The 55530-nt window shown below is 60.5% G+C and carries 60 protein-coding genes, 1 tRNA gene, 1 rRNA gene and 1 pseudogene (1 of these 63 only partly in view); 19 read left to right on the forward strand and 44 right to left on the reverse strand.

The features are described 5' to 3' along the window. The 3 genes from rrf to D0Z70_RS25465 all read left to right on the forward strand — a co-directional run. Positions 1-104: ribosomal RNA gene (gene rrf, locus D0Z70_RS17815) — 5S ribosomal RNA — on the forward strand; the annotation flags it as partial. A gap of 88 nt (positions 105-192) precedes the next feature. Beyond that, positions 193-284 (forward strand) — tRNA-Met (locus D0Z70_RS17820). Positions 285-307: 23 nt separating this feature from the next. Then, on the forward strand, positions 308-796 hold the full coding sequence (locus tag D0Z70_RS25465) for a hypothetical protein (RefSeq protein WP_239019005.1): 489 nt from the start codon (positions 308-310) through the stop codon (positions 794-796). Between the two features lie 54 nt (positions 797-850). Here the strand turns inward: D0Z70_RS25465 and D0Z70_RS17825 are convergent. After that, positions 851-2029, reverse strand: a pseudogene (locus D0Z70_RS17825) (recombinase family protein); the annotation flags it as partial. 208 nt (positions 2030-2237) lie between these two features. On the opposite strand from D0Z70_RS17825, the gene D0Z70_RS17830 reads away from it, so the two are divergent. Then, positions 2238-3224: an AAA family ATPase gene (locus D0Z70_RS17830; RefSeq protein ID WP_119748737.1), complete on the forward strand. Its 987-nt coding sequence runs from the start codon at positions 2238-2240 to the stop codon at positions 3222-3224. Positions 3225-3279: 55 nt separating this feature from the next. Next, positions 3280-5574 carry a S8 family peptidase gene (locus D0Z70_RS17835; RefSeq protein WP_220475668.1) on the forward strand — a complete coding sequence of 765 codons (2295 nt, stop codon included), beginning with the start codon at positions 3280-3282 and terminating at the stop codon, positions 5572-5574. Between the two features lie 297 nt (positions 5575-5871). Here D0Z70_RS17835 and D0Z70_RS17840 read toward each other — a convergent pair whose 3' ends face one another. Together D0Z70_RS17840 and D0Z70_RS17845 are read right to left on the reverse strand one after the other, a co-directional pair. Then, the gene (locus D0Z70_RS17840) at positions 5872-6537 is read right to left on the reverse strand and encodes a YoaK family protein (protein WP_119748741.1); all 666 of its coding nucleotides are present in this window, start codon (positions 6535-6537) and stop codon (positions 5872-5874) included. Beyond that, the gene (locus D0Z70_RS17845; protein WP_119748743.1) at positions 6534-6752 is read right to left on the reverse strand and encodes a hypothetical protein; all 219 of its coding nucleotides are present in this window, start codon (positions 6750-6752) and stop codon (positions 6534-6536) included. Before D0Z70_RS17845 ends, D0Z70_RS17840 begins: the two co-directional genes overlap by 4 nt. Positions 6753-7070: 318 nt before the next feature. Between D0Z70_RS17845 and D0Z70_RS17855 the strand changes: the two genes are divergently transcribed. The 3 genes from D0Z70_RS17855 (at position 7071) to D0Z70_RS17865 (ending at position 7982) form a co-directional block, all read left to right on the forward strand. Further along, positions 7071-7358 carry a helix-turn-helix domain-containing protein gene (locus D0Z70_RS17855; protein WP_119748748.1) on the forward strand — a complete coding sequence of 96 codons (288 nt, stop codon included), beginning with the start codon at positions 7071-7073 and terminating at the stop codon, positions 7356-7358. Next, a complete protein-coding gene (locus D0Z70_RS17860) occupies positions 7358-7663 on the forward strand; it encodes an alkylphosphonate utilization protein (RefSeq protein ID WP_119748889.1) in 306 nt (101 codons plus the stop codon). Before D0Z70_RS17855 ends, D0Z70_RS17860 begins: the two co-directional genes overlap by 1 nt. A 79-nt stretch (positions 7664-7742) precedes the next feature. Beyond that, positions 7743-7982 (forward strand): acyl carrier protein, encoded by a 240-nt coding sequence (locus D0Z70_RS17865; protein WP_119748750.1) that lies wholly within the window; start codon positions 7743-7745, stop codon positions 7980-7982. A gap of 138 nt (positions 7983-8120) precedes the next feature. Here D0Z70_RS17865 and D0Z70_RS17870 read toward each other — a convergent pair whose 3' ends face one another. Further along, complete coding sequence (locus D0Z70_RS17870) at positions 8121-8696, reverse strand: hypothetical protein (RefSeq protein WP_147418788.1); 576 nt, start codon at positions 8694-8696, stop codon at positions 8121-8123. Positions 8697-8891: 195 nt separating this feature from the next. Here D0Z70_RS17870 and D0Z70_RS17875 point away from each other — a divergent pair, with 195 nt between their 5' ends. Next, positions 8892-9086, forward strand: coding sequence for a hypothetical protein (locus D0Z70_RS17875; RefSeq protein ID WP_119748753.1), 195 nt, complete (start codon positions 8892-8894; stop codon positions 9084-9086). Between the two features lie 108 nt (positions 9087-9194). Here the strand turns inward: D0Z70_RS17875 and D0Z70_RS24665 are convergent, their stop codons facing one another. The 6 genes from D0Z70_RS24665 to D0Z70_RS25470 form a co-directional block, all read right to left on the reverse strand. After that, positions 9195-9632: a hypothetical protein gene (locus tag D0Z70_RS24665; protein WP_182914018.1), complete on the reverse strand. Its 438-nt coding sequence runs from the start codon at positions 9630-9632 to the stop codon at positions 9195-9197. A 60-nt stretch (positions 9633-9692) separates the two neighbouring features. Beyond that, positions 9693-10877, reverse strand: a complete 1185-nt coding sequence (locus D0Z70_RS17885; RefSeq protein WP_119748757.1) for an MFS transporter — start codon at positions 10875-10877, stop codon at positions 9693-9695. A gap of 19 nt (positions 10878-10896) precedes the next feature. After that, positions 10897-11400, reverse strand: a complete 504-nt coding sequence (locus D0Z70_RS17890) for a hypothetical protein (protein WP_119748759.1) — start codon at positions 11398-11400, stop codon at positions 10897-10899. 354 nt (positions 11401-11754) lie between these two features. Continuing rightward, positions 11755-12021 (reverse strand): hypothetical protein, encoded by a 267-nt coding sequence (locus D0Z70_RS17895; RefSeq protein ID WP_239019006.1) that lies wholly within the window; start codon positions 12019-12021, stop codon positions 11755-11757. Between the two features lie 4 nt (positions 12022-12025). Then, on the reverse strand, positions 12026-12568 hold the full coding sequence (locus D0Z70_RS17900; RefSeq protein WP_119748761.1) for an AAA family ATPase: 543 nt from the start codon (positions 12566-12568) through the stop codon (positions 12026-12028). Between the two features lie 4 nt (positions 12569-12572). After that, on the reverse strand, positions 12573-13184 hold the full coding sequence (locus tag D0Z70_RS25470) for a hypothetical protein (RefSeq protein WP_239019007.1): 612 nt from the start codon (positions 13182-13184) through the stop codon (positions 12573-12575). A gap of 654 nt (positions 13185-13838) precedes the next feature. Here D0Z70_RS25470 and D0Z70_RS17920 point away from each other — a divergent pair. Then, complete coding sequence (locus D0Z70_RS17920; RefSeq protein WP_182914020.1) at positions 13839-14240, forward strand: hypothetical protein; 402 nt, start codon at positions 13839-13841, stop codon at positions 14238-14240. A 2-nt stretch (positions 14241-14242) separates the two neighbouring features. Here D0Z70_RS17920 and D0Z70_RS17925 read toward each other — a convergent pair whose 3' ends face one another. The 21 genes from D0Z70_RS17925 to D0Z70_RS18030 all read right to left on the reverse strand — a co-directional run bounded on the left by D0Z70_RS17925 (position 14243) and on the right by D0Z70_RS18030 (position 35950). Next, entirely contained in the window at positions 14243-17986 is a 3744-nt protein-coding gene (locus D0Z70_RS17925) for a conjugal transfer protein TraG N-terminal domain-containing protein (RefSeq protein ID WP_119748771.1), read from the reverse strand. 8 nt (positions 17987-17994) lie between these two features. Next, positions 17995-19419 carry a conjugal transfer protein TraH gene (locus D0Z70_RS17930; RefSeq protein ID WP_119748773.1) on the reverse strand — a complete coding sequence of 475 codons (1425 nt, stop codon included), beginning with the start codon at positions 19417-19419 and terminating at the stop codon, positions 17995-17997. A gap of 46 nt (positions 19420-19465) precedes the next feature. Beyond that, positions 19466-20068 carry a hypothetical protein gene (locus tag D0Z70_RS17935; RefSeq protein WP_119748775.1) on the reverse strand — a complete coding sequence of 201 codons (603 nt, stop codon included), beginning with the start codon at positions 20066-20068 and terminating at the stop codon, positions 19466-19468. Continuing rightward, entirely contained in the window at positions 20065-20952 is an 888-nt protein-coding gene (locus tag D0Z70_RS17940; RefSeq protein WP_119748777.1) for a conjugal transfer protein TraF, read from the reverse strand. Before D0Z70_RS17940 ends, D0Z70_RS17935 begins: the two co-directional genes overlap by 4 nt. Beyond that, positions 20949-21545: a S26 family signal peptidase gene (locus D0Z70_RS17945; RefSeq protein WP_119748779.1), complete on the reverse strand. Its 597-nt coding sequence runs from the start codon at positions 21543-21545 to the stop codon at positions 20949-20951. Before D0Z70_RS17945 ends, D0Z70_RS17940 begins: the two co-directional genes overlap by 4 nt. Next, positions 21517-22365 carry a type-F conjugative transfer system pilin assembly protein TrbC gene (locus D0Z70_RS17950; protein WP_239019008.1) on the reverse strand — a complete coding sequence of 283 codons (849 nt, stop codon included), beginning with the start codon at positions 22363-22365 and terminating at the stop codon, positions 21517-21519. The genes D0Z70_RS17945 and D0Z70_RS17950 overlap by 29 nt, the downstream gene beginning before the upstream one ends. A 13-nt stretch (positions 22366-22378) precedes the next feature. Then, positions 22379-23473: a conjugal transfer protein TraN gene (traN, locus tag D0Z70_RS17955; protein WP_119748783.1), complete on the reverse strand. Its 1095-nt coding sequence runs from the start codon at positions 23471-23473 to the stop codon at positions 22379-22381. Then, the gene (locus D0Z70_RS17960) at positions 23470-25401 is read right to left on the reverse strand and encodes a hypothetical protein (protein WP_119748785.1); all 1932 of its coding nucleotides are present in this window, start codon (positions 25399-25401) and stop codon (positions 23470-23472) included. Before D0Z70_RS17960 ends, traN begins: the two co-directional genes overlap by 4 nt. Before the next feature lie 316 nt (positions 25402-25717). Then, positions 25718-26731 (reverse strand): TraU family protein, encoded by a 1014-nt coding sequence (locus D0Z70_RS17970; protein ID WP_119748789.1) that lies wholly within the window; start codon positions 26729-26731, stop codon positions 25718-25720. After that, a complete protein-coding gene (locus D0Z70_RS17975) occupies positions 26728-27312 on the reverse strand; it encodes a conjugal transfer protein TraW (RefSeq protein ID WP_182914021.1) in 585 nt (194 codons plus the stop codon). The genes D0Z70_RS17970 and D0Z70_RS17975 overlap by 4 nt, the downstream gene beginning before the upstream one ends. Positions 27313-27376: 64 nt before the next feature. After that, positions 27377-27613, reverse strand: coding sequence for a hypothetical protein (locus D0Z70_RS17980; protein ID WP_119748893.1), 237 nt, complete (start codon positions 27611-27613; stop codon positions 27377-27379). Then, entirely contained in the window at positions 27610-27999 is a 390-nt protein-coding gene (locus D0Z70_RS17985) for a hypothetical protein (RefSeq protein ID WP_182914022.1), read from the reverse strand. The genes D0Z70_RS17980 and D0Z70_RS17985 overlap by 4 nt, the downstream gene beginning before the upstream one ends. Next, positions 27984-28313 (reverse strand): hypothetical protein, encoded by a 330-nt coding sequence (locus D0Z70_RS17990; RefSeq protein ID WP_119748796.1) that lies wholly within the window; start codon positions 28311-28313, stop codon positions 27984-27986. The genes D0Z70_RS17985 and D0Z70_RS17990 overlap by 16 nt, the downstream gene beginning before the upstream one ends. Then, entirely contained in the window at positions 28310-30832 is a 2523-nt protein-coding gene (locus D0Z70_RS17995; RefSeq protein WP_119748798.1) for a TraC family protein, read from the reverse strand. Before D0Z70_RS17995 ends, D0Z70_RS17990 begins: the two co-directional genes overlap by 4 nt. After that, entirely contained in the window at positions 30829-31476 is a 648-nt protein-coding gene (gene traV / locus D0Z70_RS18000; RefSeq protein ID WP_119748800.1) for a type IV conjugative transfer system lipoprotein TraV, read from the reverse strand. Before traV ends, D0Z70_RS17995 begins: the two co-directional genes overlap by 4 nt. 23 nt (positions 31477-31499) lie before the next feature. Next, the gene (locus D0Z70_RS18005; RefSeq protein WP_119748802.1) at positions 31500-32834 is read right to left on the reverse strand and encodes a TraB/VirB10 family protein; all 1335 of its coding nucleotides are present in this window, start codon (positions 32832-32834) and stop codon (positions 31500-31502) included. Beyond that, a complete protein-coding gene (locus D0Z70_RS18010) occupies positions 32831-33577 on the reverse strand; it encodes a type-F conjugative transfer system secretin TraK (RefSeq protein WP_119748895.1) in 747 nt (248 codons plus the stop codon). The genes D0Z70_RS18005 and D0Z70_RS18010 overlap by 4 nt, the downstream gene beginning before the upstream one ends. Before the next feature lie 73 nt (positions 33578-33650). Further along, positions 33651-34286 (reverse strand): TraE/TraK family type IV conjugative transfer system protein, encoded by a 636-nt coding sequence (locus D0Z70_RS18015; protein ID WP_119748804.1) that lies wholly within the window; start codon positions 34284-34286, stop codon positions 33651-33653. 5 nt (positions 34287-34291) lie between these two features. After that, positions 34292-34558 (reverse strand): type IV conjugative transfer system protein TraL, encoded by a 267-nt coding sequence (locus D0Z70_RS18020; RefSeq protein ID WP_119748806.1) that lies wholly within the window; start codon positions 34556-34558, stop codon positions 34292-34294. A 131-nt stretch (positions 34559-34689) separates the two neighbouring features. Further along, positions 34690-35004 (reverse strand): hypothetical protein, encoded by a 315-nt coding sequence (locus D0Z70_RS24985; RefSeq protein ID WP_182914027.1) that lies wholly within the window; start codon positions 35002-35004, stop codon positions 34690-34692. 196 nt (positions 35005-35200) lie between these two features. Then, positions 35201-35950: a DsbC family protein gene (locus D0Z70_RS18030; RefSeq protein WP_239019016.1), complete on the reverse strand. Its 750-nt coding sequence runs from the start codon at positions 35948-35950 to the stop codon at positions 35201-35203. A 400-nt stretch (positions 35951-36350) separates the two neighbouring features. Between D0Z70_RS18030 and D0Z70_RS18035 the strand changes: the two genes are divergently transcribed. The 6 genes from D0Z70_RS18035 to D0Z70_RS18060 all read left to right on the forward strand — a co-directional run bounded on the left by D0Z70_RS18035 (position 36351) and on the right by D0Z70_RS18060 (position 40748). Continuing rightward, positions 36351-36788 carry a hypothetical protein gene (locus D0Z70_RS18035; RefSeq protein ID WP_119748810.1) on the forward strand — a complete coding sequence of 146 codons (438 nt, stop codon included), beginning with the start codon at positions 36351-36353 and terminating at the stop codon, positions 36786-36788. A 152-nt stretch (positions 36789-36940) separates the two neighbouring features. After that, the gene (locus D0Z70_RS18040; RefSeq protein ID WP_147418790.1) at positions 36941-37351 is read left to right on the forward strand and encodes a helix-turn-helix domain-containing protein; all 411 of its coding nucleotides are present in this window, start codon (positions 36941-36943) and stop codon (positions 37349-37351) included. A gap of 18 nt (positions 37352-37369) precedes the next feature. Then, positions 37370-37984: a GntR family transcriptional regulator gene (locus tag D0Z70_RS18045; RefSeq protein WP_119748814.1), complete on the forward strand. Its 615-nt coding sequence runs from the start codon at positions 37370-37372 to the stop codon at positions 37982-37984. A gap of 174 nt (positions 37985-38158) precedes the next feature. Beyond that, positions 38159-38290: a benenodin family lasso peptide gene (locus D0Z70_RS18050; RefSeq protein ID WP_119748816.1), complete on the forward strand. Its 132-nt coding sequence runs from the start codon at positions 38159-38161 to the stop codon at positions 38288-38290. A gap of 53 nt (positions 38291-38343) precedes the next feature. Next, positions 38344-38994 (forward strand): lasso peptide biosynthesis B2 protein, encoded by a 651-nt coding sequence (locus D0Z70_RS18055; RefSeq protein WP_119748818.1) that lies wholly within the window; start codon positions 38344-38346, stop codon positions 38992-38994. After that, complete coding sequence (locus D0Z70_RS18060) at positions 38991-40748, forward strand: asparagine synthase-related protein (protein ID WP_119748820.1); 1758 nt, start codon at positions 38991-38993, stop codon at positions 40746-40748. The genes D0Z70_RS18055 and D0Z70_RS18060 overlap by 4 nt, the downstream gene beginning before the upstream one ends. A gap of 7 nt (positions 40749-40755) precedes the next feature. Here D0Z70_RS18060 and D0Z70_RS18065 read toward each other — a convergent pair whose 3' ends face one another. The 12 genes from D0Z70_RS18065 to D0Z70_RS18120 form a co-directional block, all read right to left on the reverse strand. Beyond that, a complete protein-coding gene (locus tag D0Z70_RS18065; RefSeq protein WP_119748822.1) occupies positions 40756-42888 on the reverse strand; it encodes an Atxe2 family lasso peptide isopeptidase in 2133 nt (710 codons plus the stop codon). A gap of 6 nt (positions 42889-42894) precedes the next feature. After that, entirely contained in the window at positions 42895-45471 is a 2577-nt protein-coding gene (locus tag D0Z70_RS18070) for a TonB-dependent receptor (RefSeq protein WP_119748824.1), read from the reverse strand. A 71-nt stretch (positions 45472-45542) separates the two neighbouring features. Continuing rightward, positions 45543-46649 (reverse strand): FecR family protein, encoded by a 1107-nt coding sequence (locus tag D0Z70_RS18075; protein WP_119748826.1) that lies wholly within the window; start codon positions 46647-46649, stop codon positions 45543-45545. Continuing rightward, positions 46646-47212: an RNA polymerase sigma factor gene (locus D0Z70_RS18080; RefSeq protein ID WP_239019009.1), complete on the reverse strand. Its 567-nt coding sequence runs from the start codon at positions 47210-47212 to the stop codon at positions 46646-46648. Before D0Z70_RS18080 ends, D0Z70_RS18075 begins: the two co-directional genes overlap by 4 nt. A 325-nt stretch (positions 47213-47537) precedes the next feature. Further along, positions 47538-48692, reverse strand: coding sequence for a Fic family protein (locus D0Z70_RS18085; protein WP_239019010.1), 1155 nt, complete (start codon positions 48690-48692; stop codon positions 47538-47540). Between the two features lie 166 nt (positions 48693-48858). Continuing rightward, positions 48859-49806: a HEPN domain-containing protein gene (locus tag D0Z70_RS18090; RefSeq protein WP_119748828.1), complete on the reverse strand. Its 948-nt coding sequence runs from the start codon at positions 49804-49806 to the stop codon at positions 48859-48861. A gap of 43 nt (positions 49807-49849) precedes the next feature. Continuing rightward, the gene (locus tag D0Z70_RS18095) at positions 49850-50251 is read right to left on the reverse strand and encodes a type II toxin-antitoxin system VapC family toxin (RefSeq protein WP_239019011.1); all 402 of its coding nucleotides are present in this window, start codon (positions 50249-50251) and stop codon (positions 49850-49852) included. Continuing rightward, entirely contained in the window at positions 50244-50984 is a 741-nt protein-coding gene (locus D0Z70_RS25220) for an AbrB/MazE/SpoVT family DNA-binding domain-containing protein (RefSeq protein WP_220475669.1), read from the reverse strand. The genes D0Z70_RS18095 and D0Z70_RS25220 overlap by 8 nt, the downstream gene beginning before the upstream one ends. An 82-nt stretch (positions 50985-51066) precedes the next feature. Then, positions 51067-51696 (reverse strand): JAB domain-containing protein, encoded by a 630-nt coding sequence (locus tag D0Z70_RS18105; protein ID WP_182914023.1) that lies wholly within the window; start codon positions 51694-51696, stop codon positions 51067-51069. Beyond that, complete coding sequence (locus D0Z70_RS18110) at positions 51639-52079, reverse strand: hypothetical protein (protein WP_119748834.1); 441 nt, start codon at positions 52077-52079, stop codon at positions 51639-51641. The genes D0Z70_RS18105 and D0Z70_RS18110 overlap by 58 nt, the downstream gene beginning before the upstream one ends. A 53-nt stretch (positions 52080-52132) precedes the next feature. Next, a complete protein-coding gene (locus D0Z70_RS18115; protein WP_088184961.1) occupies positions 52133-52477 on the reverse strand; it encodes a hypothetical protein in 345 nt (114 codons plus the stop codon). A 61-nt stretch (positions 52478-52538) separates the two neighbouring features. Then, the gene (locus D0Z70_RS18120) at positions 52539-53090 is read right to left on the reverse strand and encodes a helix-turn-helix domain-containing protein (protein ID WP_220475670.1); all 552 of its coding nucleotides are present in this window, start codon (positions 53088-53090) and stop codon (positions 52539-52541) included. Positions 53091-53461: 371 nt separating this feature from the next. Here D0Z70_RS18120 and D0Z70_RS18125 point away from each other — a divergent pair, with 371 nt between their 5' ends. Both D0Z70_RS18125 and D0Z70_RS25845 read left to right on the forward strand, forming a co-directional pair. Continuing rightward, complete coding sequence (locus tag D0Z70_RS18125) at positions 53462-53947, forward strand: sigma factor-like helix-turn-helix DNA-binding protein (protein WP_119748838.1); 486 nt, start codon at positions 53462-53464, stop codon at positions 53945-53947. Between the two features lie 29 nt (positions 53948-53976). Then, positions 53977-54852, forward strand: a complete 876-nt coding sequence (locus tag D0Z70_RS25845; protein ID WP_119748840.1) for a DUF7146 domain-containing protein — start codon at positions 53977-53979, stop codon at positions 54850-54852. A 54-nt stretch (positions 54853-54906) separates the two neighbouring features. Here D0Z70_RS25845 and D0Z70_RS18135 read toward each other — a convergent pair whose 3' ends face one another. Next, positions 54907-55182 carry an HU family DNA-binding protein gene (locus D0Z70_RS18135; RefSeq protein ID WP_119748842.1) on the reverse strand — a complete coding sequence of 92 codons (276 nt, stop codon included), beginning with the start codon at positions 55180-55182 and terminating at the stop codon, positions 54907-54909. A gap of 145 nt (positions 55183-55327) precedes the next feature. On the opposite strand from D0Z70_RS18135, the gene D0Z70_RS18140 reads away from it, so the two are divergent. Further along, positions 55328-55530: the start of a ParB/RepB/Spo0J family partition protein gene (locus D0Z70_RS18140; RefSeq protein ID WP_119748844.1), read on the forward strand. 1819 nt of this gene lie beyond the right edge of the window; only the first 203 of its 2022 coding nucleotides appear in the window; the start codon lies at positions 55328-55330; its stop codon lies off the right edge, out of view.

The following is a 55530-nucleotide window of genomic DNA, read 5'->3' on the forward strand; positions in this document are numbered from 1 at the left end:
TAGCGTCTGTGACCCACCCGATCCCATCCCGAACTCGGCCGTGAAACCTGACTGCGCCGATGGTACTATTGCTCAAGCACTGGAAGAGTAGGGCGTCGCCAGGCATTGAAGCACGCGCATATACGGACACAAAAACCCATTCACAGTTCATAAAAGGGCGACCCAAAAGGTCGCCCTTTTATCGTTACCGTCGCGGGATGGAGCAGCCCGGTAGCTCGTCAGGCTCATAACCTGAAGGTCGTAGGTTCAAATNAGAAACCGACATACCGGCCACCCCTGGCGCATTAGCGCCGGGGGTGGTGTCGTTTTGGGCGGATTTCCGCTGTTCCAGCCATTCGAGGATTGTGCCGAACTCACCGTGGAGCATCGCATTAACCTCTCCGCGCTTGGCACCGGGCGTCAGAACGATGCGCTCAATGAGCGCGCGCAACGCGTCGGCAGCCTCCTGCCGCTCCTGTGGATGCGCCAGAGCTTCTGCAAACCGCTCGACCTTGCGACGATAAATCTCCGAGATGTTCGGATGGATATCCGGCACATCGGCGGGTGCCGCAGCGAGCCGGGCGCGAATGGCATCTTCCTGCGCCTCCAATTCGAGCAGTTGATCGACGAGCGAGCGCGTTCCCTTGCCTTCCGTCGCGAGCGTTACGAGTCCCTTTATCGCCTTCAGGACCCTGTCGAGTTCAGCCCGGTCCGCGCTATCTGTGGCGCGACGCTGGCGATTGAGGCGATTGGTTTCTTCGACGCAGGTGCGAATGGCTTCGGCCGCTACTTCTGGACTCATCAACCGGTCACGTAGACCGTCGAGAACCCGCGCCTCCAGCTTTTCACGCGCAATGCTATGCCCATTGGAACAGCTTCTCGTGTCGATATGGTTCGAACAGGCAAACCGCCCCTGCCCGCGAAGGGTATAAGACCCGCCACAGCAGCCGCAGTAGACAAGGCCGGACAGGAGGCTCTTCGGGCGATGAGTCCGGTTCATGGCATTGTGGGCCAAGCGCGTCGCTTCGATGACGCCGGCATATTGGATCGCGATATCTTCCTGTCGCGCTTTTGCTGCCTGCCAGAGTTCGTCATCCAGGATCCGTAGATGAGGCACTTCGGTAACGATCCACTCGGACTGCGGATTGATGCGAGAGACACGCTTGCCCGTCTGGGGATTCTTCAGATAGCGAAGGCGGTTCCACACCAGCTTGCCGATATAGAGCTCATTGTTGATCAAACCTGTGCCGCGCTTTGCGTGACCGCGGATCGTGGTCGATGTCCAGAGTTTGCCGGTCGGTGCGGCTATCCCTGCTTCATTGAGGCGGCAGGCAATCGCATGCGGGCTGAGGCCATTGGCAAACTGCCGGAAAACCTGACGTACAACTTCCGCTTCAGCGTCGTTGATGGTGCGCTCGCCGTGAACTGCCTCACCTTCGGTGGAGAAACGACGCACCACATCATAGCCATAACATAGGCCACCACCCGACTTGCCCTTCTCCACGCGGCCGCGCAGACCGCGATGGGTCTTCTTCGCAAGATCCTTGAGGAACAGCGCGTTCATCGTGCCCTTGAGGCCGACATGCAGTTCAGAAACTTCGCCCTCGGCCAAGGTGACGATTTTGACACCGGCAAACTGGAGGTTTTTGTAGAGCGTGGCGACATCGGCCTGGTCGCGCGATACACGGTCGAGTGCTTCGGCAAGCAGGATGTCGAAACGCCCCATCTGCGCATCCTGCAAAAGTGACTGGATGCCGGGCCGGAGAATGACGCTCGCGCCAGAGATCGCTGCATCCTTGTAGCTGCTCACGATGCGCCAGCCTTCCCGGCCTGCCTGCTCCCTACAGATCAAAAACTGGTCTTCGATGGACGCAGGGCTCTGCTTGTCGTCGGAATAGCGCGCATATAGGGCAACACGGGTCATTACTGCCTCCTGGATGGAGAAAAGGTAACATGGTGTGTTTTGCAGGCCAAGCTGCCGCGCGATGTAAGGCAGAGCGTAGTTGCTTGACGCCCGCTCAAGCTGTCGACGCAACCCGGACGGACCCATCGGCAGGACCAAGTGCTGCCAGCAACATGATCTCTGTCCAGCGCTACCTGCCGCTGGACTTCTTTGCTCTTCCCGTTCGATCCCTTTCTGGGAGACGGCTATCGCGCTTTCCAGCGGGGCAGCGGCTCGCTCAGCCACGATTGCAAACCTATGGCGAAATCTGGCAAACCGGCTATGCTCCCTGTAGGCAATTTTACGGCAAGGCACGATGGCGCGCGGTGAGTTAATGAAAAAACTGCTAGCAAGCTACGGGCGGGAGGAAGAATTCCGAGCCGTTGCTGAGCAGATCATCGGTGAGGAGGAGAAGAAGAACAACCGCGTTCTGGCTCGTTCGCTTCGCCGTTCGCTCGACGCTGGACCTGCGCGCTCTTCACGTCCCAAGGCTCTGGCGCCGCTTATCCCGTTCCCGGAAGCCGCTGGCGATTTCGTTGAATTGGTGGAGCCGACCCACAATAAACAGGACATTATCCTCTCCCCGGAGAATATCCGCATTTTTCTGGGGCTGCTGCGCGAATCCCGGGCGGCCGATACGATCCGTCGGCGAGGCCTCGCCGTGCGATCGAAGCTTCTTTTCTGCGGCCCCCCCGGTTGCGGCAAGACGTTGTGCGCGGAAATTTTCGCCAGCGAACTGGGCCTGCCGCTTTACATCGTAAAGCTCGACCGGCTGATCTCCTCCTATCTGGGAGAGACGGCAACCAACGTCCGCAAAATCTTCGAATTCGCCCGCAAACAGCCTTCTGTGCTGTTTTTCGACGAGTTTGATGCACTCGCTCGCGCCCGCGACGAGGACGGCGAGCACAATGAACTGCGCCGTGTCGTCAATAGTCTGCTGATGTTCATCGACCGGATCCAGCCCAAGGGCTTTGTGGTCGCTGCCACCAATCTCGACCAGTCGCTCGATCCGGCCATCTGGCGTCGCTTCGATGAGGTGATCTGGTTTGACCGCCCTGACACGAGGATGATAGCACGCTTCCTCAAGATGCGGTTCAAGAATGTAGCTGTGAGCTTCGAGCCGGAAGCGCATCTCGCCGAGCTTGAGGGCTATTCCTACGCGGAACTGGAACGGCTGTGCCTCCAGGCGATCAAGGCGTCGATCATCGATAAAAGAAAAATCGTCAGGGAGAGGGATTTTCTGGATGCCATTGCCGATGAGCGTCGTCGCCGGCGCCGGACTTCACGCATGACCGCTGCCTGATTCGCCCCGAGTGGCACAATATGATCATTTGCAGCTCGTCCGCTTGCCCGAGCGGATGCCCCGTCGAAAGACTGGCGGTGGCGGGCCGCCGCCGATGCGCAATCCTGGTGGGCATAGCGAACGTCTAGGGCAGGAACTCGATCAGGCAGTTGCGGTTCAGCAACGTCGGCGACGCGCCGACGCTGTCGATCCCGCGTTGATCTTGCGGGTCCAGATGAGTGGGCCTTTGCTCGAGGAGGAATGGAACAAGGTTGGTCTCACGGTCCTTTCGATCGACGAGGATCGTACGCTGGTTCTTTTCTCCACCAGCGACGAACTGACCGCTTTCCGCCGCAAGCTGGAAAGCTATGGCCGAGGCGCTCCGGCAGGGCAGCAAAATCCCTCTTTCGCCGGGTTCATTGCAAATATAGAATCGATCGACGAAGTCGCCCCACGCGACCGGATCGGTATGCGCGCGAGAGAAGCCGGGCTGGTCGATGTCGATGATTTCCAACCTGGCCAATCCTATGTCGTCGATATCGAACTCTGGGATCTCGGGCGCCGCGATCTGCGCGAACGCAAGATCGAGGATATCGTCGCCTATGCCGAGGCCCGCGAGAGCGAGGAACTCGACCGGCACATCGGTCCCAACCTGACTTTGGTCCGACTGCGCTGCGATGGCGGCGTCGTGCGAACGCTGCTGACGATCGAGGAAATCGCGGAAGTGGATTTACCGCCAGAGCCCGATCTCCTCACCGCGCAGCATATCGACCTGACCCTCGCCGAACTTCCCGAGCCTGAAACACTCGACGATGACGCGCCGCTTATTGGCATAATCGACAGCGGGGTGAACGACCATCCGCTGATCGAGGATATCATCGTCGGTTCTATCGCCATTCCCGATACATTGGGGATTGCGGATGATCATGGCCATGGCACGTTCGTTGGAGGGATTGCTACCTTCGGCGATTTGCGTACCCAACTTGGCACTGGGAGCTTGGTCCGCCAGGCCCGGCTCTGTTCCGCCAAGGTCATCGACAACACTGGCAATTTCCCAAGCAGCCGCTTGGCCCCGCGCCTCATGCGTGAAGCTATAACCCGTCTCAACGAGGAGTTCGGTTGCCGTATCTTCGTCATTGCGCTCGGGGATCGCACCAAGGTGGTCGAAGGCGGCAAGGTTGGTCCGTGGGCGCAGACGCTCGATGAACTGGTTCGTGAACTTGACGTCGTTATTGTCGTCGCCGCCGGAAATCGGCAGCCGCGGCGAGGGATGCGGATCGAGGAGGCCGTCACTCACTATCCTGCCTATCTCATGGAGGACGCCAACCGATTGTGCGAACCCGCGGGCGGCATGAACATCGTGACAGTTGGCGCGATCGCTCATGGCAATGGGCTTAGCCAACGTGCACAAGACAATGTCGGCGTGCGGCCTATCACCGATATGTTCGAGCCGTCGCCTTTCTCCCGCGCAGGGCCGGGGGTTCGTGGTGCGATTAAGCCCGATTTCACTGATGTCGGCGGTACCCTGATCTACGACGGGCCGACCGCTGCTTTGCAGGGTGGCGAAGTCCGGCCCGAGGCGGGTGTGATGTCGCTCCATTACCGGCCGGTCGATCGATTGTTCGCTGCACGCTCGGGCACGTCGCACGCCGCGCCGCTGGTGGCCTTCAAGGCCAGCCAGATTCTGGGGCGCTTCCCCGATGCTTCCGCAAATCTCATACGCGCACTCTTGGCCGGCAGTGCGTCCATCCCCGCCGAGACCACCCGCCGCCTCGCGGGTCTGGGCGATGCGGCGGAGCGGGCTATGTGCGGCTACGGTCGAGTGGACAGTGAGCGGGCGGTTTTCTCCGACGATGCGCGCGTCGTCTTGTACGCCGAAGATAGCCTGTCGATCGACCACTTCGCGGTCTACCAGATTCCGATTCCCGAACCATTTCAGACCGAACGGGGGCGACGCACGATCCGGATCAGCCTCGCTTACGATCCGCCAGTCCGGCATAGCCGACTGGATTATAATGGCGTCTCGATGAACTTTCGCCTCATTCGCGGTTGCGCGCCGGACGACATCTTTGAGCATTTCCGTCGACGGACGGTAGCGGAAGGCGCGGTTCCCGACATGGCACCGCGCTTCAACTGCAAACTCTTGCCCAGTTCGACCCTCCGAGAGAGGTCGAGCTTGCAGACCGCGGCCGTTACATTTTCACGCGACGTCAGCACTTACGGCGACACTTATTATCTGGTGGTGCGGTGCGCGGGTGGATGGTCGGGAGACGAGGGTCAGCAGGATTTCGCGGTGACCGTCGAGATTTCGCATGAAGCCGAAGTGGCGCTCTATGAACGTCTCCGGCAACGTACGAGAGTTCGTGTCTGACACTGGCGCATGCGACCTGAGCACGATCGCGGCCCATTTTTTCAGACACCTCGTCAGAAGCTGAGGCCGCTATACAACGAATCTCGGTAAAGTTGGCACGTTCAGGGGTACTCGTCCATCGTGGCGTGTCTGACGGGTTCGACCATGCGCCGGTCATTGCCGTTGCAGCAGCCTTCCACCATCGGGCGCGCCTTTGGAAAGAAAAATATTGCCCTGTTTGTCGAGTTAATGATCGGTGGTCCGGCAGGGCTCCTTTTGATTGTCGCGCAGCAGTCTGCCGAGCGGGATGGCCTCCGGTCAGTTGCCGCGCCGAGCAATCGAAGCCGCAAGCGGGACGCGGCGATGATGAAGCCAGGAGCCCAGCAGGAATGCCGCGCCAGCAGCGGCCCAGATCGCCGAATTTCCAACCAGGCGATAGCTCACGGCACCCAGCACCGCGCCCGTCACCAGGCCAAGCCAGAGCAACAGATAGGGCAGCCATCCGAAGCGGTCACCGCCCATAAGCGCGGAGAGCAAGCGCTGCCCGAATTTGACCAGCGTCCCGGTCATATAGGTAAGACCGATCTGCACCTCGCCATCGCGCTCGAATAGTGCATTTTCCGCTCCCATCGCCATGGCCAGGGCGGCTGCTGCTGCCCAGTTGGCATCGATGATAGCGAGGAGCGCCGAGATCGTGAGCAGGGCTGCGATCAGATACATGAGCGCGCTGTGCCTGGAATGCTGGATAACCCGACCACAGAGCGAACCGAGCATGACCCCGATCACGAACGATGCGATCAATCCGGCTGCGGTCGCCGCATCCGAAAAATGCGTGCTCAAGCCGACGGCAAGGCGCGTGGAATTACCGCTCATGAAGGATACGAAGAAGCCACCGAGATAGAGAAAACCCAACGCATCGACATATCCTGCAAGCGCGGCGAAGCACGCCGCCAATCCCCAAATCTTACGATCGTATCGGTTCATCCATTGCTCTCTTGCGGGGGCGTCGCGCCATTGCGCGCAGCGGACAGATCCCTGTCCCACCGGGCCATTTCCTGAATGTTCAGGGCTTCTGCCCGGCTCAATCGCGCTGCGTCCTCTGTGGCGAGCGACCGGTTGGCTAGGCCCTGCCGAATGAAATCTTTCAGCATCATATTCTGAAGCAGGAGAAATTCCCTCACACGCTGTCCCAGTTTCATGATGTCACCTGGACATAGGGCCGTTCCAGGGCGTCGAGGCACGCCCTTATCATCGCCAACGCCGCATCTTCAGCCCACTCGCATTGCAATGGATCGGCGGCGGCGAGATCGGAGCGCGGCCATTGCGGCAAACGCTTGGGAAGCCAGCGGAAGGCCGCCCTGCCTATCGCCGTGTTGCTGCCAGAAGCCTTTGCACCGGCGTACCCATTTGAATCGCATCTTATGTTCAACGCTACCTCTGAACCGAAAAGCACCCGTAGCATATATATGATCAAATCATAAGGTTGAACTCTGATATCTCACGCATCATAAAGGTGCATGATTACGTCACAGCAGATGCGGGCGGCGCGCGCCCTGCTCGGGATCGACCAGAAGGAATTGGCTGCGCTGGCAGGTGTTTCCGTGCCCACGATCCAGCGCATGGAAGCCTCAGACGGACAGGTACGCTGTGTCGTAGATACTCTCGTCAGAGTGATTTCAGCTTTGGAGCAGGGGGGCGTCGAACTGATCGGCGACGATGCGCCCAGTCAGGGTAGGGGGCGCGGTGTGCGCCTGAAGCAAGTCGCCTCCTCCGCCACCACCATAGAAATGGATGACAGCGAATGATGCAAGACAGTGACGATTATATCTATGACGAGGCTAGCGGCGAATGGATGAGCGCCGCCGACCTGGCGCACCGGAACGCGCAAGTCGGTGAGGTTGAGGTGCGCGACGCCGTCGGCAATTTGCTGGCGGATGGAGACAGCGTTACGCTCATCAAGGATTTGACCGTGAAAGGGGCTAATCAGACGTTGAAACGCGGTACGGTCATCAAATCGATCCGCCTGACCGGCGACGCGCAGGAGATTGATTGTCGATATGACGGCATCAAGGGTCTGGTGCTGCGCGCTGAATTTGTGCGCAAGCGCTGACCCTGAGACATTGGCTACACGCCGCGTGGCCAGCCATAAAATGGCCCGCCGACATCGGGCATCATACTCAGGAGGCCATATGAACGACATCGCCGAACGTGTTATCAAAATCGTGATCGAGCATATGGGGGTCTATCCCGACAAGGTGACGCCCGAGGCCAATTTTCTAGATGACCTCGGAGGCGACAGCCTTGATGTCGTGGAACTGGTGATGGCGCTCGAAGATGAGTTCGGCATCACCATACCGGACGCGGACGTCGATAAGATCGGCACGGTGCAGGATGCCATTCGCTATGTCGAAGCTGCCAAGGCCGGCTGAAGCGCGACAATATTGATGCGCACATCGAAGACCACGCGACGGGCTGGAAGGAACGTCGAATCCCGTGACATAGCAGATTGATGCCTGGTGGCTGCGCGTTGAGGTGACGCGATCCTCGAGTTGCCTTTGTGCCATGTCTCACGACGCGACGGGATTTGGCGGCAGCGGTAGGCGCGCACGCAAATCCAGGATGCGCCGGGTTTTCTGGATGGTCGCATGGACGGCTGCGCCTGTGACTCCAAAACGCTTGCCGATTTCCGCTCCGCTCAGGCCTTCCTCATCGTTAAGCCGCAGCATCGTCTCGCCGATTGCAAATCTCTCCGAACGCTTCGCAGCAGCCTGATTGATTTTCTCCAGATAACGGGGGAGCAAAGACCCCAAAAGATCGAGTGCCGGCGGCTCCGGTTTGCCTGTCCACCGATCGTGGAACCGCCAGCCATAACGATCCATCACGGCCGCGACCTCGCAGTAACAGGCAAAGCCCAGGTTAGGCAGGCGAAACAGAGCCCGCTGCTCGCAACGGGACAAATCGCTGAGCTGCATCGTTTCGATCGGAACCCCTGCCATGGTCGATGTGGGGTCGGTTGGCCTGTCCAACTGGCCCAGGCAGTTGCGTGTGCGGGAGGAAATGATGTGCCAAGCTTCCAGCGCGAGAATGGAGGCATCTTGAGTTGGCTCCATCAATCTCGATTTTACCTGAAACATCTTGGACAACCATCTCCAAAATTTCATTTCGCCTGCGATAATATCAGTTCTGCATCATCCCGGCGAGACGCTGCGTCTGCAAAAGCAACGGTGATTGACGATACCCGGACAGGGCAGGCAAAGCGGCGCAATCCTTGCCATGTCGTCACGGCTAGGCGATATAGTCAGGGGCGGCAGACGCCTTGCGGATTGCGAGAATGTGACTTGAGCGCAGCCAACTTTTACAATGAGCGCGCGGCCGCTGAACGCATCGCGGCGGAAGAAGAAATTTTGCCGCAGCGCCGCATGCAGCATGAGCGTGCCGCCGAGCGCTGGGAACAAATGGCTCAGTCCGCCCAAGAGACACAACGCCGCGCGGCGATCAATGAAGCCGATAAGCGGGCAAAGACATGGTCATGACCGAACCGGAGCGAAATCGCTTCCAGACTGTCGCTCATCAGCTGCTAACGCAGCGGGGCCAAGTCGTGCTGCGCAGGTGAACGTTGCCAAGCGAGGACTGACCGCGCATTATCTGGCCTTGGACGCCGCACACAAGTCGCCGCCAAATATGGTCCCCGGCCACTCCTTAAATGTAGTGCCGGAAGCTTGAGAATCGGCATCGCGAAATAATGCGATCGTTCGCGGACCACCTGCGATCCCTCCGACCTCAAACCATATGATCCAGTAATTTCCGGATTGGTAGGCGCAAAGGAAGCGCCGCTGTGGCGCCGGACCACCGACAACGTCGATGCTGTCGAAACGCCTGTCAACCTCCGAGATTCCGCTAGCGCCGAAAAAGCGGGCGATTTCCGCGGAAACCGGCTTTGGAACATCCACCAATTTGTTGAATGCCGATGCTTCACCCAGATCGCAGGCTTGAAGGACCGGCATGTCCGGATAATTTTTTCCTTCCATGTCGTCGGCGGCACCATGCTCGCTGGAGACTAATTGGTCGGCAGGCGCCAAAGGCAATGGTTGCAAATATGCTGATCTTGGGAACCGCGCCACTTGATTGAGCCAGATATCTCATGGCCTTGGTGTCCCTTCCGACCATCGCCCGTTGAATATTCGCCACCCGACGATGCTGGCGCAAACGCCGAGCAGACCACCCACGAGATAAGCCGTTGGCGCATCATCCGGCACGAAGAAACCGCCTGCAACGTAGCCGCATATCGCAGCCGTGCGTGTCGCCGCGCCGTAGATCGCCGCGACCTTAGCATGATCGGCGGCCGGGACTTGCGATTGCAACAGGGTTCTCACCGCGACATTATGAACGCTGTTCGCTCCGCCACCGGCAATGAAGGCCACAGCGACAATTGCAAGGCCGATGGGCGTGAGGCCGATGAGCAGCATGGTCGCGCCCATGATCGCAGCCGTGGCGAATGCCGCCCTGCCGACGCGGTGCCCGATGATTCTTTCGGCCAGCGCCGCGCCTATCAGCATCCCGCCAGCCCAGAGCGCCGTAAGAACCCCGAACGCGAGAGGACCCCTTGCAAGGGTCACTATGACCAGGAACACAAAGGCCACATCGGCAATTGCAGTGGCGAAGACTTCGATGCTGAGCGCACCCGTCAGTGCCATGACGCGCCGATTGGTCAGTAGCGGCCGATAGGCAGCGAGTAGGGCTGGCTCTTCCTCCGCGTGCTGCTGCGGCTTGCGATGCAGTCCGCTCAGCGCGACAACGAGAAGTAGCAGGGCAAAGCTAGCGGCATCGATCAGGAGCGCATTTGTCGATCCCATCCTACCCACCAGAACGCCGCCGGCGACTGGGCCGGCGAGCATGCCGAGGCTGCGGACCATCTCGAGGAAACCGTTGGCGCGCACGAGCGTCATCCCAAGCGCGCCCGCCAGAACAGGAATCAGCGCGAAGGTCGCAGCACTGCTGATTGTGAACAGCACGCTCAGGGCGACGGCGCCGGCGAGCGTAAGCATGGGGATAAAGGCAATGAGCGCTATCGTGGCTGCTTGCAGCGCAGAAACCAAGATCAGCACATGAGCCGAGTCGCTGCGGTCGATCAGCCGGCCCGCCCAGGGCGCGGCGACGAGGCCTGGAAGCAGTTCCGCGATTAGCAGCGCCGGCACGCCATAGGGCGGCATATTGTCGGCGGTGCGGAACATCATCGTCAACAGCGTGATTTCATCGCCGATGGTTGAAACCGTCAGCGCCGCCAGGACCAGCCATCCCCAGCCATGCCGAAAGGCGACCGTCATCTCTCCGTCCGCCGAGCCATCATTTCCAGCATAAAGCCAAGGCCTTTTCGACACGCCGCGCCCACTGCGCGAGGGGCGTGCCGACATTGGCTTCCATCATGAAGCTGCCGGAATGACTGTCGCTGAAATTGCCGGGGCCTTCCAACCTGTAGAGCGTGCCATCCATCGTTATGAGAATATCCTTGTCGGAAAATCCTGGTGGATCGGGTTGGAGCGGTTCGATCCGCTTCATCTCGCCGATTACGGCACGCATGGCTGGACAAGTCATGCTGTCGGCCTTTTGTACAGTATGTCTTTGCGTGCGCCGCATCCAGTAATCGAGTTGGCGGGTATCGGGATTGAGCCGGATCGTACCGAACTCGATCCGCGTTTCGTCGCGCGACGACGGCTTGATCGTCAGCGTTGCCCAGGCCGGTACCCAAGGTCCGGCGGGACCATCTGGGTTGGATGCGGCCTGCGCTTGCCCAAATGCGATTACGGCACAGCCGAAGATGGAAGTAAGTCCCAGCAGTCTCCGGTTCATTTGGCCCCCATCATGCGACAAGCCCCGCCGCGGTTCCAAGGCACGACGGGGCTTGGGTCGCGCTACGCTGCATAGGGCGTTCCACAGCCCCTGCGACCATCAGCAGAGTACTTCGCCCCCCAGTCTATAGCCAAATCATATTGTGCATATATTTGGAATGTACCGGACATGCTCAAATTAGCGCCCTTCTGGGAAAGCAAGGCTTACCATTTCATCGCTTCGAGATCGGACGGTATGATTTGCCAGCGCGTCGATTTTTGCGTCGTACATCACTTTCGTGATTTGGCGCCGGTTCGGTCGCACGGGCAGATCATCAAACATGCGGACAAGCCTTGGTGCCTGATGATATCATCTTCAGGTCACCTGAAACATGGTCATGCGGATGATACCGGGGGAAGCCTCTATCTCCGCTTCGATCGCCGCCACCCGCTCGATACGATCGTTGGGCCAGTCCCGCGAAACGCTGACGCCCCCTTGATCGGTTTCGATATCGATAAGCCGGGTTTGCGGCGACAAATCGAATAAATGGACAAGCTGATCACAAAGCTCGGGTGTCAGCCGGTGGACACCCGGCCCGACCATGAGGAGTTGCCACGAGTGAGGAATGCGATCAGCCATCATGCCTTTATATCAATTCGCTCACGAAGCGCACCCGTTCGCCTACGGTGGCAAGAGGGAGGGTGACCAGCTCGTAGTCCAGGTCAGCATAGGTCGCGACCATCGCCTCGTAGGTCGCCTCTGCTTCCGCGAAATCCTGTTTTCTTTCGGCATCGCAGGTGAATATTGCTTGCCAGGGCGGAGCAATGAAAACGCGAGGATGATAGCGAAATTGTTTTGCCGCCTCGTCGACATGGGCCGGGACGGGAAGATTGCACAGGCGTAGATACCCAAGGACACCGGGAATGCCACGATCGAAGAACACTGGGCCAGTCAGATACCGGGCCTCGTGCCAGGAACGCAGTTCCCAACCCAGCATCAGTTCCGCGAAAGCGGTGCGATCGTCCCAGGGTAATGCACTGCCGCCGATCATGACCTGGTCGCGGATGATGGCACGGCCAGCTTCAGGCATATGGTGAAAACCTCGCGCCGCCAGCGCCTCGATCAGCGTGCTTTTACCTGATCCTGGACCGCCGGTGATGACATGGAAGCTGGTCAGATCGCTCGGCATGAAATCAGCGGTACTCCTGCAGGGAAATATGAGTGATGCCCCGCACAGATGCGATAGCCTCTACGAGGCTATCGACCATATCCATGCTGCGGCGCGGCCAGTCAGGCGAGACGGTGACATAGCCAGCATCGGTCTGGATGTTGATCGTCGCGGTGGCAGGGAGCAGGTCCAGTAAGGACGCGAGCTTTTCCTGAATATCGGGTATGATGCGATCAATGCCCGGGCCCCCCATCAGGCTTTGCCAGGCAGGGCGTGAGGCATCAGTCATGAGCGTCCCCCGCAGTACTGGTAAGCCACATGAACTGGAGAACAGAATCGGTCTTGCCAGACTTGCGCCAATGACGGTGATGCTGGTCCAGGCGCCATGTGGCGAGGGCAGCGAGGCGATAGGGGCGCGGCGCCAGAACGAGATGCGATCATTGAGAGCGATGATCTCGGTGCGGTTCCTCGTTGAACTTCCACAGTCCGATCCAGGGATGGAAGACGCGTCAACGTTGTCGTGCACCGCTTTCGCATTCAAGTTTCTGTAGACGCCGCACAAGCCATACCGCGCTGGTTTCGCAAAGTCATGGCGGACAGTAACAGATTTAGCGACCTGTGCCAGAGCGCCGGGCACGCTGGTCTCCCGGCGGCATTGAAAAATGGGGGGCGCAACACCGCCGGGAGTGGACGATACTCACACCGGCATCGAACGCGGAGGCGCCGGTAGCGCCAGACACAGCGCCTGTCTTCATCTCTCCCATGACCTCGACCAAAAATCGGACATGCCGAGCATTCCACGGGGTATGTTGAGCGCGAAATACGGCTTCCGCCGCTCGCGATAGTGTCATTCGCTGATGACCGTGGCGTCTTCGATCGTATTGAGAAGAATCGCCAGCGCTCAGGCTACTGACTCCATCATATCAGTCTGGCAATTCCGATGGCGTCCGAGCGCGCTTTTCGTGTTCCTTCTGTTCCTCGTAAAGTTCACGTGCAATCTGACGTCCCAGGAGCCTGGCAAGACGCAGGATCGCAGCCTCCGCACCAGGCGAGATATTAGGGCCCATAGCGGGAGCGCGCCGCTTCCTTTTCACCGCGGCTTTCGTCCCGAACCTGAATTTGCCCACCTTTCAGACCCGGAGCGCAGATCCAGGCGGAGCGAGGAAGGAAAGGGCGAAGGGGGGAGGATTGGAAGGGGCTTCCCAACCGCAATCGGGGCATTGTTACGATGGTCAGCAGGTTCCCCGTCCAATGAAGCTGTGCTATTCTCCGCTTTGGAAAGGCTCTGCAGATGCAGGATGTTGATCAACTCGACCCGACACCAGAAGAGACTCCCGCGCCAGCGCCGTCGCCGCGCGCTGCCGACTGGTTCTGGCACCCACGGTATGCAAAACTGACCTGGGCCCTGACCCTGCTTTACTGGGTCGGTCTCGAGCTGATGATCACCCTTCCATACGACCAGCTCAACATCTACCTGGTCAACACCATGGTACTGCTGATCTTCGTCTTCAATCCGATCACGGTCGTAGCGGTGTTGGGATATGGCTTCCTCAAAGCCAAGGTCGCATGCGGCGAATGGGTAATAACGGCGGGACCGCCTTCGCAAAGGCCAATCCTTGATCCCTATACCGATCCGTTCGACCCGCGATCGGGGGATATGCATCTTCGACACATCGGTGTGATCCAGGACTGACGTCATGGATCCCGCCGCTCTTTAAAGCTTGGATCACCATCCGCCATACCATTGTCGCGATCGAGCAGTAATCTTCCAGAACTGAGGATCGACGACTGTTCCATTGATGCAATAGGGCCGGTTACATCGACTGTCCCACGACCCGCGTCCGCTTGCCTCAAGTACCTGTTGCGCAGGCCATCATTGCCAAGTACGCGATCGCCCAATTCACGAGAAAACGCCTCTTCCGGACGACCAGAACGCGCAGCCACTCTTTCTGCCGACGCGATTGCCTCCCGGACATCATAGTTCACAATGTCTATCGAAGAGCGTGCAGAGACGGCCGCCATTCCTCGATCCGAGATGTCGGCACTCAACTTGCCAGTCAGAGAGCCTGTCGCGCTCCCCTTGCCGCCGCCTTTTTCCTCGCCCTCCTTGCCACCTGAGCCAATGCCGCGTGATGCTGAAGCAGTAAGATCACCGGAGAGGCTTTGGCTATCCGCTGTCGAATGCTCCGCCGAACGCGATAGCGATCTGTTCCACCCTGTCTGTGCAATGATCGCGGTTACGTCGCGCTCCAGCGTATCGGCGACCTGCGGTTTCAAACGCCAGTTGCCTCTCCGATCCATCTCGAACCCGCCGCGCAGCCAGTTGGCCATGGCCGCCTGACCTTCCGGGCCGCTGCCCAGGAAGTGCTCGATGGTATCCGGCCCGGCCTGCTTGCCGGCCTCGAACCGGCTGCTGGTATCATTGCGCGCCGACTGGCTGAACCCGGTGCTGCTGGAGACTAGCAGATCATTATGGGCGAAGCTGAACCGGGCATGCCCGCCATTGGCGATGGCGCCAAGCTGGCTCTCATTGATAAGGCCGCCCCGCCACATCTGCGCCGCGAGTTCGGGTGTCAGGTTGAGACTGAGGTCGCCATTCTGGTCCATGGCGATCTGGCGCTTCGACATCTCCACACCATGCGCACGAAGCAGCGCCTGGGTGCGGGTAAGGCGCTCCCTGTCGACAATTCCGGTCAGACGCTCGTTCTGTGCGCGGTCGGCGATGCCTTCCGCGCCGCCCTCGGCCATGTCGACCTGATTGCCGGCCGTTCCGGCGAGTGCGCGGATGAAGGAATCCAGGCGAGCCGCTTCCCGGACCGATACACCGGCGGCCGCGGCGCCCTCGGCAAAGCCTGCATTGTCCGCCTGCCGCCGCTGCTCGGCGATCTGGGCACTGCTGCGTACCCCGTCGGGCCCGATCTCGCGCTGCGCGTCGAGCTTGCCTGACCGCTCGGCAAAATCATAGCCTGCAGCCTCCCGCGTGCGCCCATAGACGCTGGTGCCTTCACGCGCCGCCTCCGCGGTCGCGCCATCGGCTGTGCCGACCTGCACGGCGGCATTGTAACTCTCCAGCGCGCGCAGGACCTGCGCCTCGTTGCGCCCGGTCGCGCGCGAGAGTTGGCTGATCGCGGTCGATCGCGCCTCGCCTGAAAGCGCATTGATGAACCCGATGCGCCGGCTGGTTTCGGTGACGGAGAGACCCAGCATGGCCGCAGCCTGCCATTGTCCCTGATTGCCGCCGGTGCGATGTGCCTGCTCGGTCGCGACATTGCCGCGCTCGACGGCGGCAACCCTGTCGCCTGCATAGTCGCGCCGGCCTTCCATCGCGCCCACCTGCGTCTGCGCCGCGGTCAGGTCATTGCGCAGCATCTGCTCCTGATCGAAGGCGTTGGCCGTCAGCTTGGCGAACGTCGGATCGGCACCCGCCTGGGCGATGACCGTCGACGCCTTGAGCGCTGCATCCTTCGCATCATAGCCGCTGCGTTCGAAATGCCGCTGCGCGCCTGACTGCATCATTTCATAAGCGCGTTGATCGCCGAACGCTTTCCATTGCACCATATTCTGCGCGAAGGCTGCAAAGGCGCGCTCGCCGCCCTGGCCTTGCCCGAAATAGGTGGTGCCAAGCTTACGCAGCGCATCGCCCTGGGCAAAATTGTGGATCGCGGAAGTCGCGGCATTGGCGCGCACGGCGCGTGCCGTCGCCGGATCGCTCAGATCCCGGCCGACCAGGGCGGGGGAGAGCCCGCCCAGTTCCCGCGCGGCGTCCGCCCGGCCGAGACCGAAGGCTGCCGTTCCCGCTGCCCCGCCACCCTGTTCGCCGAGCACGGAACCGGCCGAGGCAAAGCTACGGTCGAGGCCGAAGCTGCTGCGCTCGCCAAAATCGCCGAAGCCTGAGGATGCGGCGCGCCGCGACATGGTGCCGCCGGCCGAGGCCTGCGCCTCCAGGGCCGAGGCATAGCCCTCGCTGGTTCCAACCGTCGCGGCCGCCATGCTGCCCTGGCCCTGCACTCCGAGCATGCCCGACGTGAAGGCGGTGAACATGTTGCCCGAGAAGCGGAACACGGTGAAGACGAACGCGCCGGCAAGGCCTGCCGCGGCGGTCCGGAACGACCCGAAGATGGCAAGCGCCTTCATCGCCGCCGAGGGCGCGAGGATCCAGCTGTCAGCCGCGACATTGGTCGCGCGCAGCTCGGCCAGGACGCCCATCGCCCGGCCGAGGGTAAGCTGGTAGATGCCGGCATCGATGACGCCCCAGAGCGCGACGAACACGAAGAGCCCCAGCGCGAAACTGGCGACCCGGAGGTTGATCGGCGTCAGGATGAAGAGCAGCGCGATCGGCATCATCATCAGCATGATCGCGAAGACCGACGCGCGGATGGTCGGCATCCATTCGTTGGCCGTCGAGAGCGTGGCGAGCCCGTTGGATTCGATGGCGCGGTTCGCCATCACGCGGGCGGTCGCCGCCGGGGAATCCTCGAACAGGACGTCGCCGACGGTCTGGCCGAGCAGGATGTTGGTCAGGAATTTCTGTCGGCTCATGGAATGACCCAGCATCATGTCGCCCAGTGCATCGATCTGCTGGCGGCAGCGATCGCGCTGGGCCGCCTGGGTCACGTCGAAGCCGGTGCGCGCGCAGACCTGGTCGCTATAGGCGTCGAACAGGGTACTGTCCGACAGGCGATCGGCGATATAGCCCCATGCCGCCTCGCAGCTCATCGTCGTGCCGGCCTTGTCGCTCGCCGTGTACACGGTCGAGAAGGTTGCTGGTCCCGCCATCGCCGCGAAGGAGGCCGGAAGATCGGTTGACGTCCGGAAGAGCTGGTCGTCGTCGACCCCATAGGCCGGCGAGACGCGGGCGACGGGATAGCATTGCCGCACATAGTCCTTCACCGTCGCATCGAGGAAGGTATCCACGATCGGGCTGCGGGGACTGACAGCATTCAGGAACAGGTCGAATGCATGGCCGCCGGCGCCGAATTCCAGCTTGGCATTGGGATCGGTCGTATTATCATCGATAGTCTCGGCAAGCGCTCGTTCCATGAGATTGGTGACGCCGGCGACCAGCACGATGAGGTTGGGGACGTCGCCGACCGGCTGATAGGCGTTGCGCACCCGGTCGTAGATGTGGATCGTGCCCGTAGTGGCGATCATCCCGGCGAACAGGCCGATACCGATCAGCATCTGGAAGCCGAAGGCGACGAGCCCCATGCCGGAGCCCTTGATGCTCGCCAGAACCGCGCCCAGCCCGATCCCGGCAACCGCGATGATCACGACGAGCGTTTCGTAGCGCGGGTCACCGAACATCATCGCGACCAGGTGGAACGCATCGACGGTTTCCGAAAAGCCGTCCCATGTGTGATAGCTCGCATCGATCGCCAGCGCGGGCGTCGCGCCCAGACACCCGACGAGAGCGAGGAGCAAGCGGATAATGCGACGCATGCCCCGCCTCACCGGTTGCGATTGGCGTTGGCGCCCGCGGCATCGCGGGCATCGCGGTCGCGCTGGCGGACCACCCCGGCATAGTTGGCCGAGAGGTTCACCTGGTTCATGGCGGCCATGTAGGACTGACGCATCTGGGCCCGCTGGCGCAGCACCTCGTCCCTGAGCTCACGCAACTGCTCGATGCCCTTGGTCAGGATACGCGTCTGGCAGATGTTCGTATTCTCGGCATCCGAAGCCCCCGCCGTCGTCACACCGCGTTCGGCATTCTGCAGCGCGAAATCGATCGAACGGGTGAGGTCGTTCAGCATCTGATAGGCGAGGGTGAGCGCCACGAGTTCATCCGTGTCGGCTATGACGCTATCGGTGAGGCCCTGCCGCACGCCCCATTCGAGCAGGCGATAGACCGGTAAGGTCCGCACATTGGCGACGAACTGCTTTTCCTCCGTGGTCAGCGCCGCGCGCGTCCGGATCTTGACGGAGATCGCCTCCATCCGCTCGCGCGTCAGTATCAGCGCACCGCGACCTGCGCCGTTCACTGAACAATCCGCGGCAGTCGCGGGGATGTTGAGCGCTCGGGTCGGCACGCGACCGGTCAGGAAATCGTCGGCGCTCTCGGTATCCTGGCGCGGGCAGGCGGGAATGGCCGAGAAGAGCGGTACCTTGTCGTTGGCATCCCAGCGCATATAGACGTCGCCGACCCGTGCCCGCATGACGCCCGCCCAGTCGGATGCGCCGACACGCGCGGCGGCGTGCGCCAGCAGCGAACCGGTCTTGAAGATGTCCGTGACCTCGGCCGGGCAATTGGCCAGCGCCTCCTTCAGATCCTCGGTCGGATTTCCCTTGTTGGCCTGGATCTTCTCGCGGCTCTGCTGCCAGCTATTGGCATAGCCTTCTCGGATCGACTTGTAGCCGGTCATTTCCTCGACGATGCCCGACATATTGTCGTCGCCCTTCGCAATCTGGACCATGCGATTGGCAAGACGACAGTCGTTCACCTGAATAGAGTTCAGGAAATTGGTCGCCGCCTCCATTTTTGAAATAATATTACCCATCTTCTCATCCAGCGTTTCCAGAAGATATTGGAAGGCGACGGCCGGCGCGGCCTGCAGGATGGTCTCCAGCTTCTGGACGAGATAATCGGGATCGAGGAACGACATGCCGCCAAGGAACATGTCGATGCCGCCGCAGCCCGCCTTCACCTTGGGCAGCGTCAGACTCATGAGATAATCGTCATGGACATCGACGCGGCCCGACATGCCGCCCGCGGTCACATAGCCCCGGGTCTGGTCCTCGAAGCTGCCGGGCGAGGTATAGGTGACATTATCGAACCAGCTCTCGGCCCAACCCTGGGCGTGGGCCGGAACTGACTGGCCGCATGAAGCTGCAATCAGGCAGAGCGCGAGAAACGGGCGGCGTATAGTATAGGCCATGACAGGTTTCCTGAAGGCAAGAGTTTGTGACACAGCCCCGGCACGATCAGCGTCCTTTCCGATTGGAAGAGACCGGCGCCCTCACGCCGACAATTCCGGTAAATTTGGACATGGCGCGCACACCCACCGCGGCACGCGCCCCGGCCAGCATCCGGGCGGCAAGCCAGGCGTTGCGCGCGATATTGGCGCAATGATCGGTGCCGATCGCGATGGGCACCATGCGGCCCGGATCAGCCATTGGCCGCACCCATGCGACCGGGTTTCCGACCCAGGGTAGGCCAAGGCGCCCCGATCGGAGGGCCGCTTCCTCAACCCCAAGCGTCCGGATCTGCCAGCCATAGCGGCCACGGAATGCCAGAAGCTTCGTCCAGAGATCGCCGCAGGGCAGGCAGCCGGGCGCCGTGCTTATCTCGATCACATAGAGCGATGCCTGATCGCGCAGCATGATCTCGAAGTCGGGCGGAAAATCGCGCGTCACCGGCACGCGCGAAAGCCACAGGCGCATGTCCGCAGCCGTCGACACCGGATGGATGGCCGCCCGCCGAGCGACGTCCCGGTCCGCCTGCTGTGCGAGGACGCTCGCCGGCAGCACTATCAGTGGCGTCAGCAGCGAGACGCCGCAGACCAGCGCGGAACCCAGGCGCCTCATGGCCTACGCTCCCTGGCATCGACGAGATCGCCGCCGATCACGCGCGGATCGGTCGAGGAGACGGGGCCATTGGCCAGCGCATCGAAGAAGCCGTCTTCCTCGCCCGCGCCGGTCAGCCACTGCTCCGGGCGGATGTCGCCGCTCAGCAATCGCACGGCCTGATAGGCCATCTGCGCGAGATTGGGGTATGTCTCGACCCCAGCGGCAATCACCATGCGCTGGGGACTGCCCCGACGGATGACCATGGTGGTCGGCGTCACCTCGACTCCGAACCGTTGCTTGAGGTCCGGCCTGCGGTCGAGGTCCATCAGGCTCACCTGCCAGCCCATGTCATCCTGGAACCGCTGGACGATCGGCCACTGCACCCTGCAATAGCCGCAGGATTCCCGGGCAAACATGACGAGCGCGAATTCCCCGGCCTTGGACTGCAGATATTGGCGGCGGACCTGGTCCTTCTGCGCCCCCATCGCATCGCGGGCCTCGCCCACCATCGGATTGGCGGCTTTGGCATTGAGCTGCGGATGCGTCAGCATGGCAAGCTGGGTGACGCCGGCAAAGGCGCGGGCCTTGCGTCGGGCAAAATCCTGCAGCCGCCAGAAATCCGCGACCGCGTCGATCGTGAGGACGGTGGCGGCATAGTCGCGTTGCTCGACGATGAGCTTCGCGATCCGGGGTGGCGACCATTTGGCCAGTTCCACCATCGGCGGGATGACCGGCTTGGGGACCGTTTCATCCTGCGCCTCTTCTTCAGCGCCGGATTTGGGTGTCTCGTACCACCAGTAGCCCCGTGCCGCACGATCGCCCGCGCTCGCAGGCGCCGTTTGCGCGCACGCAGGACCGGCGGACAGGAGCAAGGCCACACCCAGTAAGAGCATGCGCCTCACAGCAGCTTCTCCATGCGCGTGAGCCGCTCGATCGCGACCGGGCCATAATAGCGGCTGTCATATCCGTCGGGATGCCGCGAACCGACGAAGATCATCCCCTCGGGAATGCGCGCGCTTTCCGGCTGCCAATGAACGAGTGTCTTGCCATTGCGCGCTGCAGATTTGCTGACACCCATCAGTGTGCCATTGCAATAATACCAGCCATTCCGGGCCAGCCCGCCATATCCGGGTTTCTCGACTATGCTGATCCGGTCGCCAGGCAGACAGAGCGCATATTTGGTGATCGCGACAGGCTTCGGGCCGGCTACCGGATCGGAAAATGTGAAGGATATGAGATCGCCGCGACGGATTGGCCCCGGAGATCGATGGACCACCCATGCGTCGATCGACGGCGTCATGACCAGGGTGATCTGCGGCATCGCCCACCAGGCGAAGAGACCGATGGGCAGCACGATGCCATAGGCCTTGAGCAGCTGGGCAGGCCGCGCCGGTTGCCCAAGACCGTTTGCGCCGAGCGCCACCGCCGCCCGGAGCGGCAGATCCTTAAGTTCGCGCCAGAGACGGTTACCGGCGCGCCAGGTAAGCAAGAGCATCTCGCACCTCCTCCTTGCCGCCAAGACGGCCATATTCCTCGAGCAATCCGGAAAGGGCAGCGTCGCCCAGCACGATGTGCGCGGCGCGCGGGCTGGCCTCGTCACGCTCGCAATAAGGAAGAGTCGGATCGCCCGGGATCATCGCCAGCGCGGGCACCTGGGTGACGCCATGCTGGCGGAACACCAGGGGATCGACGATGACCTGCACGTCGCGCATCGCGCAGGCGGGACCTTCGCAATCGGGATCGCGGCGCAATATGGCGGCCGACAATTTCGCCATCGGTGCGACCTGCCGCATCCCGCCCGGCATGCCGCGGAAGGCCATCACGCCGCTGGCGCGTTCGAGCTGGCCGGCATAGGTGCGCAGCGTCTCGACCGGCATTGAGGAGGAGACGAACAGCACGGGAACCCAGCGTTTCGCGCTCGCCCTGGATACGACGCCGGCCAGCGCCGCCTCTTCGGGCTGTTCAAGGCCCAGGGCCTGGGCGATACGACGGCTCGCGACCTCCCGCTCGAGGGCCAATGCATCACGAGCCGCCGCGACATCGGCCTCCACCCGTTTCGCCATGGCGGGATTCTGCTTGCGCCTGTTGATCCCCTCGAAAGCACGGCGCTGGGCGGCGGCATCCGCTTTGCCCGGTAGAAAAGGCGAGGCTTTCGTGGGAGTCTTGGCCCTGGCGGTGGCGCGCTTCACGCGCTCCATCGCCGCTTCGCCCTGATCCTGGATGCGCGTGCGAGCATTGCCACTCTGCTGCTGATCGGCCGCGCCCTGCGGTTCGCTTGCCCTGACCAGCAGGGGAGCGAGGGCAATGGCTGCCAACAGGAGCGCGCGACTAGTTGTGGATCGTCTGCATATAGGCATCGATCTTGTCCTTCATGTCGATCTGGATTTCGGATTGGGCGCGTGCCTCGATTTCCGCATAATATTCCGACAGGTCCATTCGCGAGAAATCGAGCGCCTGAAACTCTTGCGGAGTGAAGCCCCGGCAATAGGGCTGCTTGGGAGTACCCCAGCCGATCGCGCTGAAAGCCTTCAATTGCGGCCGGCCTTGTTCCTGGATGATCCGGCCGAGCTTGGTATTGAAGCAGCAATGGCCGCGGGCTTTCTGGACGCAGATGCCGAGGATTTTCGAAGAACAATAGCTTCCGACCTCATGGCACATGCCCGAGCCGCGCAGCATGCCCACTTCCATGTCCTGTTGGTCGCAGCCCTGGAGCAGCACCTCGATCATGAAATTGACGGCCAGACTGATCGCGATCGATGTGGGATCGATGCCGACGATGATCGCGTTGGCCCCGGCACTTGCTGCCTGGCTCGCCGTCGCGCCCGCCTTGAAGGCGGTGTAGGCCGCTTTCATGCCGGTGAACACGCCCTTGGCAACGGCGATCTTGGTGCCGATCGACGAGATCGAACCACCCATGCCGTCCTTCACGATCTTGCCCTTATCCTTGCAGCAGTTCGAGAAGCTGGTCTTGAGCCCCGCCGGGCGGCATCGCGCGGCGCGTCCCGAGAAAATCTCAATCGTTCCAAGACAATTGCCGTCGGCATCGACACCGCCATCCGCCTCGACACCCGGATCGTCGACGACCGGGTCATCGACGACGGGATTGACGCTGGTGTCGATGCAGGCATTGGCCGAGCAGGTCGGCGCGCCGCCGCTTGCCGGCACCGCGCAGGCAAATTGATCACCGAGCGGGCAATGCATCGCCCCGGCCAAATCCGCCTCGCAGCGCGTTTCGCCGATCGGGCACATCCATCCGCCCGAACCGGTCAGATGGCAGCTCGCTGTCTCGCCGTCATCGGCCGCGTCGCCATTGCCGTTCAGATCGACCGCGCACAGCTGCTGCGCCAGCCCAGTTGCCGGCCATAGCGACAGGCTGGCACCGACAAACAGGAGCGTCGAAAGAAGGGCGCGCGCCGGCGTCATCGCACGGCACCCGTGCAGACCATATCCGCGCCGCCCAGGCGCACGGTCTGCATCATCACCACCGCTTCGGGAAAATCATCGATGCAGCCGCAGCCCTGCACCAGCTCATCGCCCTCGCCTGCGGGGCAGACATTGCTGTCCTGGCAGGCGTGATAGAAAAAGTCCCAACCGGTCGGGTTCGTCTGCTTCGAGCCGGTCACACCGTCGGGCGCAGCGGCGCTATTGGCCTGAGCCTTGCGCGTCTTGCAGATGGGCTCGCAAGCATTAACGCTGCCACGATCCGGAAGCGAGAAGTCGCGGGTTGTCAGGCTATAGCCGCCATCGGCCGTCCGCACCCGGTCGGCCAGCAGCGTCTCGGTCGAACGATCGATGATATAGGCGCCGCGCGACAGATCGGGCTGGGGAACTGCACCTTGATCGACCGTGCAGGCATAATTGCGCTGGCGCGCGAAGAAATCCCGGCTGACCTGCATCGCGCAGGCACCCGTGCCCATCTGGCGGGTCTGGGGCAGGGGGCTGAGCCCGGTCTTGACGCCATTGCGGACGGTGGTGACGCCGTCCACATCCTCATCGTTGAGCCGGCATGTCGCATTCGACGCATAACCCGAGCACGTGTCGACAAGCTGCTCGGACGTCTTGCAGCCGGGCTCCACCTGCGCCTCGATCGCGGCATAGGCCTCGCCGCCATCGGCAACCGCGACACGCAGCCATATGTCATGATCGCCCTTCGTCAGCCTGCCCGTGATATCGAGATTGGGATAGGCATAGAAGGCGCCCTTCTCCTCGCATTTCCCTGGCGGCAGCCCCATGCCGGTCCAGCCCTGCGGTCCTGACCCCACCAGTTCGCCGTCGATCCGGATCTGTGCCCAGTCATCGGCCCCGAAGCGGGTCAGGAGAACCTGCTGCAGCCTGTCGGGCTCCTTGACGCGCAGCGTCATGTGGAAATCGAAGATGGTGCAGGATCCGCCGGAAAGACTGTTGTCAGCCGGCGACCCCATGAGGAAGACGCGCCGCCCAGGCACCGAGTCATCGGTCGCATAGCCGCCCGAGACCCGATCGATGATCTTTTCGGGCGTTATCTCCTCGAGCGTGATCCGACGGGTCACGGTGCAGCTCCGATTGATCTGCGACCGGCCGGTTCCTGTGGATGAAGCCGACAGCGCCTGAAACACGCTGCTCGCCTCTGCCGCTTTGAAGGCATCGTCGGCGATGGCGTTCGGATTGGCCTTGTAGGCGGTGGCGCCGATCTGCGGCTGCGCCGCGCAGGATGTGGTCTGCGCGCCGATATAGCGGATGACGGGGCCATCGATGGACGCCTGGGCGATGCCGATACGCGGATCGCTCGTGGTGAGAGCGCCGACCACGCCGCCGCCCAAATCTTTCAGCACCGAGGCCATATTGCCCCAGGCAAGATTGCTGCCGCAGCTGTTGTTGACGCAGTAACAGCCGGCAAGGTCCGTCAGCTCGACCTCGCTGAGCTTGAGCGATCCCGACGCGGCAGTATCCCAGCGGAAGAAGCGGCAGGCGTCCCACGTACCCGGCGTACAGGAGATGATCCCGTTGGCGCAGATACCCGAGACGGGAACAGGTACCATCATCGCTTCATCGAAGCTGCCGTCGAGATCGCGGTCGCGCGAAATGCTGAGCGTTCCGATATCTCCGCTCTCATTGGGCTGCGCGAGCAGTTCGAGCAATGTCGCGCTTTTCTGGCAGGCGAGGTTGGGCGTGAAGGTCTTTGAGGAATCGATCGTGCTAATCGCCTCTCCGGCGAGGCCCGGCGTCACATAGTTGCCGAGGATTGCATCGCTGTCCGCACTCTTCGCCCGCGCGGACGCGGCCGCGGCACGGGCGCGATCCTCCGCCGTCTGGGCGTGAAGCGATACGGGCAGGCTGAGCGCCGTCATCAAGAGCAGGGCGCACTTCCTCATGGCCGGATCTCGCTCGGTATGACCCGCCTGGAGCCGCGCCGCAGCCGAAACAGGAGCGTGGATGGAACCGGGCCGGGCAGTTCCGCCCGAAACACTGCCTGCCCTTCGAAAACGGCCAGCGTGGCCACGACGACATGCGGCGAGGAGGGGGGGACCGCATCATCGTTTGTCGTGGCCACGCCGACCGTCCGGCCGGCACCGCGGGGGCTATGCGGCGCCGGTCTAGCCGCGCAAGGAACGCCTGGCTCCATGGGGTGACGGGAAGGCCATCGGCTAATCCCAGGCGCACGGGCGCGGATCTGGCGAGGCAGACGGCTCATGGCGTCGAGACTCCGGCACAGCAGATCGTCTTCTCGAACAACATGAACTGGGCATTGTCCTTGCCCGGCGCATGCTTGGCCGACGTCCAGAGCGCGCCAGGGCGACCGACATTGACGCAACTGCCGCCCTTGACCGGCTCCATCAGCTGGAACTTGTAGCGGCTCTTGGTCCAGACCGGCTGGGGAATGAACGAGCAGCCATCGGCCGAACTGACGGTGAGGGCGCCAAGCCGTCCCATCATGAAAACCCCGCGCGCGGCGAGCCCCGCCCAGGCTTCGACACTGTCCCCGAAATGGATATCGCCCGCTACCGGATAGGTGGCGCCCCAGGAGCCCATGCACCAGAAGAGCGGATCGACGACCTTGCCGGCGGCCGCGGCGGCGCTGTCGGCCATGCAGGCAAGGCCAGCGGCGGGATTGCCGAACAGGATCGCCTCGGGCTGGATGATCGCACCCAGAGTCGCCGATTGCCAGGTCGGCAGCACTTCGGTGATCAGCGCTACATCGAAGCCATTGTCCTCGATGCACGGCAGGTCGGTGAACATGTCGAGCATCTTCCAGACCGGCGCGATATAATAGTGCATCTGCGCGAACATCTTGCGGCTATTGGTGCCGTCCGAGATGCTGGTCTGGCTGCCCTGGAGCCTACCGCCGGTCGGCATGATGTCGGCGCCAAGCGCCATCATGCAGCCCGGTTCGGTCACGACATCGACCATCCGACCCGGCGACCAGAAGCTGACCTTGACACCGAACCAGAAGGTCACGCCCTTGCGGCAGGCACACAGCGGCTTGGAGGCGGACTGGGCATCGAGCGCCTTGCCGAGCGGATCGCTTGGACCCACCTTCACGCCGCCGATGGTAATCGGGAAAATACAGTTCCAGCGCACTTTGGTGATGGGATTGAACACCGTGCCCGCCTCGCATTTGGAGGCATGGGCGGGAACCGCGACCGCCAGGGCGGCAAAACCGCAACCCAGCGCGAGCAATCTGCGAAGCGACACCATTTTCATCTCGCTGCCCTCCGGTCGGTTTTGCGCCTGTCGACCTCGGTGAGCACCAGCTTCTGCCCGGTTTGCGCGACGATTGCCGGCGCGACCTTCAGGCCAAGCCGCACCTTGACGCGTTCCTCGAGCAGGAAGAGCGCCCTGCCGTGACGCTCGCCGAGCGTGATCGCATCGGCATCACCGGGGCTGCCGGCCGCAAGCAGGATGAAATCTGCCGGCCTCGCGGTGCGCAGCGCCCAGGCCAGATCGCGCGGATGGACCACGATGAGCCGCTGCGGGAGCGACACATAGGCCAGGGGATTGAAGCTGTAGCCCCTGGCGTAGAGCAGCTTGCCGTCCGGGAGCCGAATGTCCTGTTCGAGGGTATAGAGAGGCACGACCGTCCGGTTCCGGTCGGCCTGGGCGATCCCGAGCGTTGCCGCCTTCATCGCCGACCAGTTCTCGCGCGGCCCGAAGGCACTCTTCATGTCTGGGACATGGGCGGCCCGGCCTTCGATCTCGCTCAGAGCGTCGGGCTCGGCGATCGGCCAGGTACGCCCGATCTTGCTGGTCGCCGCCATTGCCGTCGAAGGCGTCAGCACACCCATAGTCGTCGCGACCGCAGCGAGCAGTGGCAGGAGAGGACAGCGGCCGAAATGCCGATGTAACGACCTAGCGACCATGGCGCCGTCTCCCCCAGGGATGAGCATTCTCGCGATCCTCGCCGATCGCGGCGCTGATGACGGCCGCCATCGCGACGATCGCCGTGACCGCCACGAGGATGCGGAACAGGGTCGGCACGGCCGGGAGCTGCCAGGCGATGAAGGACTGCACCAGGAACAGGCCCTGGCTGCCGATCATGAGGCGGATCGGTCCCGGCGCCGGCGTCGAGGAGAAGACGCCGTTCATGACCGCCTCCACCACCTGTTGAGGTCACGAAACTTTCGGCCAATGGCGTCCCACGGAATGAGGATCAGGCCCGTAGAGGCCGCGCCCATTCCGGCGCTGATGCCAACGATGACGGCGCCCGGGAGCGGGGCATGCAGGCTCCATGCGGTCATGAAGGCGCACAGAGACGATAGGACCATGCTGCCCGTCACCAGCAGCGTGTAGCTGACCCGGGCAAAACGACGTTCCGCTTTGATCACCGTGACGATCGCATAGGCGACCGCCTCGATGCCCAGCGCCTCGCTGTTCACGCTCCGCGCATAGGCGAGAAGCACATTGAGATCGGCGCCAATGCCCGGGACCGGGTCGACATCCTCGTCTTGATGCGGGTTCATTTGCGCCTCCATTTCGCCCAGCGCGAGAGAAGCATCCCGCATGCACCCGACAGGCCGATCAGCAGCATCCCGCTCGCAAAGCAGGCCGCCGCCACGATGAGTCCGGTGCGGACCGTCTTGAGCACAGGCTGGTCGAGCGCGATCCCGGCCGCGATGACGAGACCGCCCATCATGCAGGTCTCGATCGCCACCAGCCGCAGTCGCCACTGGAAGGCGGCGGCTTCGGCGCGCTTCGCCACACGCGCCTCGATCAGCGCCTCGATCGCCGGGTCCTTTTCCCAGTCGAGCGCCAACTGGTCGGGATGGGGAAGGGCCTTGTGTGTCATGCGACCCTCCAGCCTTCAGGGCCGGCGCCACCCAGCACCTCGACCGGATCGACGCCGGCCAGTTCGCACACCGCTTCCAGCGGATTGCGGCCCGCCCGCACCAACGCCTCGAAGGCGGCGACCTCATTGGGCGCCGAGGTGTTGATCCAGTAGCTAAACGGATCGACGACAAGCCGCGCGATGCCGAGCCCGAGCGGGCTGTCGATGAACACCTCGCTATAATGGGGCTTGGCGTTACGGACCGATTTCAGCAGGTCGAGTACGAAACCCGAATAGTCGAGAATCTTGTTGTCGACCGCCTTGTCATAGGTTGAGCCCTGCAGCAGGAATTTGGTCGCGGCATTTTCCAGGATCACCTGGCCCGTGCCGCCGAAGAGCATGAGATCGTTCATGCTCTGGAGGACGATGCCGAAACTGCCCTGATATTTGCGCGCGCGCCGATACCCCTGGCCGAAAGCCTCGGCGAGGCGCGAAAGATCCTGCCCGTCGCTGCGCGTCATGAACTGCGCGGCCTCGTCGCACAGGACGAAGCGGGGCTTGTCGCGGGCCGAGAGATAGAGTTCCTGGGTGACGGCGTTCACCACCACCATCACGATCACGTTGAAAAGGTCCGGAAGAGCCTTCAGCCGTTCGAGTTCCAGCACCACGAACTCGTCGCGGGAAATATCGAAGGTCGAGGGGCCGTTGAAGAAATGGCCATAAGCGCCTTGCGACCCGAAATCGCGCAGGTTGAACGCGAGTTCGCGCGCGACCGGCACGAGATGATCGACCCGGTCGAGATCGGAAGCGGTATTGTCGGGATAGCGGCCGAGCCAGTCCCGCACCGCATCGATCCCGTCCACGCCCCGTCCGCTGTCGACCGTCCATTGCACGGCGGATTTGAGGAGGTTCCATTCCGACGTGGTGACGGGCTTGCGCGTCGAGGCATTGGCCATCTCCGCGACGATCGCGACCGCCATGGCAATCGCCGACTGTTTGTCTTCGCCGTCGAGCGCCAGCCCCATGTCGAACGGGTTGAGAACGAGGCGCTCCTCGCCGATGTCGATATAGCGCCCGGAACAGAGCGTGCAGAGCTTGCGGTAGGAACCGCCGATATCGATGATCCGGATGAGCGCGCCTTGCGCATAATATTGTTGGCAGAGGTTATTGAGCAGGAAGCTCTTGCCCGCGCCTGACTCCGCCGAGACGATGAAATTATAATTGTTGATGCGCGGATCGAAGAGATCGAGCGTGATCAGCTGACCCTTGCGTCCGACATAAAGCAGGGCAGGACGGCCACCGCCGCGGAAATCGGTCTGCACCGGTGCCATCAAGGTCGCGGCCTTGACCGGCATGCGGAAGTCGCGTTCCAACAGCTTCAATGTGCGTTTTTCCGGATAGAGGCCGAAGGGCAGACTGGCGGCGAGCAGCACGGGCAGCAGATAGCTCTCCTCCTGTACCATGAAGGGCAGGGGTTCGGATTCCCACAGCCGCTTGGCGCGGGCCGCCATTTCGCGCGCTTGCGCGCTGTCGCGGCCGAACACCCACATCGTTGGGATCACCGAAACGAACCGGCTGTTTGACGCTTCATCGAGAATCCAGCCGATCTCCTCGATCTGCTTGCCGACCTCGACCGCGAAGCTGCCGGCCGCCTTTTGCGCGGAAAGGATCTGCGCGCGCTTGTGAATCTCGAACTGCGAATGGTCAAAGAGGACCGAGAGGCAATAGAGGAATGGCCCGCCGATCTGGTCGCTATCCTCGGCGCTCCCGCGCATGCCACCCATGAGGCGATTGGCGCGCTCGGCGGTGATCCGCCGTGCCGGCGCCTTGGGGGTGAGGCAACGCGCGACCTGATTGCCGAGAAAGACCTCAGGCCCCTCGAAGCAGAGGTCTGGGCCGGCCTCGATAATCTGCCGCGCAATCGAAGGCGCGGGCATGCCACCGATGCTTTCGCTGAGGAAGACCCCTGGGGCCGGTGCGAACACACCGTTGAAGATCCGCCGATAGAAACTGACCAGTTCGTCCGGCGGCAAGCGCCGGATACCCATCTTCGCAAGTTGCTCCTCGACTTGCCGACGCAGGTCAGCGCCGAGACTGTTCCGCGTCTTGATAGAGAGAAATAGCCGGAAATCGCGTACCGGGATCGAATGCAGCGCATCGAGCCCCCTGGTTCCGCTGCGCAGATAATCGGCTGTGCGCCGGGCCGAGGCCTGGACCAGCGGGTCCGGCCGCACCTTGAGGTCGAGATAGGCGTCGAGCGCCGCATCGATCAGCGGATCGGCGAAGGTGAGGAGTTGAAGGACCGTGCCTTCGGGAAAATGGATGTTGAGAAGGCCGAGAAGGGCCTGCTGGACATGCGCGAACATATAGGCGGACGGGACAAGCTCCCAGGCCTGGCCCCAGCCATCGTCGATGCACAGGAAGGCTTCCTCCTCTTCGACCCAGGCGACCATCGGCAGGAAATCCGAATAGGCGTCGCGCGTCACGGCTGCACGCAGGCGCTGGTAGCTGAGATTCTTGTGGACGGGCCGCGCGGTCATGGCCGGCTCTCCGGCTCGACGGCCAGCGGAGTGGCTTCCCCGGTCGGCGCGGCCACGGCGTCTGGCGCGTGCTCGCGTGTCGTGCGCAGCACCGGCGGCGCCGGCGTCCTGCCACCCGGTTCGACGAGATAATCGCCCACGACCCAGGCCGGCCGGTCGATGATCGAATAGACATAGCGCGCCATGTAGAGGCGGTCTGGCCGCTGCTTGTCGGCATAGGGGAGGATCAATGTACGGATCGTGCGCGAGGGGCGCAGCATCGGTGAGCCAGGTCCCTCGATCAGCGTGCCGACATTGCGCGGGCTGGATGCCGTCGTAGGAGCTGGCGGCGCTCCGGCTCTGCTATCGCGCCTGCCCGTCGTCTGCGCGCGCCCCTTCGCTTCCGGGCCAAGCAGCTTGCGATCGTTGGTGACGGCGGGATCGGATTTAGAGGCGCGGCCCGCGACCGCATCGGCATAGGCCTGGTCCGGATGGATGCACTGGCCGTGATCGCTGTTCTTGCAGGAGAATTTCTCGCTGTAGGGCGACATGACCGATCCCACAGTAGCACAGCCCGAAAGTCCGAACAGGGGCAGCGAGAACAGCGATAGCGCGCGCGTTGCGCGCCAGCAGATATTGATATGGGAGTGAAGCTGGCGTGGCATGGTACCTCCTGTCGCTGGGCGCATCAGAACTTGGCTCCCGCGCCGGGTTTGATTTCGAGCGTGGCGCCCTCCTGGATCACCACGACCACATCCTTGGCCGCGCCCACCTCGACGATGGGACCAGCCTGGCGAGCGAGATCGAGATAGAAGTCGGTGAGCTTGTCGGAGGATTTGGAGAGGCCGCCGGCGATGCCGGTCTTGGCCGCGTCGCCCGCGTCGAGCGTGCGAACTGTCCCCAGTGCTGAAGTCGAGGTGTTGCCGAAGGTGCTTTCGACCGATTGCGAGATACCGCTGATGGTGCCGGCGATGAACGCGCGCGCCAATGTCGCACCAGCCCGCGTCACCACCTTGCCAGACAGGCCTTTCTTGCCGTCGGTATCGACGAAGAAGCCCTTCACCGGCTGATCGACGATCGAATGTTCGTCGAAATCGACGCAGGAGAGGGACACGAGTTGGACCTCGACCCGTTCCTTGGCGAGACTCCCGGTGGCGTTGCCGACGACGAAGCATCCGGCAAGATTGGCCTTCACCTCATTGGGCAAGACGGCGGGCGCCTGCACCCGCGCGATGATGGGTTCGGGATTACTGGTCGCGTCCCGGCTCGCCAGCGCGTCGATCCCGGTCAGGAGCCGCGCTTTCATGAAACCAGGCGGTAAATAGATCGTCCGATTCTTTTTTTTGGACGCGGCGGAATTGTCGGCCGCGCCCTGGGCTACGACCTGACCGGTCGCTGTCCCGATCGCGCCGACCGTTTTTTCCACCGGCGGAGCGGGCGGAGCAGGCGGCGCAACCGGACCGGTAGGCGGCGCAGGAAGCTTGTCGGCATCCGCGCTGATGTCGCCGGTTTCCGGGGGATAGGGAAGGGCGGGCACGCTGTCCGGCAGGGCAGGCGGGAGATCGCCATCGATACCGCCCGGCGCTCTGCCGCTGGGCGTGCGTGACCCTGGAACGACCTTGCCTTCCTCGATCGCGCTGACCCTGTCGCCCAGAAGCTGCTGGCCATCGAGGACCTTCTTGAGGTCGCCCCGCAGCTTCACCTCGAGACTGTCGCCGCGCAGCCCTGCGCCCATGTTGAGCGATGCGGCGGGATCGACGGGCTTGATCTCCTCCTCTCTGTCCGACGCGACATAGAGACCGATCCCCAGTGCACCGACTGCCACGCCGACCAGAAGCTGGCGCGCGCGCAGCTTTTGCTTCGCCGACATCTTGCCCCACAGCGCCTTCCAGTCGAGCAAGGCCGTGGCGGGACGGCGCATGGCTGCCTCTTCGTTGCGTGCATTTTGCGCGGCAAGATGCGCCTGATAGGGCGACAGGCTTTCGGGGCCCTCCGCCTGATCTTTGTCCATGTCGCCGTTCATTGCCCGGCTCCCCTGCGTACGACGACCAGTCGGGCCGTTTCACCGGCTTCGAGGCGGACCCGGTCCAGGGTGACCGAGAAGATACGCTCCCCAAGCGCCGGATCGACGAACTGGCGCTCGTCCAGCGTCACCGCGGCCGTGGATCGCACATGATATTGGGAAGCTGAAAGCCCGGCACCCTCGACGGCGATACGGCGTTGTTCGGTGATCGACAGGTCTGGCGCCGCCGCAATGCTGAGCGAGCCGGCCGATGGCGCGACCTCGCTGAACGAGGCGGGGATGCGATCGTCCAGCAGCGCCATGGTGATGGAAACGGCGCGGTCCTCATCGGCCAGCGCAGCCATCAACTCGCTATTGGTCTGGGCGCGTTGCCGGGCGCCGGGCACAAGCACTACCGTCTGGGCCGGGATCTCGGCTGGCTCGGCATAAAGCGGATAGGTGGCGCCGTTGCAGTGCACGAAGAATTCGGAAGGTTGCGTCACATAAGTGCGCGTCACCTGGCCAGCATCGTCGATCTCCCGGGCGAGGAACTTGATCCAGGCGTCCGGGCCGCCTTTCTCCACCGCAAGACCCTTCTCGGCGGAAAATTTGATGTCCTCGATTTCGCCGCCCTCGCACACGACATGATTGATGTCGCGGTTGGACAGGCGAATATGACTGGTCTGGTCGGGAAGCGCGTGGATCGTCTGCGCCGCCGCCGGCACTGCCAGAAAGAGCAGGGGAAGCATCAGGGCGCCGCACATCGGCGCGCGGCAGAATTTTCCGGTTGTCGTGATTTCCGAGCCAGCAGGCGCTGCCGCCTGCTTCGAAATCACTTCAGTGGGTTTCGGCATCGAACTGCTCCTCGGATAGACGCGTCAGCCAGAAGCGGCCATTTTCGATGCCGTAGCCGATGCGTAAAATGCCCCGGAATTTGCGGATCACGCCGCCGATGACGCGCACCTTCTCGATTGGCACGACGATCTCATGGGCGGTCCACTGCACCGGCTGGTCGCCCCGGATGTAGGTGGCGATCGACAGCGTCGGGTTGTTCGCCAGTTCGTCGAGGATGACGTTCAGGCTGTCGCGCATTGCGCCATAAGCGGACGGATGCGCGAGCCCGAGAAGCTCCTGGAACTGGCGGTCAGCGGAATAGGCGGACCATGTGCCCGACAGCGCGACGATGTTGCGCGTCATCGAGACGATATAGGCCTCGGACGGTTTGTTCCCCGAGACATGAAGATCGCCGGTCGCGCCGAACGGCACGATGATGGTGCGGGTATTCTGGTTCGTCGTGTAGATCACCACGCCCAGGACTGCGGTAACACCGAACATGCCGGCGATCGCGACCTTGAGCAGCCGGTTCTCCTCGAAAAGGTTCGCAGAGCCCTGCAGATAGCGATGGATGCCGTAGCTTGCTGGCCTACCCAGCAACGGGTCATCGCCCGGTTCTTTGCGCTTGAAGATGCCCATGGCGCTTACTCGAAGAACCGGGTCTGCGTGGGACCCGGATAGTGTGGGAAGGACACAAGACCCCAGCGCCAGGCGAGATGAGGCAGATAGCCCCTAGGCTTGGTCCGCTTCCACGGAATGAAAAGGAGAAGGGCTGCGATGAGCGCCCAGCCGACAAATCCGCCTACGATCGCAGCCACGAAGATGCTCGAGGTCGCGAGCAGGAACTCGTCCGATCCGAACCACAGGATCTGGACCGGCCGATGCAGATATTGCGGAAGGCGTTCGTCCATCTGCCCTTCTCCTCCTGCTTCATGACACCTGTGAAGGTGCCGGTTTCCGGGAGCCGAAAATTCGGCTCCCAGCACGTTGCCCTCGCGGGTGCGCCTGGCCGATCAGGCCGATTGCATCTGCGTGGTGCGTCTCAGACGACCATTCCGAAAGTCTGGAGAATGGAATCCGCCTTGATCAGGCAGACGGCCGCGACGATGGTCGGGATGCCGATCATGATGTTCGAGAAGAGGCGCGAAACGCCGAACAGGAAGGCGGCGACGCCGCCCACGAAGCCCATCGGACCCTTCACGCCCTGGTTCACGACGATATCGTAGATATCGTAGCCCAGGTCGCCCTGGGCGGGCGCCGAGAAGGCATGGGCGGGACCGCCCACCAGGGCCATGGCGCCTAAAGGGAGGCCGAGATTGGCCACCGCCAGGGCCTTGTTACCGAGTGTACGCATCATGGCATTGCTCCAAAGAGGAGCCGTCCGATGAAAGCCTGCCGGCATCGAAAGAGGATCGGTGTCGGCCGGGGCGTCGGTGGACGGCTCCATGAGCCCGCCGCCGCCGGCATCCTGGTTCATCCGTCGGGCCCGGTTCAGGCCGGGACGGATGCCATCCGGAAAGAAATCAGACATGGTCGCACCAGCGCGCTCGAGGTCAGCGCGGCGCATCGGACGTTGCCTTTGCCGATGCGGGTTTTGCATGCCGGTCGAGGAACGCCTCAAGTTCGGCCTGTTGGAAGCCTGAGATAAGCTTGCCGTCGGCGATGAGCGTCGGTGTTCCCGAAATGCCGACCTTGGCCACCAGTTCGGCGTCCTCCGCCACCTTGTCATGTCCCGCGGCGCATTGACGCAGCACGGGCGCGGTCTGACCGGAGTAGGCAGCGTTGAACGCCTCCTCGCGATCAGGTGAGCACAGGATATGTTCGGCCTTGGCCGCCGCAGTCGGGTGGATACCGCTCACGAAAAAGATGAGCCGTCTCACCGGCTTCCCCTCCGCCGCCTTGGCACTCCAGAAGCGATCGAGCGCCTGGCAATAGGGGCAATCGGGGTCGGTGAACTCGATGATAGTGGGGGCATCTACCGGGCCGATCGCCAGCGCTTTGGCAGGATCGATCGCCTTCTGGCGCCGCATCGCACCCTGCTCCTGCGCCAGCGCAGTTAGATTGATGCCATTGCGGTCATAGACCGTCGCGAACAGCATATGTTCACTCTGTGGCGCATAATAGACGATCTTTCCGCCCGCCATAGCCTGATAGATCGGCCCTTTCACCGGCGCGGGCCCAAAATCCTCGAACTGCAGGTTCGTGAAGGTCTGCTGCAGTTTCACCTGGGCTTCGGCGACAGCCTCGTGCAGCGAGGTCGAGCCGTGCGTGCTTCGGGCAGGCTCGTGCCTTTCAGGCGACATGCCTTGCGCTGCCGCACCATGGAGGGGCATAATGCTCGTCAAGAGAGCGACGAGCATCGCCGTGCGACTGGAAAGCTTTCTGGTCATAACCGCAATTCTCCCTGGGTGGAGACGAGGCGGGCGCAGGCTGCCGATCACTCGGAAATTCGCGCCCTTGCTGCCATCTCGACACGGTCTTGAGTGGCGAGAAATCCCTTCTCCGCACAAGGGGGGAGGAATCTCACTTCCGGTTTGAGGCACTTCAGTTCCGGTTATCGGAAATGCACTTCCGCAAACCGGAAGTATATTTCCGCTTTCACCTTCTGTTCCTTGTCTCGGGATCGCTCACTTCGCGCAGAGTCGATAACCTCGCAGGCATATCGACCGCGAAAGAATCACTGCCTGCGTCGGGAGAACGACTATGGGGAGTCAGCAGTCCAGGGCGTACAAGCTTCAACTATCCGACGAGGGCATCCATCTGTTCCTGCAGTGCCATTGCCGGCTATGTCATCTCGCCGGAGATTTTCTGCCTTATGGAACGACATTGTTCGTTGCCGTCGATCTTCTCCATCGATGTGCGGCGGACGATCTGATCGCGGAATTGGTCGACCCGAAGCTGGACCGTCTTGGCGGGCGCAAAGTTCGACATGTCGGTACGTCCAACACCCTCTCACGCCTCGTCGGCGACATTGTCGAAGCCGCAGGTAGATCGGAGGCCATCCATCCTTTGCCGCAGGTCTGGAAACTCTATCTATCCGCCCTGGTCCACATGCAGGAGGCCGAAGACATCAAGGTCATTCAGTCTTTCCGCGAAATGCCCCTCAAAACCGGACGTTCTGCCCGTCGTTCTCCACAATAATCGCGAACGCTGGACAATTTCGAGGGGCTGCCAGAAATTGGTCTCGCATGCGCAATGATCGGTGTCTTGACGATCGGTTTTATTTACAACAAATTGCCGCGCATAAGGCGATGTGACTTGGACTTTTGAGCCGCTGCCAGGGAGACCTGCAGATGACGCTTCAAAGTCCCCAAGCGATCGGTGGTGATATATTCTCATCGATCAAGGAGCTTTCCGGAAAGCTCGTCGAACGGTGGCGGCGCAGAGACCGAATTTCTCAGCGCAGCCTCGCAAAATCTGTCGGCCGCACTGAACGCTGGATCCGCGAGCTCGAGGGCGGGGCCGGTACGGCCTCGCTTGAGGACCATATCCGCTGCGCGCATGCGCTGCGGATGACGGCGTCTCACCTGTTTATTTTCCTCCTCGCAGTGGAGCACAAAATGGCGATACCTAACGAACTTCTTCTCCAGGATGACCTGTGGGATCTGGAACGCGACATTCTTGACGTCGTGAGCCGCCATCAGGCAGCGGCTGTCGCACGGCTCGCTTCAAGGGGCGGCGCTGCTACCATCCGGCCAGCTTGATGAACGGCGAAGTCCGGCATGTCACCCGAACCCGTCCTGGCCGAAAGGGCATATCTGCTCCTTAAGGCCGATATCATGGCCGGGCGGTTTGCGTCGGGCCACATTCTCAACGAAAGAGCGCTGGCCGCCGAATATGGCGTATCCGTGTCGCCACTCAGGGACGCGGCGCAGCGCCTGGTTGGCGAGCATATGCTAGAGATTGCTTCTGGCGGTGGCTATCGTTTGCCGACGATGACAACCGATGCCCTGCGCGATCTCTACCGCTGGCATGGTCACCTGGTACGCCTGATACTCAAGGCAAACCGTCTGGCCATTGACTTCGACGCAAAATCTTATGCCGGGACGGAACTCGATGGGCAGGCGATAGCGACAGCGGCGACGAACCTGTTTCAGGCGATCGCGCAGGCTTCCGACGATCATGAACATGGAAGGGCGCTTAGTTCTGCGACGGAACGACTCCACGTCGCCCGCCTCGTGGAGGTTCGGGTATTGCCCAACCTGGTGGAGGAACTGCGAGCGGTCGGGATCGCGACCGTTTCCGGTCGAGGTCCCGACCGTTTTGAAGCTCTTTGGGCCTATCATCGGCGACGAATTCGTCGCGTGGGCAGGATATGGGAAGCGATCTCTTCATAACCGCGTCAAATCAAATCAGATGGTTACATAGTACCCTCGGCGCAAAAATGGCTTGCTGGAGGACCAGTACCGGTTAGTTGCGCACGTGCGACCTTATAAGATCGCTGATCAGGCGTCTCCTGATTTACCCTCTGGGGGCTGCAACTTCGCAGCAAGTCCAAGAAGGAGGTAAGTATGGAACGCGACTACCATTCGGACACCGACCTGATCGATCTCGGCCCGGCGATCGAGCAGACCAAGGGCAACAACGGCGTGAGCATTGACCAAGCGCAGCAGAAGCTGCAGTCCGGTCTCTCCGACGACTGAGCAACTATGGCGCGCAAGCGGTGCTTGCGCGCCAAACAATTAGAGAATTGCTCATGGCGTATATTCTTCGATCGGGTGTTTCCTACGCCTGGGTCGGTTCAGTCCCAGTGATCCTGGATCTGGATCATAATCGTTATTTCAAGCTGTCACCTCGTGGGAGCGCTGCTCTTTTGCGGTTGGAACAGGGGCAGATGGCTATACCGGGCGATGCCGAAATATTGCTCGAATCCGGTCTTGTTTGTGAAAGAGAATGCGCTTCCACCATAGCGCCCACGGAAAATATGCCGGTTATCACTGCATCCTATTTTGATGAGCAAAGGCGGCCTTCCTTGAGGCATGTCATGGTTGCCGTCGTCGACCAGCTATGGTCTTTTGCCGTAATACGCCGGGCGGGGTTGGCTGTGGCAGTCGCAAAGTTGCAACGACGGATTCAACGAAGTCGTGGGCAAGAATGCCCCGGTAATATTAGCAGCTTGGTGGGAGCCTATCGGCTCATCGATCTGCTTCTCTCGGCCGAAAACCGTTGTCTGGTGCGGTCATTCGCACTTGCCAGATCCCTGACCAGATATGGTGTGCCATTCAGTCTCGTAATCGGCGTCCGTACGGGCCCATTCGGCGCGCATTGCTGGGTTCAAAAGGGCGAAAGCAGCGTTAGCGACCATCGCGACAAGGCGCGTGAATATGTGCCGGTGTTGATCCTGTGAAGCGCGCCCGCTATCTGGCCTTGTCGGGCCCGGGCAATTTTTGCCATGTGCGAGCGGCTGAACTGACAGCTTCCACCGGATTGAGTCCGGCGGTAATCCACCCAAATTTCCTGCTTTTTTCCGATCAGCCGGTGGCAATTGTTACCCGGCCCCCGAGAACGGCTGTCCTGCTGGGGTGGCTCTATCGCCGAGATGGCACAAATAGGCCAGTCGATCTCCTCGATCCTGTAGATGCCCATGACGTATTTACCAAGGATGGAGCCGCTCTCCTCGAAAAATATTGGGGCTCATATGTTGCGATCTTTTATGATGAGGATCGTGACGAAGCCACTGTATTCCGTGATCCTTCGGGCGGGATGCCATGTTATTATATGAAATCATCGGGCATGACGACATTCGGTTCCGATATGGCGCTGTTTCACCAAGCAGGTCTTCTCGAATATGTCACAGACGACGAACAGTTGGGCCACCATCTGTATTTCACAAATCTGAGAACGAGTCGGACATGCATTGCTGAGTTGAATGAAATTCCGGCTGGATTTCAGTTGAGTATTCAGCAAGGGAAGAGCAGGCTGGCGCAAAGGTGGCAGCCTTGGGCCTATGCAGGTCGACAGGCATATTATGACGATCCGGGAGAGGCGATATCAGATCTGCGAGCGACGCTTTTCTCCGCTATAGGAGCATGGGCCTCACGGTTTCAGAATCTGGTTGTCGGACTATCTGGCGGGCTCGACTCATCGATTGTAGCGGCTGTCGCTGTTCACGCAGGAGCGAAGGTCACAGGCCTGACGCTCGTAACTGATGAGAGTGCCGGCGATGAGCGTTACTACGCTCGTGAGATCGCAAATTTCCTCGATATTCCTCTTGAGGAGATGTTTTTTAACACCGATGATACCGATCTCGAAATGAGCCATGCCGCTCATTTGCCTCGGCCGTTGGCGAGGTCCTTTGCCCAGTCAGGAGATCAGGCCTATTGTGCCGTCGCCAGCGCGGTAGGTGCCGAAGCGTTTTTCAATGGATCAGGTGGCGACAACGTCTTTTGTTTTCAGCAATCGGTTCTCCCGATAGCCGATCGTCTTCTCTTTGAAGGAGTTGGGCGAGGGGCATTGATGACCGCCGCAGAAATCGCTGACATGGCAGAAACCAGCATCATACGCTGTGTAGCCTTAGCGTCACGCCGCGCGTGGTTGCGCAATCCGCAATATCGCTGGAAACCAAAGGCAGATTTACTGAATCGGGATTTTGTAAACCGGTCGGGTGTGCAATTTGCGCATCCGTGGCTGGATGTACCGGTCGGTGAATTGCCGGGCAAGGCAGCGCATATTGCCTATCTCATCCAGATACAAAACCATCTTGAGGGCTTCAGGAGGGAAACTGTACTGCCAATGATCAATCCCCTCATGTCGCAGCCCATCATCGAGACGTGTCTTCGCATTCCTTCCTGGTTCTTTTGCATGGAAGGCGAAAACAGATCAATTGTCCGAAAGGCGTTCAAATCCCGCCTACCTGACTCGATCCTCCACCGGAGAACGAAAGGTGGCCCTGACGGTTTCCTGCAACGACTGGTTGAACGCAATCGGAGCAAAATCAGAGATATGCTTCTCGGGGGACATCTCGCAGCGGTCAATCTCATCGATCGCTCATCGGTTGAGGCAGCGATCGAGTTGGAAGGAGACGGGAATAATCACATGCATTTCCGAATCCTCGAACTGGTCGATGTTGAAGCATGGGTCGCGGCTGTGAAGGCGCAATGAAGATTTTCTATGGCACTTTGTCTTTCCGCGACGCCAGGGAGTTCCATCGTTCATAGGGCGAACTCTTCTGGATTGTGACGTCTTCTTCCCGTTCCAGCCAGAATTTGAACCAGTCAATGTTCCTGGCATAGATGGCTAAACGATGCGCGGGGCCGTTTTTGATATGATTTTCATTTGGGAAAACATATAGTTCCGTTGGCCGATTATAAGCCTTCAGAATCCCGTAGCTCTCCATCGCCATCAGATATTCGTTGTCTGAGACCTGCATGAGGATTGGTAGATTGATTTTGGCGATGTTGCGTTCAATGGACGTATTCAACCAGAATTCTGTCTGATCTTCGTTCAAGGGTGGGTAGCCCATAGCGACAAGCTGCTTTGCCCAGGCCGACCCACCGTAAATTTGTGTCGATTTAGGTTCCTGGAACCCTGTCGAGATGGACGCCGCCGCGAACAGACCAGGGGAATTCACCAATGCAAATTGCACCGTCGATACGCCATCGCTCAGGCCGGTAATGCCTATACGTTTCGTGTCGATGTTCCCCCGAGAGGCAACCAACTCAACCCCCTTTACCAAGGCAGACTGGACGCTGCGTCGGTCATTCCAGTTGCGCTGGTTCAACGCTTGGGCTTCCAGCGCAGTGTGTACCGAGCCATCCTTCATCGTCGTGTAGTAGTCGGCCGGCCGTTGTAGGCTGAGAACGGCAAAGCCCTGCTCGGCGAACGGGAAAATCGGATACTCGTCGCCCACACCGCCGCGCAGGAAGCCCCTGGTGAGATACTGCACGACGATCAGCGGAATTTTACTGTTGCGAGGGCGATTGCGGGGCAGAACAAGGTCGCCAAAGGATTCTATACCGACATCATTGGTCCAGTGCAGTCGTTCGACGATTCCTTTCCTCAACTTATGGAAGGATGGATTGGGATCGAACAGCGTCGTCAAGGCACCAGTATCTGTGTTGATCTGAACGATCCGCCTCGGCTGGCTGGACGCTTCGTGAAGGCAAATAAGCGTGGGGGATGCCAACTGGCAGCCGGTTATGAGATCATGCGTTTTCAGTATGATGTCTGGGGCAGATCGCGTGTCCCAACTGTAGAGTTGCAACTCGCTGTTTCCCCAGCCGGCCCGCCGAAGAAAGAGGAGCCTCTGTCCATTCCTGGTCCACCACATGTTGAGGATGCCGCCCGCACAGACTGGATCATCGCATCGGCGCCTTTGCCCATCGCCATATTGCAACCAAAGGTCGATGGGTGACGTGAGACTTGCTGGTTCCCGGTGCACGAGTTGGGCTGTGACGTTTCCACCTTCCACCACGGACTGGATGAGGCCATTTGATGGGCGATCAGGCGCAGCGTCCGTATGTGTGGCAAGCTCTTCGCTATGCGCAGGGCGAATGTCGGCGCCACTGGCCGTAGAAGAATGAAATTCGATCGGAATGGGCGCTCGAATGGATGGGCGCGCCTCTCGATTGGGTATGAAGCTGTCATCATAGAGAAAACCTTCTCTGCCTCGCCGGTCGATCTCAGCTTCAAGCCGCGCAGCGTCAGGCTCATTCCCAAATAGCAGCCTCCCACCCGGCGTCCATGCAACCTGGCGAACCGCCGTTTTGGACGTCGTTGTAAATAGAGCAGTTGCTTTCTCGACCGATATGACACGGGCTTGAGGGATGCCCTCAATCGATACCAAATAGGCGAGATAGCGGCCATCTGGTGACCAGTGCGGACCGTTGATGATCGGCGAGCCATTGATCATCCGGAAGCCGCGAATGGTCGGCGCGCCGATAATCAGCCCGTTGCTCATGTCGACAATCTGGGCTGGGGCATGGCTTTGGGCATCGATTGTTACGAGCGCCTGGCAATAGTCATTCAACACGGGATCCGCCCGGCTGATGACAAAGGCAAGATGCTTGCCATCGGGCGAGAGCGCCAACGGGCTTTCGGGCAGATCGGTGCCGAAGTTCGGTCCAATATCACGCAGACCGATCAAATCGGTCGTCGTGACACCGCGCCTATCAACATGCCCGTTTGCGCCATCATCAAGAAGGTTTCGGCAAACCTGCGAAGTTTCAGGGGTGGCTGCCTCTGCTTGAGAAGCAGCCGCGATTACGCCGGCGCACGCCGCCAGCAGGGCAACAGATCTCATGTCCGTTCACCAGGACTTCGAAATCGAAAAGCTGATGTAGCGACCCCAGGGCGAGTAATTGGCCGAATCGTAAGGCGTCTGGCTGACCGAGGTTGTCGAAATGAGGGCGGGCTTGTCGTTGAAGACATTCTGTGCGGACAGCGAGATATCCATCCCTCGGAAAATCGGCGATTCACTGTCTATCTTCAGCCGGGTGGTCAGATCGAATGTGGTCATCGAACCGACGTCATATGTCACCGTCGCGCGTCGATCTTTCACTCCACCGACATAATTCACGACGGGGGTAAGCCTGAAAGGCCCATTCTCCCACGTGAAGCCAGCGACGCCTCGAAGATGAGGAGGGAAGAAAAGGCTGCCGGCCAGTTCGGTTTCCGGCTGCAAGGCGCTGAGGCGTTGTCGGCTTTCGATATAGCTTCCATTCGCCCAAAAGGAGATTTCTCCCATCTGGTCGAATTCAATCCGATGACTTAGGCTCACATCAACGCCACTGATACGCTGTCGCGCCGCGTTGGCATACTGGCTGTAAATGATCGCCCCCACCTTCGAGAGGTCCCAAGGGCCGCTCGAATTGTTGAAGAACAAGGCTCCGCCGAGTGCCGCATTGATCTCGTCGGTGGTTGGATTGATGCTCACGAGGTCAGCATAAATCGGATTGCTGAGCGCCTGGGTGATATATGTGACTGGTGTCACGATCCGATCGCGATAACGGATCGAATAATATGTCACCTCAATCTTTGAATTCGGCGAGAATGCGGGTTGAAAAATTGCGGAGGCGGTCCAATTCTTGGATCGTTCCGGTTTTAAGTCTGGATTGCCACCGCCGCTATACAGACCAACCGTTCCAGTGGGATATGCCGATCCTCCAAATATCTCGATATCATAAATGTCGGCGGCTTGAACGCTGTGGAGTTGATACAGCGTGGGTGCCTTGAAGGATTTGCCCCACGAAAATTTGAGTGTCATGCCGTAGCCAGTGGCGAGCACGGCGCCGAACTTGGGCGTCGCCACATCTCCTATCCCCGGATAATCCTCATAGCGAACCGCGCCACTGAGAATGAGTGATTGGACAAACGCGCCGCCGTCTTCCGATCGGACAATAGGGGCATTGATCTCCAGGAACCCGTAGCGATTGTCCTGGCTTGCTTCAATGCTTTGCCCATTGTCGACAAGCCGATTATAGGAGTGCAGATAGTTCTTTCGATAGCCGCCGCCGACCGCCGCCTTGACCGGGCCTGCGCCGAAGTCGAACAATGTGCCCCTCGCAATGCCTTCCAAGCTAAAAGCCTTATTGCAGTAGCAGAGTTCTGTACTCGAAAGAATGCCGTCCCAATAGTTATCGGATTTTGCCAAAGTGCGATCTTCAGCGTAAACGCCTGAGAACGTGATCTTCCAGTCCGGATTCGCTTCAAATTCGATAGTGGGCGCGACACTGATCGTTCTGGTGTTTGTCGTCCGGCGCAGTCCTTGAACTTGGTAATCGCCCGCATCCGAGGATGCGAAAGCCCGATCGGTTTTCCGCTCGCCATACAGGCCATCGACGCTGAACGTCAGGCCAGGCACGATGTCCTGATGTCCGCTCAGCAATAAATTGTGGCGGTCAAAGCCCGGATAAAGGGTGAGGCCCGGCGAACGGGTTGCGGCATAATCGCGTTGACTTGCCAGAATGGGCGTCGAGTGGGCATAATCATAGGCGAGGATGAAGCCGCCGGAATTCCATGTCGTGCCGCCCGTAACACTATAATTCTGCTGTACGTTTCCGCCATCGGTGGGGGCGCCCCAATAGGCGCGCGTTGTCAGGCCGCTATAGTCATTTCGCAAAATGATGTTCGCCACACCGGCGATGGCATCAGAGCCGTACAAGGCGGATGCTCCATCTGTTACGATCTCCATTCTCTCTACGGTAGCGAGAGGAATGGCCGAAATGTCGATCGACTGAACGGCAGTGTTGAAGGCGAGGCGGTGGCCGTTGAGCAGCGTGATGGTTGCATCGGAACCCAAGCCCCGAAGATTGATCGAACTGGCCCCGCCAAGGTTGCTGCCAACGCTCTCAGGGACATTTTGCCCGATACCCGGATTTTGCCCCGCGCCTGAAGCTACCGGTAAAGATCGGACAACCTCTGCAAGGCTATTGTAGCCGTTGTCCAGCATCCGTTCACGATTCACGACCTGCATGGGTGAAGGAGAAGAAGCACCGGCGATCAGCGAGCCGGTAACAATGATCTCCTCTCCCGTCATGCCTTGACCTGCTTTTTGATTGACGTTTGAAAATCGCTGCCGAATTAGGATGGTCCCATCGCGTTCCACTGCGATCAGACGGGTGCCCCTGAGTATCGTTTCGACCGCTTCAAGCGCGGTGTAGGTTCCGCTGAGAGGCGGAGCTTGCCGTCCCCTGACCGCCTCCGGGGAAAAAATGATCTCGCGGCCGCTCGAACGACCGATTGTGCGTAGCGCGCCGTCAAGGTCCTGCCGTTCGAGGTTCCATTCCAGCCTTTGTCCTGGTGCAGCCAGCAAGGGTGTCGGCATCCCTATTAGCGCAAGCGCGAACACCGAACCGAACGCCCAACGTCCAAACTCTTTCATCATTGCCCCCAACTTTAATCCGGTCTCGCTCGAGACCAGTTCGCTTGGGGACAGTGACGAGCATAGAGTGCCAATTATGAGGGCGGACGACAATTTCCTTTCGGAGGGGTAGGGCAGCGACGGGCAAGGGAAATGGCGTTGGGCCCGCTAATGACCGCTAGCCCCAACACGTCTCCCAGATTGCGCGCCAGGCGGGGGCTGTCGTTTATCCGAAAATTTCCCGAGACCCGAGCATCGTCTATATCGGGGGTTTCGCCGACCAAGGGGATGTCGGCATAGCGGTTGGCCTCCGCGAACAAATCTCCCAAGCGAACATTCCTATATTCCTTCAGTCCATCTGGCCATTCCCTGTCATCGGTCTCTGCCTTGACGATCTTGGGGGTAAGGGGGGTCGGAGCATTCGGCAATTCGACCTGCTGGCCGGGGGCAAGTCGAACCGCCGGTTGGGCACGCCCCGCTCCGGAGACGTCTGTCGCGACGTCGACGGCGCCTTTTACCAGTCGCACGACAACGCGGTTATCCGGCAGGAGATTGATGTCGAAAATTGTACCGAGCGCTGTCACTGTTCCGCGTCCAGCATGAACCGTAAAGGGACGTCCCTCATGAGCGACGGTGAATCGCGCCCGGCCGCGCAACAAGCGTAGATTTCGTTGCTGGAGGTCGAAATCCACCAAAACGAGGCTGTTGGTGTCGAGCGCGACGACAGAGCCGTCTTCGAGCCGAAACGACCGGATTTCACCGATTGCTGTGGTAAGTTTCTGGCCCGACCGATCAGATGCCCCAGGCGGCGAGTCCATGGCTAGCGATGGGTGCTTCACGTCCTCGCGCGGCGAACCTGCAGCCAAGTGTGCTACAAGGGCAACGGCACCGAGCATCGCCACAATAAGCACCGCACGCTTCTTTGCTGTTCGTCGTGGCTCGTTCTGACGGATATCGTCGCTGGGGTCTTTGTCAGAAACGAGGGCGTCGTCCTCTGGCTGATACTTCAGACGCTTTCCGATGCTGTAGGCTTCGGCAATCCGGTTATAGGCGGTACGATGAAGCGCGCCTCGTGCTAGCCATGCTTCGAATTCCTTGCGTCTAACGCCTGCTTGCTCCGGGTTGCGCATGATGGCGAACCAGTCGGCCGCTTCTTCCCTGAGTTGTCCATGCCGACGCGGCGGATCGGTGTCTTCCATCATTCCTGTTCCAGGGCTGCGTCGATATGGGCAAGCGCCCGGGCGACATGATATTGCACAGTCGGGATGGAAATTCCCATGCTTTCAGCGATCTCCCGGTAGGTCAGCTCTTCCACCCGGTGAGCCAGGAATATCTCTCGCGTCCGTTGAGGTAGCTCGTCAAGGGCGCGCCTGTAAATCCGCATCACGTCTTCGGCCTCGATGCGTGCGGCCTGATCCGGCGCGACGGCCACTTCGAAGTCTTCGCCGATCGGCACATGAAACGCGAGGAGCCGGGTCTCCAGGCGCTTGTACCGATCCAGAAGAAGGTTTCGGGCGATACGCTGGAGATATGCTGCCGGCCGTGGGAGACTTGTCTTGGCCATGCAACCGACCAGGCGGACGAAGGATTCCTGTACGAGATCGCCGGCGTCATCCCGGGAGCGCAGGCGGCGCTGGAAATATCGTTGTAGCCGCGGCGCTTCGATTTCGTAGATCTGTCGCACGTCGGCGATCTCTGAACTTGCATTTTCCTGAGCGACATCGTCTCTCAGGCCTTCTGGCGGATTGAAATTTTCAGACGACATGAAATCACGGTTCCTCACGACGTGGCAGCGCCGTCCTCGCTAGTGCAAGGAAGAAGCGATGTGAGGTGAGCCGAGTTGTCGTCTAACGAAGCAACCGGCGCTCGACCCGTATGTCGAGCTTCGAGATACCTGACAGGACAATCCTGCGGGCGGCTGCCAGATCCCAGCCCGCGTGGGTACTATGCCGCGAAAGCAGGACTCGATCAAGCCTCCGGTATCTTTGCCTGATCAGTACATATCCATCTCTTGCATGAATGGGCGGCACGAAGCTGGAGAATGTCTCGCGCGTTGAGGCGACACACCTAGTCGCTTGAGGCCAAGACATTCATCTCGCATCGCAGACCGGCTCCGACACGAGTGAGTAACTGGTGCTGCGCCCGCCGGCGGGATCTTTCTCAAGGATTCCGCGCAGGAGCAAATCGTTGATGTCACGCAGCGCCGTGTCTGACGATGCTTTGGTGATCGCCGCCCATTTGGCATTGGTTAGCTTGCCTTCAAAGCCGTCCAGCAGTCGGTTGATGACCTTGCGCTGGCGTTCGTTCAGCGATTGCCCCCGAACCGCTTCCCAAAACCGTGCTTTATGCATCACGCCAGCGAGAATCGTTTCAGCCCCATCGAAAGCGCGGTCGAGGCAGCCCATGAACCACAACAGCCACGGTGTGATGTCCAAGCTGCCCTTCTGCGTCGATTCCAGCATATCGTAATAGGCTTTGCGTTCGATGCGGATTTGCGCGGACATGCTGTAGAAACGCTGCGCTGTTCCTTCCGCACGTGCCAATGCAAGATCAGCTATGGCGCGAGCGATGCGCCCATTTCCGTCATCAAAGGGGTGTATGGTGACAAACCACAGATGCGCAATTCCAGCTTTTAGCACCGGATCAAGCGTCGCCGACTCGAACCAGTCGAGAAAGCGCGTCATTTCCGTGTCGAGCCGCGCTGATATAGGGGCTTCATAATGGACGCGCTCGCGGACGATAGGACCCGAGACCACCTGCATTACTCCACCCTCGGCAGTGCGCCATGATCCCACGGTGATGCGGCTCATACCGCTGCGCCCCGCTGGGAACAGCGCCGCGTGCCAATTGAACAGCCGTTCCGCAGTCAGCGACTGCGTATAGTTTTGGGTAGCGTCGAGCATCATTTCCACGACGCCTTCGACGCTTCGATCGGTCTCGACCAAGCCGCCAATGTCCATGCCCAGACGGCGGGCGATGGATGAACGCACCTGCTTCCTGTCCAGTATCTCACCCTCGATCTCGCTGGATTTAAGCACATCTTCGGTCAAGGTTTGTAACACAGCTTCCGCGCGTAGCGGGAAGCCGAGTGCTTCCATGTGGCCGATCAGCCGTCCCTGGCGATGCCGCACGGCAGCGAGTGGCTGGGCAAGCGTCTCAGCGCTCCAGCGCAAATCCGGCCAGCCTGGCAGTTCGTGGATGTATGCCATAATCACCGCGTCTTTTGCGGTGATTATATGAGGCATTCACTGCAAAGGGCAAGGATATTCGCCGCATAATGTACGGTGAATACGGCCGGTAATCGCCGCATTCTCCAAGAGAAAAACAGAGGTCGGCCCGTGGGTGAATAGCTCACCAGAAGCATGGATGCTGGATAGGCATGCGGCGTTGCCAATCTATTTGCATTGCTACTTATAGGGGCGTTGTTTTTGAATTTTCCGACTTTTCCGCGTCGAGCTTCAACTCTGTAATATGTTCCGAACAGACCTCATACACAATGGAGCCGAGGTTTTTTATTTTCTCGATGAGCCATTCAAGCTCTTCGGATGAAATATCAAAATGCCTTGAATACTTGCCTTTGCGATACCCGTCCTTCAGTTTCTGGAACATGGCGCGATCGGCATGGATCGCGCGGGGCCAGGCATCAAATAGCCGTCTATCAAGCCCTTCCGCCAAGCCCCTGAGAAACACGATATTCGTGCTGCGAGGAACATAGAATGTGAGCGTTGCTAAAACGCATTTATATAGTTTTTCAGTCGTCTGGTGAAAATCAAAAGCGGCATCGCTGAATCGATTATTGGCAAGGCTAATTTTGGCCAATTCAAACCGCCACATTGCCCCGGGAAATAAATCCTCGAAATATTCCTTTGCCATAAGATGCGCCTGTTCAGGCGTCTTCGGCTTGGGTTTAGCGAGGGGCCGATCGTCCGATTGGTACAGGACTACGCCATCCTTGGCTATCTCGGTGAACAAAGGTCTTCCATGGGACAGGCCGTCATTCACCTGCTGCAACGTATGCACAATGAAATTGACCGGCGTACGGATGATCTTCTCCACCTGATAGGCGTCGAACAGGCGTTGCTCCGTCTCTTCCCAATAGAGAGCGCCGTCCGTCAATTCCTTCTGGTTGACGATGACCAGGATATCGTAATCCGATGTGAACTGGTTCGCGTCGAAGGGAGCATCGACCCAATCACCCCTCGCATAGGATCCAAACAAGATGACCTTGAGAATCCGGGCAGACTTGCGCCGGCCTTTCGCCTCCTGCGTCGCCTCGCGAAAGCCTTGAAAAAGCATTTCCACGACGCGGTCGAGTTCGCGCTGCTTGGCGATCGGAAGATGATTGAGATCGGTACGCATCAGCTTAGTTTCTCATTCCGCTTTCCATTATCCGCCATGCCGGTCATCGCACCAGTTCGACCACCACGCCGACATCCAGCGCTTCCCATGCCCGGTCGGCGCTTACCGCGGTAGCGTTTCGGCACAGCGCTAGCGCCAGGCAGGACCGGTCGCCAAGCGACAGGCCAATGTCGCGCGTTTCGGGATGGAGCTTTCCGCCAACGTCGGCCTGACCACGATCAGCAGGTACAATGTCGATATCGAGTTCGGCCAGCATCATCTGCGCCTCTGCGGCATCGACGCCGCGATCGGTGAGCTTCGCCAGCACCTCATGGTAGTTCACCACCGACACCAGAGCACCGGTCAATCGCATTTCCACTTGGTCTGCGCCCGGTTCGCCAAACAGCAGGCACAGTAGGGCTGAGGCATCGAGAACGAAAACGGCCTTTGCATCGACATCAGTCACGTGCCGCCTCGGCCCGTCGCTCAGCGATCAACTCCTCGGACACAAGCCCCTCCTTGGGTGCAAAGGCACGCAAACGCTCCTGCACTCGTCGAAGCGCGGAGCGGGCGGGACGAATTCGCACTTCGTCGCCGTTGACCTCGAAGAGAACAGTGTCGCCATTCTGCAGGCCAAGCGAACGACGAATATCGGCGGGAAGGGCAATCCGCCCTCCCGCAATGACCTTGCCTCGCAAGATGGTCATGTCACCAACATCCCGAATGGTACCAACACGCTGATCGTACCTCATCTCCATGATCGGCATCAAGGTTCCCGATTGGCCAGACGCGCAGATTTCCGAACTCAGGCTTAGGCATTGCCCGATCAGCAAATCGATTGCGTGTTCCAGAACCTGCTTCGTCGGACGCGCTAGCTTGAGATTGGTGCATCGGCCGTCCGAGGGATCATCCTCGCGCAAAATAGCCCCCAATTCCTCCAGCCGGGTCGAGCGACGATGTGCTGTCGATGATGCATGCTCGGGCGACAGGCAAGCCGGGTATATCCTTTCACCGTCGATTCCGGCGATATAGATTTCGAGCAAATATGCCAGATAGGGGCTCGACGATAGCTTCGTTCCCATCTTGCTGCTGAGGATGGCCACCATTTTCAGAAAGGTCCGACATGCCGTTGCGCGGCTGGCCGGGGACCAGGCATCGTCACGGCGCTTGTCTATCGACGCTATTGACGCGGAGAACATGAACGGCCTCCGGACCCAAGTTTAAGATGCGATCCGGATTTGAGGCTCATGCAGGCCACGCCAGCAAGGCAATATGTACCGGTCACAGATAACCTGCCTTTCGAAAGCTCGTCGTACCATTCCGGGCCACGACCAGATGATCATGGACGACGACGTCGAGACATTTCGCCGCTTTTGCGATCCTTTCCGTTAAATCCCGATCTGACCTTGATGGCCTCGGGCAGCCGGATGGATGATTGTGGACCAGCAAAATCGCCGTCGCTTCGAGATCGAGGCAGCGCTTGAGGATTTCGCGCGGCCATGCGTGCACGGCCGCGACTGTTCCCACGCCCAGCACCTCGTCCGCAATCAACTCATTGTTTGCGTTGAGGAACAACACCCGCAGCTGTTCGATCGGCTCATAGGCCATGCGGCCGCGCAGATAATCCAGCACATGCTCATCGCTGGACAATATGGGCCGCTGCATGAGTTGTCCCCTGAGCATCTGGGTCATCGCCCGTCTGAAGCAGAGGAAGGTTTGTTCGATTTCGAGCGAATCCTCTAACAATTCGATCCGCTCTGCTGAACGCGCCGATACCGCGTCGCCGAGTGAACCAAAGCGTGCGAAGAGACGCTCAGAGAACTCCTGGGCGCGTGCGGGAGAGGTAAGGCTGATCAGCTCTTCCAGGGCGCGTCGGCACCCAGGCGCTTCAGTCGCCTCCGGTGCCGCCATGTCGCGATCACGAGTGCCAGTTGAGCAAACCAGCCCCATAACGCCAGACCGTGCATATAGGCTCGGGGAACAACTTCGGGCGCAATCGCGAGCGCAACATGGACGATAACTTCCGCGCCCAGTATCGCGGCGATCCAGATCGGCCAAAAACGGGTGCTTTGAATTGAAAGCCATAAGAAAATGCCCAGTATCGATATGTCGATCACGAGAATGCCGGCTTCGACATCCTGAAAGCGGGTACCGAGCGGGGAAGCGACAAGAACCGTCAGGCTTGCGCCTAGTAAAAGGGTGACCGCACCGATCTTTTCGGGTTGGTCACCCTTTCGAAAGGCAAAGGCGCTGCTCAACAGCAGAAATGCCAGGAACAGGGCTTGTCTCGTCATGGGCTGAGGGAACGATAAATGTAACGGTTCGTCAATTTCCCTCGGCACATACCTCACACCGCACGAAGATGTTGTCCCTCAGGCCGGTGTTCCGCCGATGCCACCTTGAGTAGGTCGCCATAGCTGGTCTCCGGTAACCCGATCGCATCACTCGCCTGCTTGAGATTGGCATGGGTCGTGACGATTTTTTCGCGCGTCTCGGCGACGAGCAACATCGCCGAAGCCGAGCTTTGAATAGCATTCTGGCCGATCATGGCCGAGAGGCGAGCATCCAGCCGTGCGAGTGGTAGCGCCGCGTTTAGTTCGGCAATACGGGCAGCTGCGATATCGATGGCCTCTTCGGCGGCGAACAGTCGTTCGGCTACATGTTTGGCGATGGATTGGCGTTGAGCGCGCATGGTTTCTCCTTCCCGCTCCGCCCGGAGCAGGTCACGTCGATGGATTTTGTGGATTGCTGCTCTATCTTTCTACAAGACCGTTGAGCGCCAACAGCAAGGAAAACCCGGCGCCTACGGCAAAGAGCATCAAGGTGGTGAGGATCGCAAAAACGATCAGTATGTAAGGTCCGCTCAGCTCATTGCGTTGCCTCCCGGCTACGCGGAACGGTACAATATCGAGCAGGAAAAAGCTTCGGTCGCGAACGCCATATGGCTTTTGTTCATTCGCGAAAAAATCTTCCGCTTCTCCTTGCGTCGCCTGGTCGTCCGCTTGGGTTTCGGTAGGACCAGTTGGCATGGGATTCGGGTTATCGGGAATAACCATTGGTTGGGGGGGTATATTTTGCCCCCCCTTACGGGTTTCCCATTCCAAGAAGAGTTGTGCCGCCTTCCACTTCGACACATTGTCGAGCTGCCTGCGGATTTCCAGGATGTGATTGTTGACCGTGTTGGGTGAGATGCCCAAAGCACGCCCGATCTCTTTTGAGGAGCTGCCTTTAGCGGCCTCTCGCAGACAATCGACCTTTCGAGGGCTGAGCCGCTCGAATATCTCTGAATAGTCGTTCTCGTTCAAGGGCGGTTCCCCCTTCGCCGATTTACAGCGATCGCAAGCTGCGTCCTCTCCTTCCACTTCAATCAATCTGTTGGCAGCCTCCGAGCGCCTCCATTCTGTTTCAAATAAAAACCTTTCTAAAACATAGCTGTGCTGCGTCCCGTTTGACAGGATATTTCACAAGCAATCGAGCAATGGCTCAGACGGTCCTCGCGGCGTCCAACGGATGGATATCGGTTCCATCGCCCGAGCCGCAAATGGGTGACGAACGCGGGCACTCGAAAATCCCCTTAAAATGCGACGATGACGAAGAGCACGATGCTCGGACCACATGGCTTGGGAAAGGAGAGGGGTGGGACGGGACAGGGAGTATCCGGCAGGAATGAACCACCATGCACAATTCTAAGATAGTTTCACTACTTCAAGATCTTGGAGCCTATCTGTTCGGCGGGGCTTGGTCCTGGTCTCGCGGCAAAGCCCCGCCGTTTTTTCGTCGTCTTACCGGCGTTGCCGATCGACTGGGCGATGCCCGCCATCCAGCAATTGCAGTCGCCAGAGCCAGGCTGGAAGGTGCGCCCGTGCTGCGCATTGACGCCGACGAAACCCGTGTTGAGGAGACTCCTCAGGGCGTGTGGGTCAGAGGATGGATTTGGGTCGAGCAGCACGCCTTGGACTCCGGCGATGCGAAGCAAGAGGCGAAGTTACGGAGTGCCCTTGCGGAGCTGCCGCAACAAAGGCGCGTCATCTATCTCTCCCATTGCGTCGAGGGCCTCACCTATCCAGCGATAGCCACCAGGCTCGATCTCGACGTCGCTGAGGTCCAGCGCGAGTTGGCGGCGGCGCTTCTCGCACTGTCGCTGGCTCTTGATGAGACATGATGAATGGCTCAGCCGTAGAGCGTGCTGCGATGGAAGCTCTCCAACTGGAGTCCCAGGGCGCAAACCTGTGCCGCCAACTGGGAGGAACATGGCGAAATGACCGGGGCCTGTGTCTGTGTCCGGCTCATGATGACCATAATCCCAGCCTGTCGATCCGTGTGGGCAACGAGGCATTGCTGTTCAAGTGCTTTGCGGGTTGCGACACTATAGACGTCCTGCGGGCGATCCGGCGCTTGCACCTTGGGCTTCCCGAGCGGCCGATCTCGGCTTCGCCACGCAAATTGCACATCGACTGGCCCAGACCCGGGCCTAGCCTGCGGGTTTGGGAAACATCCGCATCCATCGCAGACACTCCTGTGCAAGCTTATCTCGTCAGTCGTTTCCTCTTACCGCCCTGGCACGATTTGCGCTATAATGCCCGTACGCCGCTGGGGCGTGGCAATACCGTCGTATTCCGTCCCGCGATGATTGCAGCGATCCGCGAAGGGCGTCGGATCGTCGCTGTCCACCGAACCTTTCTCGATCCGACGACTGCCTTGAAAGCGGGTGATCTGGCGGATCCACGGTTGATGCTTGGACGGCCGGGTCGCGGCGCCGTGCAACTTGCCGGCGCGACCACAGTTCTTGGCCTCGCCGAAGGGATCGAAACGGCGCTCGCCGCGATGCGCCTTCACCGCATTCCTGTCTGGGCGGCGCTCGGCGCCGAACGTGCGGCGCATATCCTGCTGCCCAGCGGGCTGAAACGCCTCGTTCTGCTTTTCGACCGGGATGCGGCCGGATGGAAAGCCAATCGCCGCGCCCGTCTCGCCTATGAACGCCCCGGCCTTGAGATCATCAGCCCTTGGCCCCCGGCGCCCTTCAATGACTGGGCTGACGTCCTGGAAGCGAAGGAACGCGCTGCCTGACAATCGCGAAATAGCGAAGCCGCCCTACCGGAAAGCGACAGGGCGGCGGGCTGCTCAGCCGTTCAAGCGATCCTTCACCGCTTTGGCAGGTGTGAATGTCAGCTTCTTCGACGCCTTGATGGAGATGGTTTCGCCCGTCGCCGGATTGCGTCCGTCGCGCGCGGGCGTGTCCTTGACCTTGAACTTGCCGAAGCCGTTCAGCGAAATCTCGTCCCCTTTGGCTGCTGCATCGGCAATGGCACCGAACACCGCATCGACGAGCTTGCGCGCGTCAGCCTTCGTCAGTCCGTGCGCAGCCGTAAGCGTCTCGGCCAGTTCTGAATTGTTCATAAACTTCCTCCTTAAAATTACGAAGCTACGATTGATAGCTTTGAGGCTGCGTGTCGTCACGAGCGAAAACGGCAACGAAAAGAGAAGGGGGGAGGAGCGAGATGTGCGGTTCGATGCCCGGGCCGCCTCTGTGGAGCTTTGACGAATGACCACAACACCTATCCTCGTGCCCGCCAGCAACCTCGCTAAGTCTCCGGTCAATGTCCGCAAGCGGACCGATGCGCATGCCGATGCCGAGCTGGAAACCAGCATCGCCAGTCACGGCCTTATCCAGAACCTCGTTGCCGTCCCCGTGGCGCGCAAAAAGGGGCATTATCGGGTCACGGCCGGCGGCCGCCGCCTCGACGC

Origin of the sequence: Sphingobium terrigena, from assembly GCF_003591655.1 — a bacterium.
GTDB lineage: Bacteria > Pseudomonadota > Alphaproteobacteria > Sphingomonadales > Sphingomonadaceae > Sphingobium > Sphingobium terrigena.

Coding starts and splice junctions, on each gene's coding strand:
- D0Z70_RS17830 (WP_119748737.1), top strand. CDS start 2,238: ATGGCGCGCGGTGAGTTAATGAAAAAACTGCTAGCAAGCTACGGGCGG.
- D0Z70_RS17835 (WP_220475668.1), top strand. CDS start 3,280: ATGCCCCGTCGAAAGACTGGCGGTGGCGGGCCGCCGCCGATGCGCAAT.
- D0Z70_RS17840 (WP_119748741.1), bottom strand. CDS start 6,537: ATGAACCGATACGATCGTAAGATTTGGGGATTGGCGGCGTGCTTCGCC.
- D0Z70_RS17845 (WP_119748743.1), bottom strand. CDS start 6,752: ATGAAACTGGGACAGCGTGTGAGGGAATTTCTCCTGCTTCAGAATATG.
- D0Z70_RS17855 (WP_119748748.1), top strand. CDS start 7,071: ATGATTACGTCACAGCAGATGCGGGCGGCGCGCGCCCTGCTCGGGATC.
- D0Z70_RS17860 (WP_119748889.1), top strand. CDS start 7,358: ATGCAAGACAGTGACGATTATATCTATGACGAGGCTAGCGGCGAATGG.
- D0Z70_RS17865 (WP_119748750.1), top strand. CDS start 7,743: ATGAACGACATCGCCGAACGTGTTATCAAAATCGTGATCGAGCATATG.
- D0Z70_RS17885 (WP_119748757.1), bottom strand. CDS start 10,877: ATGACGGTCGCCTTTCGGCATGGCTGGGGATGGCTGGTCCTGGCGGCG.
- D0Z70_RS17890 (WP_119748759.1), bottom strand. CDS start 11,400: ATGAACCGGAGACTGCTGGGACTTACTTCCATCTTCGGCTGTGCCGTA.
- D0Z70_RS17895 (WP_239019006.1), bottom strand. CDS start 12,021: ATGATGGCTGATCGCATTCCTCACTCGTGGCAACTCCTCATGGTCGGG.
- D0Z70_RS17900 (WP_119748761.1), bottom strand. CDS start 12,568: ATGCCGAGCGATCTGACCAGCTTCCATGTCATCACCGGCGGTCCAGGA.
- D0Z70_RS17920 (WP_182914020.1), top strand. CDS start 13,839: ATGCAGGATGTTGATCAACTCGACCCGACACCAGAAGAGACTCCCGCG.
- D0Z70_RS17925 (WP_119748771.1), bottom strand. CDS start 17,986: ATGCGTCGCATTATCCGCTTGCTCCTCGCTCTCGTCGGGTGTCTGGGC.
- D0Z70_RS17930 (WP_119748773.1), bottom strand. CDS start 19,419: ATGGCCTATACTATACGCCGCCCGTTTCTCGCGCTCTGCCTGATTGCA.
- D0Z70_RS17935 (WP_119748775.1), bottom strand. CDS start 20,068: ATGAGGCGCCTGGGTTCCGCGCTGGTCTGCGGCGTCTCGCTGCTGACG.
- D0Z70_RS17945 (WP_119748779.1), bottom strand. CDS start 21,545: ATGCTCTTGCTTACCTGGCGCGCCGGTAACCGTCTCTGGCGCGAACTT.
- traN (WP_119748783.1), bottom strand. CDS start 23,473: ATGACGCCGGCGCGCGCCCTTCTTTCGACGCTCCTGTTTGTCGGTGCC.
- D0Z70_RS17960 (WP_119748785.1), bottom strand. CDS start 25,401: ATGAGGAAGTGCGCCCTGCTCTTGATGACGGCGCTCAGCCTGCCCGTA.
- D0Z70_RS17970 (WP_119748789.1), bottom strand. CDS start 26,731: ATGAAAATGGTGTCGCTTCGCAGATTGCTCGCGCTGGGTTGCGGTTTT.
- D0Z70_RS17975 (WP_182914021.1), bottom strand. CDS start 27,312: ATGGGTGTGCTGACGCCTTCGACGGCAATGGCGGCGACCAGCAAGATC.
- D0Z70_RS17980 (WP_119748893.1), bottom strand. CDS start 27,613: ATGAACGGCGTCTTCTCCTCGACGCCGGCGCCGGGACCGATCCGCCTC.
- D0Z70_RS17985 (WP_182914022.1), bottom strand. CDS start 27,999: ATGGAGGCGCAAATGAACCCGCATCAAGACGAGGATGTCGACCCGGTC.
- D0Z70_RS17990 (WP_119748796.1), bottom strand. CDS start 28,313: ATGACACACAAGGCCCTTCCCCATCCCGACCAGTTGGCGCTCGACTGG.
- D0Z70_RS17995 (WP_119748798.1), bottom strand. CDS start 30,832: ATGACCGCGCGGCCCGTCCACAAGAATCTCAGCTACCAGCGCCTGCGT.
- traV (WP_119748800.1), bottom strand. CDS start 31,476: ATGCCACGCCAGCTTCACTCCCATATCAATATCTGCTGGCGCGCAACG.
- D0Z70_RS18005 (WP_119748802.1), bottom strand. CDS start 32,834: ATGAACGGCGACATGGACAAAGATCAGGCGGAGGGCCCCGAAAGCCTG.
- D0Z70_RS18010 (WP_119748895.1), bottom strand. CDS start 33,577: ATGTGCGGCGCCCTGATGCTTCCCCTGCTCTTTCTGGCAGTGCCGGCG.
- D0Z70_RS18015 (WP_119748804.1), bottom strand. CDS start 34,286: ATGGGCATCTTCAAGCGCAAAGAACCGGGCGATGACCCGTTGCTGGGT.
- D0Z70_RS18020 (WP_119748806.1), bottom strand. CDS start 34,558: ATGGACGAACGCCTTCCGCAATATCTGCATCGGCCGGTCCAGATCCTG.
- D0Z70_RS24985 (WP_182914027.1), bottom strand. CDS start 35,004: ATGATGCGTACACTCGGTAACAAGGCCCTGGCGGTGGCCAATCTCGGC.
- D0Z70_RS18030 (WP_239019016.1), bottom strand. CDS start 35,950: ATGTCGCCTGAAAGGCACGAGCCTGCCCGAAGCACGCACGGCTCGACC.
- D0Z70_RS18035 (WP_119748810.1), top strand. CDS start 36,351: ATGGGGAGTCAGCAGTCCAGGGCGTACAAGCTTCAACTATCCGACGAG.
- D0Z70_RS18040 (WP_147418790.1), top strand. CDS start 36,941: ATGACGCTTCAAAGTCCCCAAGCGATCGGTGGTGATATATTCTCATCG.
- D0Z70_RS18045 (WP_119748814.1), top strand. CDS start 37,370: ATGTCACCCGAACCCGTCCTGGCCGAAAGGGCATATCTGCTCCTTAAG.
- D0Z70_RS18050 (WP_119748816.1), top strand. CDS start 38,159: ATGGAACGCGACTACCATTCGGACACCGACCTGATCGATCTCGGCCCG.
- D0Z70_RS18055 (WP_119748818.1), top strand. CDS start 38,344: ATGGCGTATATTCTTCGATCGGGTGTTTCCTACGCCTGGGTCGGTTCA.
- D0Z70_RS18065 (WP_119748822.1), bottom strand. CDS start 42,888: ATGAGATCTGTTGCCCTGCTGGCGGCGTGCGCCGGCGTAATCGCGGCT.
- D0Z70_RS18070 (WP_119748824.1), bottom strand. CDS start 45,471: ATGATGAAAGAGTTTGGACGTTGGGCGTTCGGTTCGGTGTTCGCGCTT.
- D0Z70_RS18075 (WP_119748826.1), bottom strand. CDS start 46,649: ATGATGGAAGACACCGATCCGCCGCGTCGGCATGGACAACTCAGGGAA.
- D0Z70_RS18080 (WP_239019009.1), bottom strand. CDS start 47,212: ATGTCGTCTGAAAATTTCAATCCGCCAGAAGGCCTGAGAGACGATGTC.
- D0Z70_RS18085 (WP_239019010.1), bottom strand. CDS start 48,692: ATGCCTCATATAATCACCGCAAAAGACGCGGTGATTATGGCATACATC.
- D0Z70_RS18090 (WP_119748828.1), bottom strand. CDS start 49,806: ATGCGTACCGATCTCAATCATCTTCCGATCGCCAAGCAGCGCGAACTC.
- D0Z70_RS25220 (WP_220475669.1), bottom strand. CDS start 50,984: ATGTTCTCCGCGTCAATAGCGTCGATAGACAAGCGCCGTGACGATGCC.
- D0Z70_RS18105 (WP_182914023.1), bottom strand. CDS start 51,696: ATGGCGGCACCGGAGGCGACTGAAGCGCCTGGGTGCCGACGCGCCCTG.
- D0Z70_RS18110 (WP_119748834.1), bottom strand. CDS start 52,079: ATGACGAGACAAGCCCTGTTCCTGGCATTTCTGCTGTTGAGCAGCGCC.
- D0Z70_RS18115 (WP_088184961.1), bottom strand. CDS start 52,477: ATGCGCGCTCAACGCCAATCCATCGCCAAACATGTAGCCGAACGACTG.
- D0Z70_RS18125 (WP_119748838.1), top strand. CDS start 53,462: ATGCACAATTCTAAGATAGTTTCACTACTTCAAGATCTTGGAGCCTAT.
- D0Z70_RS25845 (WP_119748840.1), top strand. CDS start 53,977: ATGGAAGCTCTCCAACTGGAGTCCCAGGGCGCAAACCTGTGCCGCCAA.
- D0Z70_RS18135 (WP_119748842.1), bottom strand. CDS start 55,182: ATGAACAATTCAGAACTGGCCGAGACGCTTACGGCTGCGCACGGACTG.